Origin of the sequence: Pseudomonas sp. ANT_H12B (genome assembly GCF_008369325.1) — a bacterium.
Taxonomy (GTDB): Bacteria; Pseudomonadota; Gammaproteobacteria; order Pseudomonadales; family Pseudomonadaceae; genus Aquipseudomonas.
In genome coordinates, this window is sequence record NZ_VOBI01000017.1 from 57672 (window position 1) to 115342 (window position 57671).

Sequence of the window (57671 nt, forward strand, 5' to 3'; positions counted from 1 at the left end):
CGTTCTGCAGATCGGCGGCAACACGCAAAGCCTGATCTTGCGCACCTGCCAGTTGCTCTTCGAGCACTTGTACACGAGCCACCAGGTCTTCACCCGAAGCCTCGGGGCCTTGGTTGGCGTCTAGATTTTGCGTATCCACTGTCTGTTCGTCAGCCATAGATTTCTCCTTTCAATATCGTCCGCGAGCTCAACTCGCGCTTCTGCCCAGCTATATGGGGCCGCAAAATTCAGCTTCAAGGGGGCTTGATCATTAACCCTACAAAAACAACTGCATTGTCATTCCTCGATGCGCTAAGGATTTCGTCGGATCAAGCGAATCGAGCTAAAAGAGGGCATTGTCAGCCAGAAACAAAACACTGTATAAATAACCAGACCTAAAGCCTGGGAGCGGCCTTTATGCTGGTGCACCTGTCCGTACATAACTACGCCATTGTTGAACATCTCGATCTCGAACTTGATCGCGGGATGAGCGTGATCACAGGGGAAACCGGCGCCGGCAAGTCGATCATGCTCGACGCCCTGGGCCTGACCCTGGGCGATCGCGCCGACAGCGGCGTGGTTCGACCCGGCGCAGACAAGGCCGATATCCTGGCGACTTTCGACCTGGTCGACATTCCCGAAGCAAGCGCCTGGCTGGCCGAGCGCGATCTGGAGAGCGATGGCCCGTGCATCCTGCGCCGGGTGATTACCGCAGAAGGACGCTCGCGCGGCTATATCAATGGCACGCCCTGCCCCCTCGGCGATCTCAAGGCCTTGGGCGAGTTGCTGATCGACATTCACAGCCAGCACGAACACCAATCCCTGCTCAAGACCGATACCCACCGCCGCCTGCTCGACGAGTATGCCGGCGCAACGGACCTGGCCCGCCAGGTACACCTGGCCGCCCAACGCTGGCGCCAGACCCGCCAGGAACTGGAGCGCCTTACCAACTCCGGCGACGAGCAGCGCGCACGCCATCAATTGCTCAGCTATCAACTTGAAGAGCTGGAAAACCTCGGCCTCGGCGAAAACGAACTGGGACAGCTGGAACAGGAACACAAGAACCTCACCAACGCCGAAACCCTGCTGGGCATCTGTCGGCAAGTAGTCGAACAATGCAGCGAGAGTGATTCCGGCAATGTTTTGAACGCCCTCACCGCCAGCCTCAACCGTCTATCGAGCGTCAACAACTCTATCGGCGCACTGGGTGAGGCCAGCAGCCTGTTGACCAGCGCGCAGATCCAGGTCGAAGAAGCCGTGGGTGAGCTGAACCGCTTCCTGGATAACTTCGACGCTGACCCGGCGCGTCTTCAATACCTGGAAGAACGCCTTGATGCGATCTACACCATGGCGCGCAAACATCGCATCCAGCCGACCGAAGTGGCCGAGATGCAGCAGCGTTTGCTGGATGAAATTGAAACCCTGAATGCCAACGACGAATCTATCGAGCGACTGAGCGATGAACTGGCCTCCTATGCCCGTCATTATCAGGAGAAGGCCCGTGAGTTGAGCGATTTGCGTCATCAGGCATCGAGCAGCCTGGCTTGCGCCGTAGAACAGGAAATCCAGCGACTGGGCATGCCCGGCGGGCGCTTCAGCATTGAACTGCGCCCCAATGGCAGCGATGAACTGCTGCCCAATGGACTCGAACAAGTAGAACTGCTCGTGAGCGCCAACCCGGGGCAACCTCTGAAAGCCCTGGCAAAAGTAGCCTCGGGCGGCGAGCTGTCACGGATCAGCCTGGCGATTCAGGTGATCACCGCGCAAACCTCGCGCGTACCGACCCTGGTGTTCGACGAAGTGGACGTGGGCATCGGCGGACCAACCGCCGAGATCGTTGGCCAGTTGCTGCGCCGACTCGGGGAACGCGGACAGGTTTTGACGGTGACTCACTTGCCGCAAGTGGCGGCGCAGGGTCATCAGCATTTATTCGTACACAAAGTGCGCGGCGAGGATGCGACTCACACCGCCGTCTCCAAGCTGAGCAAGAATGATCGTGTCGAAGAAGTGGCGAGGATGTTGGGAGGCATCGACCTCACCAAGGAATCCCTGGCTCACGCCAAGAAGATGGTCGTCACTGCGAAAATTTAAGACCGGCAGAAAGCACGAAGGCGGCCCTGGGGTCGCCTTCGCTCGTTTCGTGAACCGTAGGTTCACGCGACATGCTTACTTTTTCTTGCGCACATACAGCACTAGATTGTGATCAACCATCTCGAAGCCATACTTGTCGACGATTGCTTTCTGCAGGCGCTCGATTTCTTCGTCGAAGAATTCGATCACTTCACTGGTTTCAACGTTAACCATATGGTCGTGATGCTTGCCGTCGTCCAGTTCGAAGACCGCATGGCCTCCGTCGAAGTTGTGCCGCACCACAAGGCCAGCTGCCTCGAACTGGGTCAGTACACGGTAAACCGTGGCCAGACCGACGTCCTCACCAGCCTCCATCAGCGCCTTGTAGACATCCTCGGCACTCATGTGGCGCTGCTCGGCGGAATCGAGCATTTGCAGAATTTTGACCCGCGGAAGGGTCACTTTGAGGCCGGCCTTTCGTAGTTCGCTATTTTCAACCATGGTCAGCTTTCTCGCGATGCTGCTTCGCAGCTTCTCTTAATGCGGGTATGATCGGCGTTTACGTTGTCCCAGCCAAGATAGTGGAAGTCGCCCACCGATGCAAAACACCAAGCTCTTGCTAACCAGTTTCACCTTTGTGGGACTGCTCGCACTCGCCGGTTGTTCATTCCCCGGGGTTTACAAAATCGACATCCAGCAGGGCAATGTCGTCACGCAGGACATGATAGACCAGTTACGCCCGGGAATGACCCGTCGGCAAGTACGGTTTATCATGGGCAACCCTCTGCTGACTGACACGTTCCATGCCGATCGCTGGGATTATCTGTATAGCCTGCAACCGGGTGGCGGTGAACGCCAACAGGAACGCATTAGCGTTATCTTCAACCCAAATGATCAACTTGTCAGCCTCTCTGGTGATTTCATGCCAGGGGTGAGCCGTGACGAAGCCATTCTCGGCAAGGACAGCGGCACTACAGTCGCTGAGCCTGCAGAAAACGCCGAGAAGCCGAAACCGGAAAAACCGGTCAAGCCAGGCTCGTTGCTGGATCAGATCCAGAAGGACGTAGACGGTGTAGAAACCGTTCCAGTCCCAAGTCCAGAACCCCTGGAAACTTCGCCGCAATAATTTGCGACGCAATAAAAAACCCGGTATGTCCGGGTTTTTTATTGTCTGGCGCTTGACCAGATCACTGATTCCGCGCTTTCGCCTCGGCAGCCTTGGCGGCGCGTAGCCGGCGGACTTCTTTCGGATCCGCCAGCAATGGCCGGTAAATCTCGATGCGATCCCCTGCTCGGACCAGATGACTGCCTGGATCCGCGATCACCTTGCCGAAAATCCCGACAGGGCAATCGGCCAGCTCCAGCTCCGGAAACTCTTGGCCCACACCTGACGCCAACAAAACCGCCCGCACGGTCGTTCCTGTCGGCACCGTCACGGACAGGAGCATTTGACGATCGATGGCGGCATACACCACCTCGACCTCGATCACGGCCTCAACCATGTATCTGCTTGGCCCGCTGGCAAAATGCATCTACCAGCGTATTGGCCGCCTGATTGAACAACGGCCCCAAGGTCGCGCGAATGATCGGCCCGGCGTAATCGAACGACAGGTCCAGGCTGATTTTGCAGGCCTTGTCGGTTAACGCCTTGAACACCCAGATGCCATGCAACTGAGTGAACGGACCTTCCTCGAGATTCATCTCGATCAATTGACCGGGCACCAGAGTATTACGCGTCACGAAATGCTGGCTGAGCCCACCCTTGGCCACGCCGACGCTGGCGCGCATATGGTCGGGAGAGCTTTCCAGGACTTCTGCCGACGAGCACCACGGCAGGAATTCAGGATAACGCGCCACGTCGTTGACCAGGTCATACAGCGCTTGTGCCGGGTACGGCAGCAGGGCCGAACGTTGAATGTGTGTCGTCATGTCAGCGTCACTTCCACAGCTGGGCGGCAAACACTACGAGAATGCCGATGGGCGCCACATAGCGCATCAAGAACAGGGACAGGGTGAACAATACCGGGTTGCGGATCGACAATTCGTCGCGCACCGCTTCACGGCCCATCACCCAACCTGCAAACACCACGAAACACAAACCACCGAGTGGCAACATGATCCGCGAGGTGAAGAAATCGATCACGCCGAAGAAGTCCAGGCCGCCGGCCGCTCCCCATTGATAGAGATGGAACATCCCGCCTTCGTTCACGAAAAACTTGGCCTCCTTCCAGATATTGAAGGAAAACACCGTGCCCAGACCGACAAACCAGCAAATGAATGCCAGCCAAAAGGTGACCCAGGCACGACTGACTTTTGTTCGCTCAACCAGGTAAGCCACCATCGGCTCGAGCAGGGAAATGGCCGAACTCCAGGCTGCAATCGCCACCAGTACGAAGAACACTACGCCCATCAGTTGGCCGAACGCTACGTTACCAAAGGCAAATGGCAGGCTGACAAACATAAGGCCAGGGCCTTCGCTCGGGTTGAGGCCTGCGGCGAACACAATCGGAAACAACGCCAGACCGGCCACCAGGGAAACGAAAGTATCGAGCAGCGCCACACCGACAATGGTGCCGGAAATCGACGAGTTCTTCGGCAGATACGCACCGTAGATCATGATCGAACCGACACCTACGCTCAGGGAGAAAAACGCGTGCCCCATGGCGGGCAGCAAGCCTTCGAGTACTTTTTCCGGGTGGAAGTCGAACATGAAATGCACGCCTTCCATGAAGTGGCCGGTGGTCATGCTATAGCCCAGCAGAACGATCACCATCACGAACAACAGCGGCATCATGATCCGCAGGCTGCGTTCAAGCCCGGCGACCACGCCTTTAGCGATCACCACCGCCGACAGCAGCATAAAAATCGTGTGCCAAAGTGTCAGGCGCCACGGATCAGCGATCACATTGCCAAAGTACACGCCGACCTGATCAGCCGTCACACCCTGGAAGTCGCCGCGCCCCATGTCGATGATGTAATCCAGCGACCAGCCGCCGACGACGCTATAGAAAGACAGGATCAGCAACGCCGTGATCATCCCGGCGAATGCGCCCCAGGACCACTTCGGCGAATGCCCCGCCTCGAGCGCCAGCACCTTCAAGGCGTTGGCCGGACTCTGCCGGGCACGTCGGCCGATAAGGGTTTCCGCCAACATGACCGGCACACCGATCAGCGCGATACAGGCCAGGAACATCAGCACAAAGGCGCCGCCGCCATAGACGCCGACCATGTACGGGAATTTCCAGATGCTACCCAGGCCCACGGCCGAACCGGTCGCGGCGAGTATGAAGACCCAGCGGCTAGCCCAACTGCCGTGGACAGAAACCTTGTCTGTCGACATCGTTATCACGCCCAAGCGTTCAAAAAAGAGGCCGCATTGTCCGGGATTCAATCAACCTGCTCAAGCACGTAGCGATACCGTAGCCGACTTGCTTGCAACTCCCTATAATGCCGCCCCTATGGCTAAACAGAAGAAACACCCAACAGGGACCATCGCGCAAAATAAAAAGGCGCGACACGATTACTTCATCGAGCATAAGTTCGAGGCTGGTCTGGTCCTGGCCGGCTGGGAAGTAAAAAGTCTGCGGGCAAGCAAGCTGCAACTGGTTGACAGTTACGTGCTGCTCAAGGATGGCGAAGCCTGGTTGCTCGGCAGCCACATCACGCCCCTGATGACCGCCAGCACTCACGTCATCGCTGATCCGACCCGCACCCGCAAATTGCTGCTCAACCGGCGCGAGCTGGAAAAGCTGGCCACTGCCGTGCAGCAAAAAGGTTACGCCTGCGTGTGCCTGTCCTGGTACTGGAGCAAGCACATGGTCAAGTGCGAGATCGCTTTGGGCAAGGGCAAGAAGGAATACGACAAGCGTGATACCGAACGCGAACGCGACGCCGGTCGTGAGTTGCAGCGTGCGGTGCGGAACAAGGGTAAGGAAGATTAATTCCTTGCTCTGATCGTTCCCACGCTCTGCGTGGAAATTCAGCAATGAACGCTCTGCGTTCGCTTTGTGACGCGGAGCGTCACGGGATGCATTCTCACGCAGAGCGTGGGAACGATCATTACATCCTTTTACGCCGCTCCGCCCGGGCCATGCGCTGCACTTCCTGACGCACTTCTTCCAGCACTTCCTGCACATACAAGATGTGTCGGCTGGAAACTTCCCGAGCCTGTTCCGCCCTTCCTTCGATAATCGCCAGATACAGCTCCCGATGCTGAGTGATCAGCATGTCTCGGGTTTCGGTGCGCTGTTTGTACATCCCGCCGATATTGGTCACCACGTTGCGTTTGAGCAGGTCGAACAACCCACGAATGGTGTGCAGCAACACCGCGTTGTGGCTGGCCTCCGCAATCGCCAGATGGAATTTCGCATCTGCCGCCCCCTCTTCCGCCCGACTTACCTCGTCGTGGCGCGTATAGCAGTCCTGCAATTCGTTGAAGGCCGTGGTCAGCCGCTCGCGGTCTACGTCCGTAGCACGCATGGCCGCGTAATAGGCGCAGGAGGCTTCCAGGGTGTGGCGAAATTCCAGCAAATCGCGCTGCGCTTCAGGGTTGCTTTCCAGCAGATGCAGCAACGGATCACTGAAGGTCGACCCCAGCGACTCCACCACATAATTGCCGCCGCCCTGGCGACTGACCAGCAAGCCTTTGGCCGCCAGTTTCTGAATCGCTTCGCGCAACGAAGGGCGTGACACGCCGAACTGCTCGGCCAACGCACGTTCGGCCGGCAAGCGCTCACCCGCCTTCAGCGTGCCCTCGAGAATCATCCCCTCGAGCTGCTCGACAATATCGTCAGACAAACGGCGCTGACGAATCTGATCAAAGCCCATAACTCAATTCTCCACGATCCCGACGGCTCGCCGGGGCCTCTATTCTGGCCTATCAGCGCTGTGCCAGCACCTAATCAGATAGCGTTTGATCAAACGGCTCAGATGACCTCTGCACCGCTTATTCGACAAAAGTTCTAGGTCGGCAAATTGACACGCCGCCTACAACGCTTTTACCCTAGCCAACAGCGATTGTAAATTGGTATTACCAATTAACCAAGAACGCTGATCAGTGCCTGACCAACAACAATTAGGGGCCACCCCATATGCAAACCTGGCAACAGCTCTACAGCCCGCTCGGCAGTCTCGGCGTGTCCGCGCTCGCAGCCGTTATCCCCATCGTATTTTTCTTCCTGGCTTTGGCGGTGTTCCGCCTCAAAGGCCATGTGGCCGGTAGCATCACCCTGGCGTTGTCTATTGCGGTGGCAATCTTCGCCTTCCAGATGCCAGTCGACATGGCTTTCGCCGCCGCCGGATATGGCTTCGCGTACGGCCTGTGGCCGATTGCCTGGATCATCGTGGCAGCCGTGTTCCTCTACAAACTGACGGTCAAGAGCGGCCAGTTCGAAGTGATCCGCAGCTCGGTGCTGTCGATCACTGATGACCAGCGCCTGCAAGTGTTGCTGATCGGCTTCTGCTTCGGTGCCTTCCTGGAAGGTGCCGCCGGTTTCGGTGCGCCGGTCGCGATTACCGCCGCGCTGCTGGTAGGACTGGGCTTTAACCCGCTGTACGCCGCAGGTTTGTGCCTGATCGCCAACACCGCACCAGTGGCCTTCGGTGCCTTGGGTATTCCGATCATCGTTGCCGGGCAAGTGACTGGCATCGACGCGTTCAAGATTGGCGCCATGACCGGTCGCCAACTGCCACTGCTGTCGCTGTTCGTGCCGTTCTGGCTGGTGTTCATGATGGATGGCCTGCGCGGCGTGCGGGAAACCTGGCCGGCAGCATTGGTGGCCGGCTTGAGCTTTGCCATCACCCAGTACTTCACGTCGAACTTCATCGGCCCGGAACTGCCGGACATCACCTCGGCCCTGGCCAGCCTGATTTCCCTGACCCTGTTCCTGAAAGTCTGGCAACCAAAACGCGCTGCCGGCCAACACATCGTCGGTGCCGTCTCGGCTTCCGTGGTGGGCGCCAGCGCTGGCGGTTTCGGCCTGCCACGCAGCACCGTGGCGTCGCCGTACAGCTTCGGTGAAATTCTCAAAGCCTGGTCACCGTTCCTGATCCTCACCGTGCTGGTCACCATCTGGACATTGAAACCGTTCAAGGCAATGTTCGCCGCTGGCGGCTCAATGTACAGCTGGGTGTTTAATATCGCCATCCCGCACCTTGATCAATTGGTGATCAAGGTTGCACCGATCGTGACCGCACCAACCGCTATTCCGGCGGTGTTCAAACTCGACCCGATTTCCGCGACTGGTACGGCGATTTTCTTCTCGGCGCTGATCTCGATGCTGGTGTTGAAGATCAATATCAGAACTGGTCTGACCACTTTGAAAGAGACCTTCTACGAGCTGCGCTGGCCGATTTTGTCCATCGGCATGGTGCTGGCATTCGCCTTCGTCACCAACTACTCAGGCATGTCTTCGACCATGGCTCTGGTACTGGCCGGCACCGGCGCAGCCTTTCCGTTCTTCTCGCCATTCCTGGGATGGCTGGGCGTGTTCCTGACCGGTTCCGATACCTCGTCCAACGCGCTGTTCAGTTCGCTGCAAGCGACCACCGCGCACCAGATCGGCGTCAGCGATGTGTTGCTGGTAGCGGCGAACACCAGCGGTGGCGTGACCGGCAAGATGATTTCGCCACAATCGATCGCCGTGGCCTGCGCCGCGACCGGCCTGGTGGGCAAGGAATCGGATCTGTTCCGCTTCACCCTCAAGCACAGCCTATTCTTCGCAACGATCGTCGGCCTGATCACCTACATCCAGGCCTATTGGCTCACTGGCATGCTGGTGCACTAGGGACTACAGAAAACACCGAAAAAACCGACGCCGGACCAAGATTTCGGCGTCAGCTATTCACAACCCGGTCTGTAAGGCTGCTGAAAGCTTGCCTCTCTATATTCAGCAGTCTCAGCGGACGGGTAACCGGCCGAGAGACACGCCTGATGAGCGAGCTTTTTTACAACGCAGTGCCGAATGCGACCCGCGTCGCCCCGCCACTGCCCGAGCCTCGGCAATACCCCAGCAAGAAACCGTCACGGGTCTACCTGTTCGGAACTTGCGTGGTGGATTTGTTCTACCCCGAAGCTGGGATGGACGCGATTCACTTGCTGGAACGCGAAGGCATTCGTGTCGAGTATCCACAGGGGCAAAGCTGCTGCGGACAACCGGCCTACACCTCGGGTTATACCGAGCAGGCAAGGACCGTGGCGCGCTCGCAACTGGCGCTATTCGCCGGGGACTATCCGGTGGTGGTGCCGTCGGGATCGTGTGCCGGGATGCTGCGCGAACACTATGTCGACTTGTTCAAAGACGAGCCGCAAACGTTGAAACAGGTTCAGGCGCTGGCTGCCCGGACCTATGAACTGGCCGAGTTCCTGTTGTTTGTCTGCAAGGTGCAGCTCAAGGACAGTGGCACACCTGTGAAAGTGGCGTTGCACACGTCGTGTTCGGCACGTCGTGAAATGAACACCCACCTGCACGGCCGCGAGTTGTTGGCGCAGCTGGGCAACGTAGAACGCGTCGATCACAGTCACGAAAGCGAATGCTGTGGCTTCGGTGGGACTTTCAGCGTCCGTATGCCAGACATTTCCGGCGCGATGGTGGCTGACAAGACCCGGTCGTTGAAGGAATCCGGCGCGCACCAGGTGCTCAGTGCCGACTGCGGTTGCCTGATGAACATCAACGGCTCGCTGGAAAAACAGAAGGAAGCGTTGCGCGGCCAACACCTGGCCAGCTTCCTTTGGCAGCGAACCGGAGGTGTTCTATGAACGCTTCCGCGATTATTCCTACGGTTGCCGTGGAAGAAGATTTTCGCACCCGGGCTCACAAGGCGTTGGGTGACAAGCAACTGCGAAACAACTTTCGCACGGCGATGGATTCGCTGATGACAAAACGGGCAGCGTCCTTCAGCGATGCCCACGAAAGAGAACATTTGCGAGCGCTGGGCAATGCTGTCCGCGCCCGTGCGTTATCCAAGTTGCCCGACCTGCTCGAGCAGCTTGAACAGAACCTGACCCGCAACGGTGTGACAGTGCACTGGGCGGAAACGGTGGACGAAGCCAATGGCATCGTCCTCTCGATCATCCGCGCTCACGAGGGGCGGCAAGTGATCAAGGGCAAATCGATGGTCAGCGAAGAGATGGAAATGAATCACTTCCTCGCTGAACAGGGCATTGAATGCCTGGAATCGGACATGGGCGAGTACATCGTCCAGCTCGACCATGAGAAGCCTTCACACATTATTATGCCGGCGATCCACAAGAACGCCGGTCAGGTCGCGTCCTTGTTCCACGACAAACTTGGCGTGGAATACACCAAGGACGTTGACCAACTCATTCAGATCGGTCGCAAGGTCTTGCGGCAGAAATTCTTCGAAGCGGACATCGGCGTCTCCGGCGTCAACTTCGCCGTGGCCGAAACCGGCACTTTGCTGCTGGTGGAAAACGAAGGCAACGGGCGCATGACCACCACCGTGCCACCGGTGCACATCGCCGTCACCGGCATCGAAAAAGTCGTGGAAAACCTGCGTGATGTCGTGCCGCTGCTGTCACTGCTGACCCGTTCAGCCCTCGGCCAGCCGATCACCACCTACGTCAACATGATCTCCGGCCCACGCAAGGAACATGAACTCGACGGCCCTCAGGAAGTGCACCTGGTATTGCTCGACAACGGTCGCAGCCAGGCCTTCGCCGACAGCGAACTGCGCCAGACCCTGAACTGCATCCGCTGCGGCGCCTGTATGAATCATTGCCCGGTCTACACTCGAATCGGCGGCCACGCCTATGGGGAGGTTTACCCTGGGCCTATCGGAAAAATCATCACCCCGCACATGGTCGGCCTGGCGAAAGTCCCGGACCACCCGAGTGCCTCGTCGCTGTGTGGCGCCTGCGGTGAAGTCTGTCCGGTAAAAATTCCGATTCCGGCGCTGCTGCGTCGCCTACGGGAAGAGAACGTCAAAGCCCCGGACAGCCCTCACCAAGTGATGCGCGGCCAAGGCAGCAAGTACTCGCGCAAAGAACGGTTTATCTGGAATGCTTGGGCGAAGCTCAACAGCTCGCCGACGCTTTATCGCCTGTTCGGTTTCTTCGCCACTCGCTTGCGCGCTCTTGCACCGAGCAATGTCGGCCCGTGGACGCAAAACCACAGCGCACCGAAACCCGCTGCCCGCTCACTGCATGACATGGCCCGCGAACATCTGGCCAAACAGGGAGATCGCTGATGAGCGCCAAGCAAAACATCCTCGGCAAATTGCGCAAAAGTCTGACGGGCACCACGCCGGTGCCTGACGAGTTCGACGTCGAACTGGTGACGGCGCCCTACACCTACACCGATGAGCAACGCATCCCGCAGCTGCGCAAACTGATGGAAGCGGTGCACACCGAAATCCACCTGACGTCCGGCGATGGCTGGCCTTCGTTGCTTGCTCAGTTATTGCGGGACCGTCAGTTGCCGAGTTTGTTGATTGCACCGACTACACTTCACGGGCAACGCGTCACTCAGCACTGGGCGAAAAATCCTGATCTGCCAACGCTCAAATCCTACGACCGTCCAGTTGAAGAATGGAAAGCCGAGTTGTTCAACGACACGCCGGCCAGCCTGACCGGCACTCTCGGCGCAATTGCCGCCACAGGTAGCCTGATTCTCTGGCCGACGCGGGAAGAACCGCGCCTGATGAGCCTGGTGCCGCCCGTGCATTTCGCCCTGCTCAAGGCCAGTGAAATCCGCGACAACTTCTATCAAGTGCAGCAGGAATTCGAGTGGGCCCAAGGCATGCCGACCAACGCCCTGCTGGTGTCCGGCCCGTCAAAAACCGCTGACATCGAGCAAGTTCTGGCTTACGGCGCTCACGGTCCGAAAGACCTCGTGGTCATGATCCTGGAGGACCAATGAATCTACCTGCGACTTTCCTGCGAGATGCGCAGCGACTGATTCCTCAGGAGCGACGTTTCGACGACCCGCTGTCGACCTTGGCCTTCGGCACCGACGCCAGTTTCTACCGGCTGATTCCGAAACTGGTGATTCGCGTCGAGTCCGAAGATGAAGTGGTAGCGCTGCTCAAACTCGCGCAGCGGGATCAGGTCCCGGTGACTTTCCGCGCCGCCGGCACCAGCTTGTCCGGCCAGGCCATCAGCGATTCGGTATTGATCGTGCTGGGGGATAACTGGAACGGTCGCGAGATCCGTGGCCAAGGCACGCAAATCCGTCTGCAACCGGGTGTGATCGGCGCACAGGCCAACGCATGGCTGGCACCGTTCGGGCGCAAGATCGGCCCGGACCCGGCGTCGATCAATGCCTGTAAAATCGGTGGCATCGTCGCCAACAATGCCAGCGGTATGTGCTGCGGCACGGCGCAAAACACCTATCACACGTTGGCTGGCATTCGTCTGGTGCTGGCCGACGGCAGCCGTCTCGATACCGAAGATGCGGCGAGTGTTGCGGCGTTTCGTGAGAGCCACGCGACGCTGCTTGAACGCGTGGCAACGTTGGGCCGCGAGACCCGCGCCAATGCCGAACTGGCGGCGAGAATTCGCCACAAATACCGTCTGAAAAATACCACCGGGCTGTCACTCAATGCGCTGGTGGATTTCGACGAGCCTGTGGATATCTTGAGCCACTTGCTGGTGGGCTCCGAAGGTACGCTCGGGTTTATCAGCGCGGTGACTTACGACACGGTGATCGATCATCCGAACAAGGCCTCGGCGCTGATCGTTTTTCCGGACGTGGAGACCTGCTGCAACGCCGTCAGCGTGCTGAAAAGCCAACCGGTGTCCGCCGTGGAACTGCTGGACCGCCGTAGCTTGCGTTCAGTGCAGGACAAACCCGGCATGCCGGCTTTCGTACAACAGCTGTCGAACAATGCCTGCGCGCTGCTGATCGAATCCCGCGCTGCATCGTCCACGTTGCTGCAGGAACAACTGGCGCAAATCATGGCGTCGTTGACCTCATTCCCGGTGGAGAAACAAGTCGACTTCACCGAAGACCCAGTGGAGAACGCCCGGCTCTGGGCGATTCGCAAGGACACCTTCCCCGCCGTCGGCGCCGTGCGTAAAACCGGCACCACGGTGATCATCGAAGACGTGACCTTCCCGGTTGAACAACTGGCCATCGGCGTAAACCGCCTGATCGAGCTGTTCGACAAACATCACTACGACGAAGCGATCCTTTTCGGACACGCGCTGGAAGGCAATCTGCACTTCGTCTTCACCCAAGGCTTCAACAACCCGGAAGAAGTCGCACGCTATCAGGCGTTCATGGACGACGTGGCGCAACTGGTAGCGGTGGAGTTCGGCGGTTCATTGAAAGCCGAACACGGCACTGGCCGTAACATGGCGCCTTTCGTCGAACTGGAATGGGGCAGCGATGCCTATCAGCTGATGTGGCAGCTCAAACGCCTGCTCGACCCTAACGGCATTCTCAATCCGGACGTGGTGCTCAGCGAGGATCCGCAGATCCACCTCAAGCACCTGAAGCCGTTGCCGGCCGCCGATGAGATTGTGGATAAGTGCATCGAGTGCGGTTTCTGTGAACCGGTCTGCCCGTCGAAAGGCCTGACCCTGAGCCCGCGCCAGCGCATCGTGATCTGGCGCGACATTCAAGCGAAGAAACGCGCAGGCGTCGACACCACCGAACTCGAAGCCGCTTACGAATACCAAGGCATCGACACCTGCGCCGCCACCGGCCTCTGCGCACAACGTTGCCCTGTAGGAATTAACACCGGCGAGCTGGTGAAAAAGCTCCGCAGTCGTAAGGCAACTCATACGAAAACTGCCAATTGGCTGGAAGGCAATTTCGCCACCGCGTTGCAAGGTGCGCGCTTCACTCTGCATGTGGCCAACGGCGCACGGATGCTGCTGGGGGCGCCACGGCTGGCGAAGCTTTCGGCGACACTGACGCGCTTATCCAAAGGTCAGGTCCCGCAATGGACAAACGCCATGCCGCAGCCTGAAAAAGCCATTCGCTTCAGCCCCACCGTGTCGGACGAACGCCCTCGAGTGGTGTACTTGGCGGCCTGCGTGTCGCGGGCAATGGGCCCGGCGGCGGGTGATAAAGAGCAGATGTCGCTGTACGACAAAACCCGTGGGCTGCTGGAAAAGGCTGGTTACCAAGTGGTCTTCCCGGACAACCTGGACAACCTCTGCTGCGGTCAGCCGTTCGCGTCCAAGGGTTACGCCGAACAGGGCGAACACAAACGCCAGGAACTGATCGGCGCCTTGCTGCACGCCAGTCGCGGCGGGCTCGATCCCATCTACTGCGACACCAGCCCCTGCACCTTGCGTCTGGCCCAGGACCTTGGCGATGTTCGCCTGGACCTGTACGACCCGGTGCGGTTCATCCGTACGCATTTGATGGATCGACTGGACTTCACGCCGCAGGAAGCGCCGATCGCGGTGCATGTCACCTGTAGCACTCAGCATCTTGGCGAGAGCCAGGCGCTGATCGATCTGGCGCGCAAGTGCAGCAAAAACGTGGTCATTCCCGAAGGCATCCACTGCTGTGGGTTTGCCGGTGACAAAGGCTTCACCACGCCCGAGCTGAATGCTCATTCGCTGCGCACGCTCAAGGATGCAGTGCAGCAGTGCAGTGAGGGGATTTCTACCAGTCGTACCTGTGAGATTGGTCTGACACAGCACGGTGGAATTGACTACCACGGGCTGGTTTATCTGGTCGACCGCGTCACTCAGGCCAAGTCGGCCTGAAGCATTTTCACCAGTTAAAAGGGGCAATTGCGCCCCTTTTTAGTGCGTTTTTCACCCGATAAGCGGGTTTTTCATAGCCTTTCAAAAAAAAAACCGAATTCCTGTACAGCGGCGTAGTCATTTAATTAGGCCCCAATGAACGTGGCTTATTACGACCTCGGCAGAGCAGCCAGTCCATACGGCAGCACCGAGACCATCAGTTCAGGAGAATACCTATGAAACGTACCGCACTCGCTGGTCTGTTCATTAGCGCTGCAATGTTGGCCTCTCCCGTGTTCGCTGCGGACAACGACCTCTGTACCGCCAAGGTGCAAGAACTCAGAGACAAAGTGACCTCGCTGCCGGCGACCTCCGAAAACACCAAGATGGAGCTCAATAGATTGCTTGCCAGCGCCCAGGCATCGCAGGCCGCCGGCGATGATAAGAAATGTGTCACCGAGGCCACCCAGGCGTTGTCGCGTGCCGACAAACTGTCCAACGAGCCCAACCCATAGTCAGGAGCGGCCAACCTTCGGGTTGGCCTTCTGACGTGTGTTGGCGTACACTGCGCAGGCTTGTTGCTCACTTTGATTCACAGAGCAACAGGCTCGGGGCCGTTTAGGATTCGACGCCGGTTGCGAAACTTTAGGTGCATGCCGAGTTGGTAACAGAACTCGTAAATCCACTGTTGCAACTTTCTATAGTTGCCAATGACGAAACCTACGGGGAATACGCTCTCGCTGCGTAAGCAGCCTTAGCCCTTCCCTCCTGGTACCTTCGGGTCCAGCAATCATCAGGGGATGTCTGTAAACCCAAAGTGATTGTCATATAGAACAGAATCGCCGTGCAGTACGTTGTGGACGAAGCGGCTAAAACTTACACAACTCGCCCAAAGCACCCTGCCCGTCGGGTCGCTGAGGGTTAACTTAATAGACACGGCTACGCATGTAGTACCGACAGCGGAGTACTGGCGGACGGGGGTTCAAATCCCCCCGGCTCCACCACTTATACATCTAAAGACGTCCACGGACGTCTTTTTTTGTGCCTGAAATCCAGTAAATTCGGGGCTTTCAGCGCTACCGGGGTCCACTGACGTCCATGAGCAGCCACGCCTTTTGGCATTCCAAATGGCATTCCAAGCCCTTAGGTGCTAATTTTTGGAATGCCAAAATCAATTCTGGAATGCCAATGTGCGCACAAGCTACCCGCCTCTCTGAACTCAAAATCAAATCTGCCAAGCCTGCTGAAAAAGACTACGTCCTATTTGATGGCGGCGGACTTCAAATGCGAGTGAGAAGCAATGGCTCTAAGCTATGGAACTTCAACTATCGACACCCCGTGACGAAGAAGCGGATCAACATGGGCTTAGGTACCTTCCCTGAAGTCTCGTTAGCGCAGGCACGAAAGGGTTCCATTGCAGCGAGAGAAGTACTTGCCCAAGGCCTCGATCCTAAAGATCAACGAGATGCAGTGCTGCAAGCAAAGCAAGCTGAAACTGAGCACACATTTCAGAATGTTGCGACGTCCTGGTATGAACTGAAGAAGGATGCAGTGACACCAGCTTATGCCGAGGACATCTGGCGCTCGTTGACGTTGCACGTTTTCCCGGACTTGGCCAGCACACCGCTTGCAGCCATCAGCGCCCCTCAGGTCATTAACTTACTCCGACCACTTGAAACCAAAGGTAGCCTGGAAACAGTCAAGCGGCTGAGTCAGCGACTCAACGAGATCATGATTCACGGGGTCAACTCGGGACTGATTCACGCAAACCCGCTTAGCGGGATTCGTTCTGTCTTCAAGAAACCGAAAAAGAAGAACATGGCGGCGCTTGCTCCCGATGAGCTGAAAGAGCTCATGGTGGCAATTGCCAATGCCAGCATAAAAAGAACTACGCGCTGTCTGATCGAATGGCAGCTCAACACTATGACTCGCCCAGCAGAGGCTGCTACAACGCGCTGGGCCGACATCGACTTCGAAAAGCGTATCTGGACGATTCCTGCTGAGCGCATGAAGAAACGACGTATACACATCGTGCCGCTTACTGATCAAGCACTCGCGCTTTTGGAGGCAATTAAACCCTACAGCGGGCACCGGGAATACGTGTTCCCTGCGGACCGGAATCCGCGGACCCATTGCAACAGCCAAACCGCCAACATGGCGCTAAAGCGCATGGGCTTCGAAGGCCGCCTGGTTAGCCATGGCATGCGCTCAATGGCCAGCACCATCCTCAACGAGCGCGGCTGGGACCCTGAACTGATCGAGGTGGCACTTGCCCATGTTGACAAGGACGAGGTGCGCAGCGCCTATAACCGGGCGGACTATATCGAGCGCAGACGGCCAATGATGGCCTGGTGGAGCGAGCACATCCAAGAGGCTGCCACTGGCAACCTCTCCGTGTCAGCTATCAAGGAAAGCCGGGACAAAAAGGTCGTATCGATACGCTGATAAAGGGCTAATATCGGCCACAAGCGATCTTCCGCCTGTAACTGCTTACACCGAGAGGAGGGCGCTTCGAAAACACTTATGTCATCGGTTAGCAGTCTACGGAATCGCTTCAAATTCCCCGTCAGCGAACCAGCCGTTGTCTTTAATTCGCGCTAGCGCTGCTGCAGGATCGGATGACCAGAGCACAAGAGCAAGCGACTCCTGGGCACGGCTACAGGTAACGTACAGAAGTCGTAGAGTACGGTCGATGGTAGTTTCTTTGCCTTTCCCTACGTTATCGTTGTCCGTCTTGCTGAGTTCCGTTCCACCAAAAATCTTGTCGTAGGAAATCTGGTTGCCGCCAGCTAATTTGTCGTCCATCACAACCATGACATGGAGAAACTCAGAGCCCTTGACGACCTGATGGGTGGCCAGCACTGAATTCCCGGCGAGGTAGGTGCGGTACTTTTGTAACTGATTCCAAGGGGAATCGAACAGTGCACACCAGCCACGGCGCATCCGGTCCTGCTTGGACTCCTCTTCGCCTCTACCGGGCACTGGAGGTGGGGGCGACTTGTCTGCGTATGCCGCCGAGATACGATGATCAACCTCAAACAACTTTGCTCTCAAGACCGGTTCAAGCACCTCTTCCACGGTCGAAATCGGATTTGCACAAGCTGCGGCGAAAACTTCAATGGCTTGAAGCATTTCGTCGACGCGGCTTGCTCGCTCCTCCGTGTTCTCGGGCATCTCATCGAGACGGCCGTAGCGCCGAAAAACCTCTGTGGCCTTGAACTCATCAACAGCGCCATCAGCACCAACGCACGCCTCTAGCTGGGCAAGTTCGTTCAATAGAACCTGTACTGCTGCAGGCCCCTTGTTTTCGCCACTTCCAGTAGGTGCGGCAGCATTCGGGTCAAGCAGGGCCATGGCGCCAAACGCTTCGAGAAACGAGCCGCGCGTTGCGACGAGCTTGTGTTCCAATGCGAGCAACTGGTACTCGCCTTGGCTCCAGGCGGCTGACCCGCTCACCTCCCGCATCTGGTCTGCGCACCAGCGTTCACCGAGAACCTTATTTTCTGGAGAAAGCGACGTGTCACCGACGTAGAGCCGGACAACCCCTCCCGTCTTCTCGGTTCTTGAATGCTGTTCTACACCATTCGCAGGTTGAGTCCGACCCGCGAGCTCCGCTTCCCAAATGCTGTTGATGAGGGTGACAATTCGGCGCTGGCTGCGATGGTTCATCTGCAGTTCCGGCGTCGCCCAGTTCGGAGGAACCAAACTCGGAAGATCCGAATGCCCGTCGGTATAGATCCGCTGCCGATGGTCGCCGAGCAGTCCGAGAGTCAGGCCACTCCCCCTTGGCTCCGCAAGCCCCATCAAGGCATCCAACATGCCCTTCATCGTGTCTTGCGACTCATCGATGAGTACCACAGGGTGACGGTCTTTGAGGATAGTCTGGAGCGTAGGCCTGTTCTTGAGGAGCCAGGCCGTTGCGTCGAGAACATGCTTGTGGGCAAGCGCACCGGGACCATACGTCTCTCGGTCCGGATGGTAAATGAACACATCCGTCCCCCTGAACCCTTCTATGTCCTCCTTGATTTCATCCAGGTCCCGCTGTTTTGCCGCCGTGATTCCCCTCGGCTTTGCTAGCGCTTCCGCCGTTTCCTTTTCGAACTGAGCCTCCTTAAGTGCGATGAGCGCCGTGCGGATATCATCGTTGAATCCGCTGATGAGTTCCCAGCAAAACGCGTGGATAGTGGAGACCCCTACCAAATCGTTGTCACCGAGGCGCCCGCGAATGACCGCGACCGCGTTCTTCGTGTACGTGACCACGCGTATCGAGCGCCCGTACATCCTCAAGTGCCGCGCAAACCAGCTGCCTTTCTCGTGCTCCACGACACCCGTCATCCGACGTAGCACCTCTACAAGCGTACGTGTTTTCCCAGAGCCCGCGCCGGCAAATAGGAAGTAGCTGCGCGGAGGATCCTCCGTGAGATACCCGCAGATTTCTTCGACGACCCCAGCATCTCGGTTGTTGTTGGCAACGTTAGGGATCGCGCTCATACCATCGATTCCTGATTTGGCTCAAGCTGCGCCTGCAGCCAGGCCAGGGCATCCGCGATGTACTTTGGGCATACGACTGGCTCATCCGACGAGACCATTTCAAAGATACTCGCGGCGAAGTCCCCTTTATCGAACGAACTGTGCATGAGTGTGTGAAGTGCACCTAGCAGCTCTGGAAAGCTTCCAGCCTCAGCCGCCCTTTTTGAGACAGAGCCAAGTGCCCCTGTCGGGGCTTCAATTTCCACGCCACTCTCATCGAATTTCTCATCCATCAGGCCCTTGAACCAAGCCACGTTCGTGAGGACGAGTGAGTCTTCAAACGTGCTGGGCCAGCCGCCGTCAGCTTCGGCGACAGGCAACTGCCAGGCGAAACGCACCAGGCAATCTGCGATCTCATTCCATACCAATTGAGCGTCAGTCGGGTTCTTCAAATCATCGAGTTGCTGCAGCTTCGGATGCCAGCCACGAAGAGTCGGGTTGCCGCAGTAAAGTCCAGCTTGCCCCGTATTCGCAACCGCGACGAGCTTTTTAGTCGGCTCACCATTTTTCTTAGGCTTACCTTCCTTTTCTTCGGAGGGGTCGATGTCGGTAATGATGACCGTAGGAATCCGGAGCTTCTCGACGAGTGGCTTGAGTCGGTGAGCATGGCTCCCTCCGATATCCAGAAATGACACGTAGCGGCTGTTCAGTGTTTTGAAGTCGCGTTCAATGAAAAGCGGCACCAACATGCGCTCTGCAACGCCTTCAACGAAAATGGCTGCGTTGGCAAACAGCAAGTCTGTGTGCTGAACGCGGAAGTAGCGTTCCGCGAACTGACGGGTCTTTTTGTCATCACCAAAGACCTGCCCCAGGTTGACCACTTCGGTTGTTGGCATGGGGTTCGCCGCGCTCTTCGCGATGCGGCGAACGTATCGAAGCCGGTCAAAGTTCTCCGCATGAGCAAGATGGCTCGAATGGGTACTAATGAGTAGCTGGCTTTTGAGGGCTGGCGCGTTTTTCTCTGTCGGGCTGATGAGCTTGTGCGCCTTGCCGGGGAAGATGCGCTGCACCTGAACATGGAGGTGCGCCTCAGGCTCCTCAATCATCACTAAGTGAACGGGTGCAGGAGAGCCTTTTTCAGGTTTGAGCCGGGCGGCTTTGAAGGAAACCAGTTGGTAGCTGAGGGACTGGAGATTCTGGTAGCCGAGCCCGATGGAATATTCGGGAAGGAGCTCTTCGAATGACTCCTTTTGCATGCTGTACTGAACAGCGGTTCCATGATCGAGCAGATCAGCCGTCTGGATGCGCGTACGGAAGCGAATTTCTTGTGGGTCATTCAGACCCGGATAGCCGAGTTCCCTCACTTCCTCAACAGAATCGGCGATGGCTTCGTGAATCTTCTTGTCTAAGTCTCTCTGCGCCTCAGCCACGGCCTTGATAAGGTCAGCACGTTGGCCATGCCCGGTGCTGGCAACGTTCAAGTGCTGTCGCGCAAACTTGAGAAGTTGGTTTGAAAACATGCCAACCCGATGCGGCCCCGAGGCAGACCGTGAATCTGCCTCTTCGCTTCCGAGCCCACGCTGGGCCGCGACAAAGTCAACGCGCATCAATCTCGAAAGGTGCTTACGCTCAATTGGACAGGCATCTGCAGCGAGTGCCTGAGTGGCATAGGCCGCGAAACCCGCAATAGGGTTGTTATTTGCATCTAGCTTGTATGCGCGAACCTGTCCGAGCTTCGATGGCTCACGCAGCCAGAAATCAAGAAGGTCAATGGGCCACGCTAACGAGTCCGCACCCATATCCTTTACCGGCGAGCGCGCAGAGTGATACGCCCAGGCCAGCTGCTTGAGCTCATCAACGCTGGCGGCTGGCTCCAATCGTAAACGAACCCCGACGGCACCTCCTTTCCAGCTGAACTTGGAAAGGAATGGCGCGACATAGTGATACATTCCGGCCTCTGCATCGAACCAGAGGTCTAACGTCGGCATGGCCGCAAGAAGTGTCTGGAGCTGCTCTTTCCACAGTTCTTCAGGCCCGACTACTGTTAATGGGTCTTCGGTCAGTGCTTCCCACGCTTTGCCAAGAGCTCGCAGTTTTGGCCACTGAGATAGGCTGATGTCGAAGGCGCCGAATGGGGATCCGTCCGCAACGAAGTGGCGCAGAGCGGCAAGGACCGAGGTCTTTCCACTGTTGTTCGCGCCGACCAGGATCGTCGTTTTCTTGTCGATATCCAACTGAACCTTACCCAGCCGACGAAACTGGCAGAGTTCCAGAAACCGGAGCGTGATGCCTTCGTATACGGGGATAGCTGGGGCTGCTTCTGGCATTGATGCGACTCTCAACCGAAATATGGGGATACGCTCCTATAGAAAAGCCTAGGGCACCCAATCGATCCTACATGTTGTTGATTGCAATAAGCCACATGGCTTTGCCGGGGTAACGCCCGAAGAAAAACCAGCAACGTGCTTGCCACTAACGACTCTCGGCTGTTGGTCGCATTCTGCCCCACGCAACAGGCAACTTAGGATTAAATCCACTGCCGACTGCAGCCCGTTACGACCTTGGATAAGTCGCTCTCAGCACAGCCATTCGATTCAAAAAAAACTTAGCCCTACATAACTGAAATGACATCACCACCAAAGAGGTTCGCCCCATGTCATTGCAGTGCCCTCGCTGTCACTCCCCCAAAGTCGCCTCCTTCCATCACGCCATGAAAATCGGCGCAGCCATCGGCACCGTGAGCGGTGCTGCGCGTGGCGTAAGTGCTGCACTGACTGGCGGTCAGGCTGGTGCGCTTATTGGCTCTATCGCCGGGCCTGTCGGCGTCATGCTCGGCTCCGTATCGGGTGCCATCCTCGGCGGCTTGGCCGGTGGGGTCGGTGGTTGCACGCTCGGCGCGCAGCTGGGCGAATCGCTCGACCGCCACGTCCTGGCCCACAACCTCTGCCTACTCTGTGGTCATCGCTTCAACCTGCCTACATCCAAACAACCTCCTAGCTTATAACCTCATCAATCATTACCGGGACTGAGCATGCTCAGCGCTTTATGCCGGCGTGCACCTAAAGGAATCTCAACCATGGCTCATCTCGTCGAAACAATGGCCTACGCGGGCGCAGCCCCATGGCATGGCCTGGGCAATCAGCTCACTCAGAAACAACCCATCGAGGTCTGGCAACGCGAAGCCGGCATGGACTGGAAAATCCAGGAAAGCCCCGTACATTTCAAGGCAGATGCGATTGCTCATCTGGGTTCTATTCACTCGTACCCAGAACAGAAGGTACTGTTCCGCTCGGACACCAAGGCACCGCTATCAGTGGTCTCCAATCGCTATCACACCGTGCAGCCAAGGGAAGTTTTGGAGTTCTACCGAGACCTGACCGAGGTCTCTGGCTACGAGCTGGAAACAGCCGGCGTGCTCAAAGGTGGCCGCAAGTTCTGGGCGCTGGCGCGTACCGGACAAGGTGCAGCGCTCAAGGGTAACGACCAAGTGAATGGCTACCTGCTGTTGGCAACTTCCTGCGACGGCACCCTTGCGACTACCGCGACACCCACCACCCTCCGGGTGGTGTGCAATAACACACTGACCATCGCCTTAGACGGCACCAGCCGCGCGATCAAGGTGCCGCACAACACGCGCTTCGATCCCAAGGCGGTAAAGAAACAGCTCGGTATCGCCGTCTCGCAATGGGACGACTTTATGTACCGCATGCGCGCCTTGGCAGAACGCAAGGTGCAGTGGCATGAGGCACTGGGCTTCTTCATGAACGTGCTGTGCGAAACCAATCCGACCGGTGCTCTGCCGGAGGTTCTGCCCAACGAGCGTGCCCTGCGCAAGGTCCAGGAACTGTACGAGGGTCGTGGTCGGGGCAGTCAGCTCGACTCGGCACGTGGCACCGCATGGGGCCTGCTCAATGCCGTGACCGAGTTTGTCGATCACGAGCGCCGCGCCCGCAGCAACGAGTACCGCATGGACTCGGCCTGGTTCGGCCAAGGCGCGCAGATCAAGCAACGCGCCCTGGACACCGCTCTGCAACTGGTCGCCTGACCGCTTACCTCCTCCACCCCATAACGCCCGATCAGCTTGGTTGCTGATCGGGCGTTTCTATGTCCACAAGGTGAACGCTATGAAAGCTACTCCGTTGAGCCGCGCCAGCAAGCCGCGCCCGGCGCTGCGTTTAATCAGTACCAAGGAATTACCGCGTGAAGATTGGCTGATGGTGCGTAAACAGGGCATCGGCAGCTCGGATGCCGGCGCTGCAGTAGGCCTAAATCCCTACAAGTCGCAGCTAGAGCTATGGCTGGAGAAAACAGGTCGCGATACCACCTTGCCTAAGGCCGATCCGCACGATGAGGAAAGCCCGATGTACTGGGGCAATGTGCTGGAGCCGATCGTGGCTTGGCATTACAGCAAGCGCACCAGCAAACGCGTACGGCGCATCAACGCCGTACTACAGCATCCAAACCCTGAGTTGTCCTGGATGCTCGCCAATATCGACCGAGAGGTAATCGGTGCTGACGATGTGCAGATCCTCGAATGCAAGACAGCCGGCATAAACGGCGCACGCCTCTGGAAAGAAGGCGTGCCCGAGTATGTGCAACTGCAGGTAATGCACCAGCTCGCGGTCACCGGCAAGCAAGCGGCGGATGTAGCGGTATTGCTCGGTGGTCAGACGCTGGAGATCCACCGCATCGAACGGGACGAGCAGATGATTGCCCGCCTGATCGAGCTGGAGCGTAAGTTCTGGCACTACGTCGAGACCGACACGCCACCCCCAGCCGACGGCTCTGCTTCGGCTGAAACGGCGCTGCGCGCTCTATACCCAGAGGACAACGGCCAGACCGTCGATTTCAGTGGCCGCGCCGGTTTGGCAGCGGCCTACCTGGAGCTCAAAGCTGTACGCCAGTACATCAGCGAGAAGGAAACGCGCGAAGCCCAGCTCAAGCAGTTGTTGCAGCAAGCCATGGGGGAAGCGACCCGAGCTGAGTTCAGCAACGGCTTTATCAGCTGGCGCAAAGCCAAAAACAGCATCGGTCTCGACGTGCCGCAACTGCTCAAGGAAAAGCCCCATCTGCAGGCCAAATACCCGCTGCTAAAAACCGGGGCGCGGCGCTTTCTGGTCGGCTGACTCTCACCAACTTCAACCACTCCCTCTCTTTGGCCAGTCCATGCAGTTCGTTCTGCGTGGCTGGCCTTTTCCATTTTCAGGAGAATCACCATGCTCAAAGGTTTGGCAATAACCCCGCCCGTATTGGGCAGAATTTCCATCGGCAAGGTCATCGAGAAGAACGGCAAACGCCTGCCGGAGAAAGATGATCAGTTCACCATTACTTCGCAGGTACAAGGGAGGGACGGTTGGCTACTGCACCCGCTCAATGAGGAACTGCGCAAAAGTCAGCAGGACAAACTGCGCAGCATCCCGGTGCGCCTGCTATTCAACGAGCCTGAGCTGAACTTCCGCGCTGACTACACGCTCTTTGACCGGCAGTCTGGCAGGCCACTTTGCGTCGGCAATGGCGAGACCTGCAAGCGTGTCACCCAGGACGGCATGCAGTCGTTGCCCTGCCCATCGCCGGATGCCTGCCCGCTGGCCAAAGGTGGCGCTTGCAAACCCTACGGTCGGCTGAACGTGCTGATCGGTGATGATGATCCGCTCGGCAGCTTCGTGTTCCGCACCACTGGATTTAACAGCATCCGCACACTGGCCGCTCGGCTGCATTACTTCCAGGCAATTTCCGGCAATCGGCTGGCATGCCTGCCGCTGGAATTGCGCCTACGCGGAAAGTCGACTCGCCAGAGCCATGGTACGCCGATTTTCTATGTCGACCTGACTGTAAGCGGTGGCATGAACATGGCTGAGGCGCTGCAGGCTGCCAACAATCTCGATGAACAGCGGCTAAGCACCGGCTTCGATCAGAACGCATTGGATGAGGCAGCTCGACGTGGCTTTGCCAACGGTGCATTCGAGGACAGCGAAGAAGATAGCGGCGCTTTGATTGAAGAGTTCTTTACCGCTGAAAGCACTGCACCGCCTGCGCCCACACCAACCCTAGTCACCATCAACAAGGTCAGCTTGGCTGAGAAGCTCGAAGCCCAGCATCAATCACTCAACCACTAACACGGCCAACAGCCAACGGAGCTGAAGATGAGATTACACAAACTCAAAGCCAGCGAAACGGCGGGCGCGTATGAAGTTGAATCCCCTGTGACCGAAGACGACATTCTGCTGATGGCCAGACAATTGGCCAATCTGCGCTTGCGTCGTGGGCGGGCTCTGACTTCACCCCAAGAGGTATTCAGCCACCTGCAAACACTTCTCGCAGATTACGAACATGAGGTCTTTGCCTTACTCATGCTAGACAGCAAACACAAGGTGCTGGGCTTTCACGAACTGTTCAGAGGCACGCTGGATGGTGCCAGCGTTTACCCAAGAGAGGTGGTGAAGATTGCGCTGCAATACAACGCTGCAGCGATGATCCTGGTACACAACCATCCTTCCGGTGACCCCGAGCCCAGTGAGGCAGATCGTGTACTTACCCAAAAGTTAAAGGAGGCCTTGAGTCTTGTGGGGGTACGTACGCTCGACCACATCGTGGTTGGGCGTGAGGGTTGCAATTCAATGGCAGAACTTGGGGTTCTGTGAGGAAGCTCAAATGAAGCAACTACTGCGAACCATTACGGCAGTATTCGTATTTGCCGGCATCCTTGCGGGCTGCTTTACAGTGTTGCTGCTGGTGATTCTGATAGTGCGATTTCCGCCACTCATTCTGGTCGTGGTTGTGGCGTGTTGGATTTACTGCAAAGTACGCATTACGGCTCATCCATGAGCAGCAAAAAAAGGGTAGCCGAAGCTACCCTTTTTGCGTGGCTGACCTATGTATGCAGAGCTACATCCAGCTCGTTAGATAGCTCATAGCGAGTCAAAAGCTCAGTGTCTGCTTGGCGCGTGTATTTTGCGGCAAGACCCGCCAACGTAGAGTTTCCGACCACGTCCGTATGTGGCACTAATAAATAAGACCACGGCTTACCGCCAGTTTTCTTCGCATGGAACTCAGTGGCGATATGTGCCCAAAGCGCTGCGGTTTCTGCTTTGCGCAATACCACCGCATCGTTAATTTCATCCGCGCGCTTGGTTTCAATGATTAAAATGCGGTCTTGCATTTCAACCACAAAATCCGGCTGGTAAGGCAAGCCATCTGAGTCATACAGCTTGAATTGGTTGGGGCCGGGTTTCATCCACAGCTTAACGCCGTTTTCTTTTTCTAAAATTTCGCTCAGTTTACGTTCCGTATCTGAATCAAACTTAGCCAGTGGATAGCAGGACTTACTGAAACCGCTAAAAATATAACGTTTGATCTCGTTCAGCTTTGGCGGTGCTTGGCGGAAATCCAATGAATATTGGCTGCCCGCATTCTCGAAAGTTTGTGGACGCAAATCTTGGAAGGCGGCACTCACGGTAACGCGGTAATTGGTTTTCCCGCGCCACATATTTTTCTTCATATCCGAAAAAATGGCATCGGCCATTTGCCGAGAGTGGCCTTGCAGCACACTACGCAACTCTTCGAGCTTATTGTATTTGGCCTGATAGTGAGCAACCACTTGGCCAGCCAGCTGGTAAAGCACCTCGGCGTGCGAGTCGTAATCAATTTCTGGGAAGTCCATGAGTTTGGCAACGATATAGTTTTCTAGGCACTCTTGCTGCTCATCATGGGCATCACCGGTAATGGACTGCGTTTTCTCTGTGCGTAAGACCTGAATCAATAACTCGTTCGAGAGCGGTTGATGGTTCCAGTGTTTAAGATCCAGCGCGAACGGTTTGAAACCAAAAGACACATTTTGGGTCGGTGTGATGGTCAATGCCGGAATGGCAATAATTCGCTCAACGAACTGACTGCAAATCGACTTCACGATTGCTTCAATTTTCAGCGTTTCAACCGGGAAGATCTCAGCTTGCGGTGTTTGCTCCGATTGAATGGCCTGAACAATCGCGGCTTGCACTTCCGGTTTATTGATATCCGCAAGGCTTCCTACTTGTTTAGCGGTCTGCTGAACCACAATCTGAAGGGCCTTCTCGGCCACTTCCACTTCTTGCGCTGTTTGCAAAATAAAAGGCGCTGACGTCTCTGCCACACCGACAGGGTTTGAGGATGCAGGAATTTGGTAGGCAGTGCTTTTTTCACCACCTTCTGCTTTCGGCAGCATGGATTGCACCAAGTGCTGCACCACATTCAGCGTAGTGACGACCTCAGGTTTCGTTGAGGTAACGTCACCGTCCTCACCAATAAACACTTGCTTGAGTTTCTTGGTAACGCCGTTTGCAGTTTTGGCCAACTCAATCAGTTCATTGAAGCGGTTGTGGGCAATCACGGTGAGCTGATCGACTTCAGCCACCCCCGTGCGTTTGCCATAAGGTAAGCGCAGACCACGCCCCAAGGTTTGCTCGGTCAGAATATCGGAAGCTGAGGCACGCAATGGAACAATGGTAAACAGGTTAGTAACGTCCCAGCCTTCTTTGAGTTTGTTAACGTGAATAACGATGTCCGTATCGCCGCTTTTTTCGATGTTAAGCAGGCGCTGAGCATTCTCGTCGGTCTCTTCACCCGAGGTCTTCGAGTGAATTTCAATCACCCGACCCCGATAGCGACCAGCAAAAAACTCATCTGACTCGACGAGCTGCCTCACCTCAGAGGCGTGGGCCGTGTCTTTAGTAACCACCAACATAAAAGGCCGTACGATCGGCTTGTCGTGGTTTTTAGCATAGATTTCAAGGGCAACCTTGACATGCTCATGGTAGTTAATACCGTCCTCGAGCATGATGCGCTCTAGCGTTTCTGCATCCACCGATTTGGGATCAAAATTCGCCCTGGTGCCGATAGCGGGCTCTTTGACGTAGCCATCTTCCATCGCATCCGGCAACTCGTAGCGGTACACCACATTCTTAAACGACTGAGGTTTGCTACCCGTGGTTTTCGGCGTCGCCGTCACCTCAAGGCCCATAATCGGCTGCAACTCGGCAATGGCCTTGAATCCGGCAGTACCGCGATAACGGTGCGCTTCATCCATCAGCAGTACTAAATCATCCAACTCAGACAAGTACGAGAAATAGCTATCGCCAATGTACTCTTGCAGTCGCTTAATCCGAGGGACATTACTTTTCTGCTTAGATTTTGGATTAACAGCACTCGTAGTCGAGTCAATTTTGGAAATGTTAAAAATATTAACTATCACGCTTTCACGGCCGAAAAGGTCGTTACCGCGGACGCCACGGCCTTCTTCGTAGTTTTCGGCGTTAACAATCAACGGTGGGTTATGGGCAAAGGCTTCAATGCCTTTAAACACATATTTAGGGCTGCGCGGATCAAAATCGAAAAGCAATTTCTCATAGATCGTTAGGTTCGGCGCCAGAACAAAAAAGTTGCGACTCTTGCCGATCATGTACAAATAGCTGATGAAGGCGCCCATTAAGCGAGTCTTGCCGACACCAGTGGCAACCGAGAAACACACCGATGGGAAATTGCGTTCAAAATCTGCAAAATCTGCATCAGTCACTTCACCGAATGTCTGGCGTACTTGCTCCCGAGCGGCGTCTAGATCGGTGTCCTTTTTCGGGTCAATCAGCCCTACGATGGTATCGAGACGCCGCAGCGCCTCTGCCTGAGGCTTGCGTAACGAAAGACGCTGACTAATTTGGGCAACTACACGATCCTTGTTTAGTTCAGTCATCTTAGTTTTCCTCAGTACCGTCAAACAGGCTGGTCTGTGTCTGTGCTACCGCTGATTTATTTTTTTTAGGTTTAGCTGCTGGGACTTCCGCTACTTCAGGCTCTTCGTCCTGCAGCGGCAAAGCGGCAATATTCAGGGAGTAATCGTCTTTGCCCCATTCGCAACGATCGAGCACCACGCGGGGGATTTTTTTGATGGTGAGGTTTGTCAGGCTATCGCCCGCCCCCTCATAAGCCATGCAACAAACCAACAAGCTGCGCTCTTCACCCACCTCATCAGACAGGGTCTTGAGCTGATCGAATGTCAAACTGTTGGTGGTCACGTAGATAAAGGCATTTTCAGTGGCCTTACCGTGCATCCAATAGTGTTCGGCGGATGGCGCGTAAGTGTAATTGAAATGCTTACATATAGCCTCAGCCAGCATTTCAGGCTGGTAATCTTTGTTGATCACCAGATTGCCCCACTTATCTTTTTGCAACAACGAAGGTGCGAGCTTAAAGAAGCGATAGCCACCACCGCCTTTCCAGTTTACCGCCTCAGTGGCGCCACCTTTATCGGCGCCGTCGATAACCTTCTTCATACGCGGCACGATATGTGTTTTGGCATGATCACCTAGCTCGACAACAATCCAGCGGCGTTTCATTTTATGGGCGACAGCGACGGTTGTGCCAGAACCACCAAATGAGTCAAGAACCAAATCACCAGTCCCTGTTGCTAGTTCTATACACCGTTTAATCAAAGCTTCTGGCTTTTTACCTTTAGGAAACTCCAGACCACCTTCGTTGTGTAGATTATTCGATAAAATATCATCCCAAATTGAAGTTAATGGCTCACCAGACACCCATGCGCCATCAATGAATTTGAGTTTATCTTTATAGAAAAGTATTCTTTCACCAGACTTAAAATACATGTCGGACAATCCACCGTCACGTACCAGCCTGTGGACTTGCGACTGATCGGCCTTAGACAAATCGATCATTCGACGCGCTTCTTCACTTACAGCATTGTAATCGGGCCTAGCAGGACGAGTTACACAGTCCGCACTCTCATGGACAAACTCAGTAATCTTCTCCTCGAAATCTTGCCCCAAAGCCTTTTTAAGCCCCTTTTCCGGCAGACCAAGGTGTTCGGCGAACGCTTTCATCAGAGGAATAAATTTCCACCCCTGATATGATTCATGTTTATTTACGATGAACTGATTGTATCTAACATCTCGACCGCTAGAGCGTTCTACAAATATTCTATTTGGCTTCCAAAACCTCTTGTCTCTTGCGTAAACAAGAATAAAATTCGACGTACTTACAACACCTGGATTAATCGACTTATGCCCAGTAGCAGAGCCCTGCTTGAAAGTTACAATCGACACCCTATTGGCCCTTCCGAAAATCTCATCAGAAATCACCGTTAAATATGCAAGCTCGTTATCATCTATATGGATAAATATAGTCCCATCCTGAGACAAAAGATCCCTAAGAATAGTTAGCCTCTCTCTCATTAACGAGAGCCACAACGAATGTTCGATACCATCATCGTAATTCGGGAATGCTTGCTGAGTATTGAACGGAGGATCAATATAAATACATTTAACCTTGCCGCGTACATTTGAGTCAGTCTCCAGCGCCTTTAGCGCCAGCAGATTATCCCCATGTATCAGCATATTGTCGAAATGATCTCCCTCACGCCGTATTTCGGCGTGATAGGAAAACTCAGGCTCTTCAATCAGGATGCGCGGCTCGAGGCGTGGACGCTCGTCTTTGCCAATCCAGGTCAGTTCAAGTTTGGTTTTACCGGCCATTAAATTAGGCTCCATCGAATCGTAAACAGGTGGTCCACCTGTGGCGTCAAGTTAAGTTGTTCGGCAATGGCGTCGAGCATGGCGTCGCGTTCATTATCGATCTCACGCAGGCGGGTGTAGAGTTGATGTTGCAGCTCATCCACCTGGCGCTTTAAGGCTTTTGCCTCGTGCTGCAGCTCCAGCTTGGCGGCCAAATTAGCGGTTGCACGGGCGAGCTTGTTCTTTTCATTGGCCTGCTTAGTCAGCTCTTTGATTTGCTGGTCGTAGGCCACACGGGCGTCATTACGCCACGCATCAAGGCGGTCCTCTTCTTCGTTGAGAAACTCGCCCAAACGCTCTTGCGCATGCCCGACAAGAACCGTTTGCCTCGCCTCAGTAACGCCCGCCAATTCAGTCTCAGGAGACTGCCCCATAGGTGCGCCAAGCTCTCGGGCAGGAATGTGCAGCAAGCGTTCGGAGGTACTCGGGTCAAGCATGCTGCCGTCATCGGTGAAGGCTGCACAGATCAGCTCATCCCAAATACGAGCGGGGGTTTGCAGCGACAGACGCGAGAGTCGCATCCAACCTGATTGGCCACGCAAGCTGGCCACATCCCCCAGGTTGCCAGCATAGGCGCTGTAGTCAAATTCAAGTGCGGCCATGGGAGTTGATCGCGCTTTGGCCTGCGTCACCAGTTGGTCAGCTAAACCTCCGTCGCCCAAGCGGAAGAAGCGCCAGCCGTTATCCTCTGCCTCAGGCCATTCGGTAGACCAGGTGTTGCCTTGATAATCAAAACGTTCGGCATGGTCTCGATGGAAATGAGCCTCGGGCAGTTCAGCGCGAGCAAGGGTCACCAGAGCCCTACGAAAGTCGCCAAGGGCGGCATGAACGCCCTCCTTGCGGCTCATCAGGCGCTCAATCACCTTTTCGTCCATCTCGGCCAAGATTTTGTTTCGTGCATCCTGTTTGGCCGCATCAATCTCGACACTGAACTCTTCTTGCAGGCGATCGAAGGCCTCATTGATTTCATCATTCGAGCGGCAGGTCTGGACGATCTCCAAAATGCGCCGTTCGATATCTACACCAGACTCAATGGCACCCAACACTTCATCAGATGAGCCAAATACGCCCTCGAAGAGCTTGAACTTCTGCTCTAAGAGCTGGTGAATGCGTTCCTCCGCCTGGTTCTTGCGATTGAGAAAGTTGATGACAGTGACGTCGATCTTTTGCCCATAGCGGTGGCAACGGCCAATACGCTGTTCAATCCGCTGGGGATTCCAGGGCAGGTCATAGTTGATTAGCAGCGAGCAGAACTGCAGGTTGATACCCTCGGCACCGGATTCCGTGGAAATGAGGATGGGGCGTTCATGTTTGAAAGCATCGACAATGGCCGCTTTCATATCGGCAGTTTTAGAGCCTGAGGCAACCTCAGTGCCTTTATTTTTCGCAAGCCATGCTTTGTATAGGGCTACGCTGTCTTTGTCGGAGTTTGAGCCGTTCAGGATCACAGTCTGGCCGGCACAGCCGTTTTGCTCCAAAAGATCACGCAAATAGGCTTGGGTGCGTACGGACTCAGTAAATACCACGGCCTTGCGCTGACCGCCTTTGGCTTCTATCTCAGCCATAACGATGGGCAAGCACTCCAAGAGCGCTCGCCCTTTGGCGTTGTCGTTAATTGAGATGGCGATATCCCGGTAATGAGTCAGCTCGGCGATCTCGGCCTGCAGTTTTCTCGGATCAACCTCATCAATATCATCATCCGTATGGTCTTCGACTGCATCCGCTTCCGTTGCGGCTATAGAACCAGCATCACGCCAATCCTCTGCATCTTCGGCAAAACCATCGAGATCATCCAGGGTATCGTCATCAACCACAAACTTGGCTTGCAGACGGTTGACCATCTTTTCTAAGGTTTTGGCAATGGCAAATGAGGATGAACCAAGGATCTTGCGCAGGGACAAGGTAACCAGGTGACGGCCATTTTTACCTAGGGCAATGGTGTCTGGGTTTTGCAGGTACGCCGACACTGACTCGTACAGATCCAGCTCAAGTTTGCTGGGGGTAAAATCAAAGGTTTTCGGCAAGCGGTTGGTGTAGTTGATCAATCCAGCCTTTTGGACTTGACGACGCAAGGTGCGTTTGCAGATGGGCTCCAAACGATGCTGCAGTAAGGTCATAGCAGCAAGATTACCCTTGCCGCCGAACTCGGCCTTAAAGGCCTGTTCCGAACCAAAGTAAGCCTCATCAATGATCGTAACGAGGCCATAGAGCTCCATCAGGTTGTTCTGCAACGGCGTTGCCGTAAGCAAAAGTTTCTGACAACCCAGTAAGGCATCGCGCAGGACCGCTGCTCGGGAATTGTTAGCAGCCTTGAAGACGTTACGCAGCTTGTGCGCCTCATCAAACACGACCAGATCCCAAGCAACCTTTTGCAGCTGATGGGAGATACGAGCAGCATATTCGTAAGAAACGATGATGATGCCTTCCTTACGCCCGATGGGATTGGGTTGCCCGCTGGCCGCCAAGTCTTTAAGGCGCTTGGCATCAAGAATGACCGAGGGCAATGAGAACTTTTCACGGAGCTCCGTGGCCCATTGCTTGCGAAGAGAGGCCGGCACAACCAACAGAAGGTTTCGGCGCTGCTCCCACCAACGCTGGCTGAGCACTAACGCCGCCTCGATGGTTTTGCCAAGCCCTACCTCATCTGCCAGTAGCACGCCTTTGGATAAGGGCGAACGCAAGGCAAACATAGCCGCATCAACCTGGTGCGGGTTCAGATCCACACGCGCCGAAGACAAGGACTGGGTCAAAGACTCGTCGGCACCGATACCTTCACGCGTTAAGAAGTGAGCAAAATACTTGGCTTGGTACGGGCTGTAGATCATTGGAAAAACATTTCCTTTTAACTTGAGGCCTTCCTGCCATGACAGGCTAAGAGAGCCTAACGACCTTACCCCTGCCATTAGAAGCAACGGAGCCAAGGGTAATTTATCACTGCTTGGGTGTATTACTTGCTCACCCTGCTCGGTAACCTGGAGCCAACAACGCCGTTTCAACCCCATAGAGCAATAGAGGGTCTTTCAGCCAAAGGCGGTATTCCGGATCACGTAGCCGATGATCAGGCGAGCAGTCGACACTCCATTTGCGCAGTACATAGCCGGCAGTGGCACCGCGCAGGCGTAAACGCAATGCCCCACTGCTCATGCCGTAGTCCATGGCCGTGATGTCTGGGTGCGGTTGATCCGGGTGAGGTACCAGCTCGACCTCCAGTATTCGGCTCCACTGGACATCCTGTTCTGGTTGTTCGTGTTCAGCGACAGAAGACTCCGTCAGCAGCTTTGGCCGCTTGATGCGGGTAATCACAAAATCCCGAAATGCACCGCGCTTGCGGTCGTAGCCGCGCACATGCCAGCGCAGCCCCGTATCAATAAGGGCAAATGGGACAATTTCTCTCTGGGTCTTGCCGCTAGACAGGGAGTAATAATCCACTCGCAGAGGGCAGCGATGGTAGATGGCGCGCGTCACCATACCCAGCGTGTCCATATCCGGCTGGATAAGCCGCCCAGACGTCACGCAGGAGATCCCCGGCGCACTGTTTGCCGGCTCACCATCCCCAAACCCCTCTGCCAACCAGGCCAGTACCCGGTCAGCAGAAAAGGTGAAGATCGGCCGAAACTCTTTGGTCGGCGTATAGATTTTGCTGCTGCGGTCATACGCCAGGTTGTTGCCTGCCAGTTCACGATAGGTAGCAAGATCGCGAGTGGCGGCAGCCGTTTGAATACCGAAACGCTCAATTAAGTCGTGCCGACCAATCTCTCCAATGAATCGCAGGCGTAACTCCAGATAGGCCAAGCGGTCGCGTTGGGCATGCGTTAGCTGCGATAGAGCTTCAGTGGTCATGATTGGACTAGTCGTAGTGAAAGCGAGAACAGCATAAATTGCGATCACAACACCCGCAATTAAAAATCATGAAAGCATCATTTACAGATCATTTTGATTCGTAATAGCCTAGAGCAATCGTCGAGCACCACACTGCTCGACCCACCACTCCAGGGAGGGATCGCAACATGTGGCTACTTACCAATTTCAGCTTCTTTTCCGTCGCGCGAAAAGAAGCGCGCGATGACCTGACCATTCGTAGTCGCACATGGAAGGCGCGAACACGATGAGTGACCTCCAAAAAAAATACGCCCTGTGGGATGAGTTTCTGTCGGCCTGGCCGGCCTCCCGGCTGGCCACCATGACGTTGGACGAATACAGCCAGGCCGGATCGAAGGAAAGCTTCACCTACTGGATCGAATCTCGGCTCGATGAGCTGGGTAGCATCTGGGGCGGTTCGTCGTTCAAATTTGGCGTGTTCTCACGTAAAGACAGTGAAAACAAAAACTCCGACGCCAAACTCTCCTATTCAGAAACACACGGCTGGTACTCATCGCTAGCTACATCGGCCGAAGCTGCCTTTGAAAAAGTCCGCAGTTTTGTGGCGCAGGTAGCGGGCTGGGCCGCCACGGGCGATCTGGAAGCCATCGAGTCTTTCGAGCATCTGGGCGAAGCCTTTAAGTGGAAGATCGCTTTTCACTACCAGAACCGGCAGACGCCCGTGATCGTAGCCATTTTCAAGCGCGCGCCACTGGCAGTATTCGTTGGCGGCACCTCCAGCCAGAGCATGGCAACGTTGCAGAAAGCGACGCTCGCTAAGCGCCCTGAAGGCGTTGGTATTCTGGAGTTCGGGCGACAAGTATGGGACGCATGGAGCCAAAAAAATCTGGCAATCTGGAAGCTCTCACACGGTCTAAGCGATTTTCCCGCCGAAGAGCGCAAGCAGTACCTTCTGGACGAACTGGGTGTAATGCACAGTGATACCGCTAAAGGTCAGGGCAAGGAGTTCCAGAAAGCGCCCATCGGAAGCCTGTTCTACTTGTGCCACGGTAATGAAAGTCTTCCTCTGGTCGGCCAGTTCATCTCTGATCCGGCCCCCTGCGCCAAAGATGAAGGCTGGCTTCAACGCCGCTACAGAATATTGAAGCGGAGCATCAAGCTCGGTGGCTACCAAGGCGGCCAGAAAGGCTGGACGCCCAACTACCGCTCGACCTTCAAACAAGTGCCTGCTCACGACCTGCCGGAGTTCGAGAGCACCTTGCTCAAGCCGTTCTTCGGCACAGATTTAGCCGAACTGGCAGCATTGGCTGGTGACCCTATCGAAGATGTTATCAGCCCCTCCGCAACTCAGTCATTGCCTCCAATCTCTCAGGTACAGCATGTGGCCAGCAACCCCACCGCAATCTGCTCCAACCGCATCTACTACGGGCCGCCTGGCACTGGAAAAACCTACACACTGATGCAGTTGCTAAAGCGCGACTATCAGGAGCAGGTAACCTCGATCAGCACAGAGGAATGGCGCAGCCAGATTATTGCTGAAAAGATTGCAACTCTGACCTGGTGGGAGGGTGCAGCTGCAGCGCTATATGACCTAGGAGGTAAAGCCAAAGTACCCGAACTAGCTGAGCATCCATTCATTCTGGCCATCGCAGATGCTAAAGGGCGCACAAGCGGCATAAAGCAAACCCTCTGGGGCACCCTTCAACACCACACCATCATTGAGTCGACAACTGTCAACACGAGGCTCCGCCTTGGATCAGCCATTTTTGAAAAGTCAGCGAACTCGGTGTGGCAGTTTGCGGGCGATTGGCAAGAGGCGTGCTCGGATCTATTTGCACTTGTCGATAAGCTCAATCAAGGGCCAGAGGCTAGCGACTCCGTTCAGCGCTTCAGCTTCATTACCTTCCACCAATCCTACGGCTATGAAGAATTTGTTGAGGGCTTGCGGCCAGTTTTGGCTGACGAAGCCAAAGAAGACGATGCCGAAGCAAGTCAGGTGGCCTACATAATCAAGGACGGAGCTTTCAAGGAGCTCTGCCGCCGGGCACGCAACACACCAGACAAGCGTTTTGCGATGGTCATTGACGAGATCAACCGAGGCAATATCAGCAAGATATTTGGTGAGCTGATCATGCTGATTGAAGCCGATAAGCGCGACCAACTTGATGGTACTCCACCTCCGGCTGAGGTCATCCTTGCATACTCCGGAAAACCATTTTCAGTTCCTGCCAACGTGGACATCATCGGCACAATGAACACAGCTGATCGCTCGCTGGCATTACTAGATACAGCTCTTCGTCGCCGGTTTGATTTTATACCACTGCTGCCCGACACCCGCGCAGAGAAAGAGCCTGGCGAACCCCACAGTGCGCCCTTGGCTGGACTTTTGGTTCCCACCGACGCCGGAGACATCGACGTGCGCTTGATGCTGGAGCGCATTAATGAACGTATTGAGGCGTTGTACGACCGAGACCACTGCATCGGCCATGCGTATTTCACTCCACTGATCGATGTAACTGACGAGGCTGCCCGATTCAATAAACTGACCGAAATATTCAAGAGCCGCATCATCCCCTTGCTGGAGGAGTACTTCTTCGAGGATTGGCGCAAGATTCGGCTAGTGCTCGGCGACAACCAGAAACCTGATGCGGCCCAATTCATTACAGAAAGCGATTCGCACGAGCAGGATCTAAGTACCCTTTTCGGCAATGATCACGGTCTTGATAGCTACGCCACCAAGCGTCGTTACCAAGCGCAGCCCTCGGCATATAACGAGCCTGCCGCCTATCTCGGCATCTACTAAGCCTCAACCTGGCAGAGGTAAGGAAATGGCGGGCATAACGATCTTCGAGTTCGACACTCTGGCTGTTTTACCATCCAGCTCGCCCAATATAGTTGGGCTTCGCAAGATTTCGGACGATGTTTTTGCCTGGCTGGAGGCCCAAGCATTACGCAGCAACGAAGCAGGTGAGGCGACCTGGCTGCGCCTTACCCAGCGGCACGGCCGAAAGGCCATTCAGGTTAAGAGTTTTGTTGGCGTAATTCGCTGCCCCAACGGCTTCCAGATTGAAGTGCTGCCCAAGTTAGGCAAAACGAATGGTGAAGAAGATGCACGGCATCTCCTAATCGAGATGCTGCGCTGCCTAGGCTCCTTCCGCCACATACAGACCAGCAGCGCCCAATTACTAGCCCGCCGCATGCCGCTGATGGAGGTATTTATCGGCGAATTCTTGCGGGCTGTGGATCACACCGTCAAGCGCGGCCTACGCAGTGATTACCTTGCACAACAAGACAACCTGTTTACCCTGCGCGGCAAGCTACACATGGCTCAGCACCTGCGCCTCAACCTATGCCGCCGCGACCGGTTCTATACCGAGTTCGACGAGTTTTCCCTCAACCGACCGGAAAACCGCCTACTGCACGCAGCCCTCAGGCGTGCGCTGACATGGACTGCCTCACAGGCAAGCCAGCAACTAGCACGAGAGCTGTGTTTCGTGTTCGCCGACATTCCTATATCAGACCAAAGCAACGCGGATTTTGCGAGGGTTCGGCCAGATCGCGGCATGGCGCATTACGATGCAGCATTGGCTTGGGCGCGCCTGATCCTTCAGGACGAGTCACCGCTCACTGGCACGGGCCAGCATCCCGCACCGTCCCTGCTGTTCCCAATGGAGGCGGTCTTTGAAGCTTTTGTCGCCAAACACCTTGGCCGTCAACTCAACCCAGGCCTCGACCTGCGCCTTCAAACACGCAGCCTAAGGCTTGTCCGGCATAAGGAGCAGGACTGGTTTCAGCTCAAGCCTGACCTCCTGGTACAGGCAGCCAAAACCAACCGCTTGGTACTCGACACCAAGTGGAAGCTGGTCGATGCAAAGAAAGCCAATAGCAAGGAAAAGTACGGACTAGATCAAAGCGATTTCTACCAGTTGCAAGCTTACGGCCAGAGCTATCTCGACGGAGATGGTGATGTGGTTCTGATCTATCCAAAAACAGAAACCTTCAGCCAGCCCCTGGCAGTATTTGACTTTCCCAAGTCACCAGGGATGCGCTTGTGGGTACTGCCTTTTTGCTTGCACACCAAGCGAATCCTCTTACCGCCTTGCGGCAGCCTCGACCAACTTTTCTCCCAAACCACCTGAGCTCAACTTCTTGTACAGGATCAACCATAGGAGCCGTATCCATGATCAGTCGCTATTTTGCAAGCTTGCTGCTTTGATTCACGTCAGCAGCAAACGCCGCTGACGCATCCAGTTGCTACAACATCGCAGAAGCGGATGCCAGAACCTATTGCCTGGCACTCGCCCACGATGCCCCGGTCGCTGCTATGCCATCCAAGATTATGCTTTGCGCAGCCGCTGCCTGGCTGAAGTGCGGCAATGAGTACCGGCGAGATACAAGCGCTGCTGATTGACCTGGACGATCTCGCTCGCGAAACAGAACGGGCAGAAAGAAAGATTTTGCGCAAAGCTCAAGACCGGTTATGTCAGCTATTAGGTACACCAAACAGCGAAAGTGAAAAGCGCCTGCTGCGGGGAGTGATCTATAGAGCAGAGGCGGAGATTGGGATGAATCGCTAGCCTAATGGACCAGCTCCCCAAGCAGCACTCGAAGCGCCCCTCGCGATTGATGCCGAGCTCTCGTAAGACTCCAAATGGACTTAGTAACAGCTCAGGCGCCTGTAACGGGCTTATCCCCCTCAGCATCGACGAAGACGACTCAGAGTGCCCCTACGCAGGCAGCGAGCCCCCTCCGGCCTCAGACGCAAGTGCTGATCATCCTTGACCAGGTGCATCATAGCCTCATCGGTATTAAGCCGAATTGCTCGATCGTCCCTCTGGATGCGACCGATACCACACTTGTCGCTATATTGACCCTTGTCGTGATTGCAGCTGTGCGAGTAGCAGGCGAGCAGACAGCCATCCTCGACACTGACGTTGGCATGAGTGTCGGCCAGCTTGTGATCAATACTTGTGGTGCGTTTGTGTAGTACGTGCTGCAACGCGACCAAATTGATCCGACTAGGGCGCACGCAAAAGCTACAGCGCAGCAGATCGTGGTAGCGAATCTGGATGAACTGCAGCCACGGTTCTATCAGTGACGGGCTAGCTGCCTAACAGCCCCATTCGCAGGCATTTACTCCGGAGCGGCTTCATCCGCAGGTGCTGAGCATCCTTGACCAAGTAAACCATCGCATAGTGGACATGGGCACGAATCGCCTGGTCGTTCTTAAAGATCATGCCAATACCCAGCCCGCGCTTTTTCTCGTCTTTGTCTTTGGCTTCGCCCTTTCCGCTGTCTTCGTCTTTGTACTTTTCCTTGTCGTGGTTGCAGCTGTGGTAGTAGCCCTGCCCTCGAGTAATACGCTCCCACAACTCACCAATCTGCTGAGCCTTGTAGATGTCCCCGCGTACCTGGTTCCCATTGAAGAAGAAAGCGGCATGAAGGTGGTAGCCACAATCCTCCCCCTGCTCCACTGCGCTGATATAGCCAATGAGGTGGTCATATATCGGGTTACGCTCACGCTCAGCTAGCAACCGGTCGAGATCGTCGAATACGTGCTCGACCCGCTGTCTAACTTGGACCTGTTGGTGGTAATACAGATTGACCCGAATGATCAGGGTCCGCGAGTAGCGATCCAGCATCGCGTCGGAGTAATCACAGACACGGTCCGCTTGCTGCCTGGCCAAATCGCGACGATCTCTCTTCTCTCGGCGATACCATAGCTCACCTGTTAGCTGACGGATGCGCTCGACGAGTACGTTCATGCTGCGATGATGGTCCAGGTAGGCTGTAGCGCTCTCGTTCAAGCACACAGGCCCGGTAGGACTCCGCTCCAGCCCAATGTCCTGACAGGCGTCCCAGAACGCCTGCAGGTGCGCACTGTATTGGTATGCGCAGCGATCATCGAACAGGTCCATCATTTGCCGGATGTGCTTGAAGTACCTGGAAAGCCAGGTCGATTCAATCTGCTGGCTCCTTGAGCGTGCGCCTGGCAGCCGGAATGCTGGAGTGTCGTGCCGCTCGATGGACTTGACGAGCCTCTCAATCTGGATGGCGATATCGGATTGGGGGAGACTGGTATAGAGGTTGCTATGGCTCATGGTTGAGTACCTGGTTGGTTATTCACATACCAGATACCGACTGTGCAATTTATAACCGGTGACCTACTCCCTTGATAACCAGCGATGACTGGACCATAGGGAGATTATTCATAGGTCGGCGATGAGTGCTTCATGACGAGTAGATTGGTAGTGAATGTCTACCTAGGAGCTATATAAATAGATGCAGCTCCGACTCAAGTGAACGCTCCCGACCTGACAGAGCAATGAAGATCAACATTACCAAACCAGCCGGGGAATTTGTCAATCCATCGTCTGTGGGAGTTAGCTGAGAGCTGATGACCACCAGTCGGCATAAACACCATGACCAACAACAAGCTGGTCATGGTGTTTATGCTGGATGGAAAGACTTACTCACCATGGTTTGCTGGGTCACGCGCTCGCGGCCAGATCACGCTCCTCGATCCTGGCCAGGATCCAATCTTGGACCTCGCTTTCGACAAATCCAATTGTTCTATCACCTAACGAGACCGGGGCGACGAACCGGCCTTCCCCGATGTACTTGTAGATGGTTGACCGTGCCAGACCGGTCGAATCGATGACTTCTTTCAGGCGGATGATTCTCATGAGCGGGCTCCTCTGTATGGCTCAGAGGATCTGCAGGTGCGGTAAAAAATGACTTAGCTTTTCAGGATCCGTCTCGCTGGGGGTGTCAACAACCCGCAACCGAAGCGATACTCCAGCGGCATTTCCGACTCTTCCCCCCAGCTCTCGAGGGCCAACTCACCACGGTGAGCCTCTCTCAGAATTGCGCATGTGGAACTCTCCACCGGCCGTGGCTGCAGGAGCAGCACCATGATTTCGTCACCTTCGCCCTCCAACACTGGCAAAATGCAGAGCCCAACCGAGTCAAACCCAATCCAATTCGCCGCACCAAATCTCGCTCTGTAGGTCTGAGCAATCCCCACTACCAGCTTGCAGAAATGGCGGAGGATTTCCCCCCATGCCCGATCAGGCTGGACCTCTCCTGCCCCAAAGCCGAGCGGAGGCTGCAGGTCTGCCTCAATCCGATCGCGTAGCCAGTCATAATCTCCAGAACCATCACGGGCCAGATCAAACCAGTGGCGCGAGAGCAATTCGGACGCGCATCGATAGAGCATGAGCCGCAAGACATTGAAAACAGGTCGCCGCTCACGAGCTAGAAAGTGAAGAACCTCCTTGGGCGTCTTTGCGCGATTCAGCGCTGGAGGACGGCGAAACCCCTGAACATCCCGCAATAACACGTCGAAAGCATCATTCCGAACTTTGGACTGCGGCAGCCAGTGCACCAGAACCGCCCCCTCTCCACTCAAGCCATAGCCTGGATGATTTAGGTTGAGGAAATACGTGCTGTTGACTTTCTTGGTACGAAAAACCGAACTCGTCACCCCTGGCACGTAGCTGCGGATCAAGCCAACTCCCCTGAGACGCCGCAGTCGATGACTCAAACTCTCGGAGTCGAGCCCTGTCAGTCGCCTCAGGTCCAGGTTGCTGAGGCCCGTCACAACACCAAATTGATCGGCATTCGCGAGCAACGCCCCCAGCAGCAATCGATTACAGATGCTCAATCTACTACGAGCCCCCGGAGGCGCAGGCTTTCCAAGCCTGGTAACTATCGCCCTCTCCTTCTGGGACTTCGGCTGCGGCCCCAATATTTCTGCCGGGATATCAGCTCCAGAAAAAAGCCGCTTCAGATGGTCCGGGTGAGAGGCATGTGGAGATGGTTGGCCCTCAAGAGTCGCAAGCGACTGCGGAGCAATTTGATAGCTGACCTTTGGCCGACCTTTCCCGGCAAGGGCCGACTCCAAACGTTCCACCACACCAACCGCCACGAGTTCCCCCAAGGCAGCACTGACTACTCCTTCCACCATGTGGAGCTGTTTCGCAAGCGGTTTGCATCGGAAGCACTCGCCGTCACTCCCACCACACGAGCCGCCCCTTGCGATGGCCTCCAATATAAATCGCGCCTCTGGTCCGCAATCAGTCAGCTTCTGTAGGAAGGGCTCGATGCACAGGGACATTCTTAAATAATCCAGATTTAAAATACAGATTATACACCCTGTACAAATTCAAATAACGTTACCGCATAACGCAACGAATAACAGATTACAAACGATGGCGAAGGGAGAGACTAAGCCCTAGAATTGATCAATGAAAATTAGCGGGAGGACGGGCAATGACCGGGAACGCAGGTAGGCCGCGATGGCTGAGAAAGGCGGGAGATGAGTGGGAGTGGGCCTATCGCTACATGCAGCAATCCCCTGACGAAAAAATACAAACCCGTCTCAGACATGTAACTCGGGGAAAGGATCCTAGCTATGGAATGGTTGCTGACGCGATTGCGTACCTGCAGGAAACACGTGACGGCCTAGAGTTCGTGACGCGCCTAAGGAACGCCCTTCGGCAGCATCGACATCGATCATTGAACGCAGGCAAGAAAAGGAAGCCCTACTCGTTCACACTCCCGACCGATACCAAAAAGGCCCTCAGCATCCATGCAAAAAAACTGGAAATGACCGAGACAGCCTTGGTCGCCGATCTCCTCAATGGCGCTGGGAAATTGCTTGAGGAACACCACAAACGAGAGCAGTTGCTTCGCGATGCCTTGGACTTTGAACGCAAACGAGTGAAGCAGCTTGATGATCGCTGGAAGACTCAGCACCGCGAAGCCATGAGACAGATCGAGCGACAGGCCACACTTCTGTCAATGTGGGAGCTCACCTTGGGCCAGGCTGATCCAGGCTTTGAAGGAGACCAGGCGACACTGCAATCTGATACGAAGAAAAAGACTAGAGAAATCGAGAAAGCAATCAGCAATGCTCTTAAAAAGCACACACTGATTGAAGCGAGACTGATCTAGCCGACTCCATCACGCAGCTCCAAGGTACAAAGCAAATCTCACTGGCATTCCAAATGGCATTCCAGCAAAAAAATAAAACCGAGAATTTGTTTTATATTCAATATCTTGCGTTTTCAGTTCAAATTACCCCGGCCCGCTGAAGAAAATTCGCTGCCCTGCGGCGATCACGACTTGGTTGCCAGCCACCAGACCTGACTGGACCACGCGCAAGCAGGAAGCTGTGTTCGTCCGGATCGAAATATACGTAGACCGGATCCTGGGAAACCATCGACGTCAGCAGGGTTGGGTCGGCCACCGCCAGGTTGCCCACGGTCAGCAGGGTCCGGTTCACGCGACCGGCAATCGGCGCACGCACTTCCGTGAATTCCAGATTGAGTTTGGCGACGGTAACGGCCGCCTGGGGCTGGAGAACGGCCTGGAAGCAATGGTTGCGCCATGCTCATGAAAGCGAAATACCGGCACTGATCCAGTTTGCCAAACGGCTGAGGGGTTACTGGCGAGGCATAGTGAGTCGGGTTCGCTGGCCGATGCATACCGGTCAGTTGGAAGGTATAAACAATCGAATAAAGGTCATTAAGCGAATGGCATACGGTTACCGGGATAGCGAATTCTTTTTCATGAAGATCAGGAGCGTCTTTCCCGGCAATCCGTGATGAACCAAAAAAAAGGCACTGGCGATCATTCGCCAGTGCCTTTTTTACGGTCGTGAATTTGCTCAGCGCGACAACATGAACGTGTCGTACTCCAGATCTTCCAGCGCCGTGGAAAGACGGTGCAACCCCAGCAACACGCAAATCAGCAACGACAACGTAAATCCGTAACCGAAGAAGCTCGGGCCCAGGTACATGCTGAGCAGTGTCAACACGGCGTTCAATACCGCGAACAGCACGCACAACTCCAGCACGACGGTGCGTTTGTCCAAGTAGAAGAACACGTTGAGCAAGGCCATGAATACCACCTGGATACTCACGCCGATCAGGTCGATGTAGAACAGCGGCAGGTAATAACTGGAAATCCCCAGCCACTCCAGCAAGCGCGGTGCGAACAGGAACAGCAGCACCGCCGTCAGCCCCTGTACCTTGCAGATTTCCAGCAAACCCTGACGAATCGACAAGGTCATCTCGGTTTTCAACTGACCGATGTGCTGCAAGGTTTCGCCTTCGCGGATCGCCCGGAACAGACGGTCGTACCACTCGGCAAAATCGGTTTCGATGCGCACCAGGAACACTGCCATCCCGGGAATGATTGCCAGGTATGCAAGGAAGATCGGCAAGTCATAAAGGATCGAGGCGCGCAACGGGCCAACCACGGCGCTGGAGGTGCCAGGGTTGAACCAGAACAGGAACTTGTCGATCCAGATGCCCAGGTTGTAGAAGAAACCGGTGGCCAACAGGCTGACAAACACATGGCGGCGTTCGAGGAAATCAAACGCGATCAGTTTCTCGGCCCGGTACTCGCGCAGGATGTCATAGAGGAACAGAAACAGCAGCGTGCTGTGCCCAATCAACAACGCAAGCAGCAAGCCCGGCATCTGCAAAAAACTCAGCACGTAAGCACTTGCGACCATCAGCGAGTAACCCACCAGCATCACCAGCAGAATGCGGTTATACGCCTTCATCCCCGACAGGAAGATGATCACCAGCCATAAGTTGCACAACACCACAAAGTTCGACAACACCAGCACCCGGTAGATCAGCGGCTGGTCGAACAACAGGCCCAGTACGACAATCCCCAGCACCCCGGCACCGACGGTGACCAATAACAGCACACCCAACAGGTTGGGCAAAATCTGCTCGTACTTGTGCTCGAACAACCGGTCGGAGACAAACCGGGTGAAGAACAACTGCAAGCCGCCCGTGAGGATCAACGAGCTGGCCATCAGGTACGTCACGGTCACCAGGAACTGCCCGACCAAGGCATTCGGCAGTAGCAAGCCAAGGCTGATGATCCCCACCAGCATCACGCTGACGATCGATAACACCCAAGGGCCGGAGCTGATCAACCCGGCATACACGTAAGCGTGCAAGGTTGCTGTGTAGGAATCGCGCGAAAGGATTTTGCGCAGTTCGAAGCCAATCCCGGCCATTTAACTGTTCTCCATGGCTGCTTGATACAAGTCGCGATAGCGCTGCAGCATCAAGGCTTCGGTGTAGTAACGATTGACCCGCAGCAAGCCACTGGTCTGAGCGGCCTGCCAGCGTTGCGGGCTGCGCAACAGTTCAAGGATCGCGGCACACGTGGCCTGTGGGTCGGCAATGGCTACCACCTTGCCGGCGAGCCCGAGGTCACGGTCTTCAGCACTGCCACCCTCGATCATTTCGCGGCACGACCCCACGTCGCTGCTGACCACCGGCGTACCGGCGGCCCAGGCTTCGAGGATCACCAATGGTTGCGCTTCACTGATCGAGGTCAGCACCATCAGGCCCAGTTGCGGGAGGATTTCCTGGATGTGCTGGAAGCCCAGGAAATGCACCTTGCCCTCCAGCCCCAGGCTGGCCATCAGGCTGCGGCACTCGCTGACGTATTCGGGATCTTCCTCTTCAGGACCGACGATCCAGCCTTCGGCCTGGGGCATGGCGCTGATCACGCCGCGCATCGCCCGCAGGAAGGTTTTGACGTCCTTGATCGGCACCACACGCCCGATCAAACCCACCACCGGAGCGATGCCGGGCGCACGCGATTCGAGCGCCGCGGTCCACAGCGGCAGGTCGATGCCGTTGGGAATGATCCGGGTGCGAGCCGCGTCGGCGCCGTCCTTGATCTGCCGCTGACGGTTGCCGTCATACAGCGCAATGATGTTGTCGGCGCTGTTGTAAGTCAGCTGACCGATGCGTTCGAAGAAGCGTACCCACAAGGTGCGGATGTAACCCGAACCCGCGTCGAGGCTGCGGTTCAGCGCCTGACCGGAACTCTCGGCGATCCAGCTGGCCTGGGCCAGGTCGATCTTGCGTTCCTTGGTATAAATCCCGTGTTCGCTGAGCAAGTAGGTGCAGTTCCAGCGCTTCTTGAGGATGCATCCCAGCAGCCCGGCGTAACCGGTGGAAATCGAATGCAGCACCCGCGCTCGTGGCATTTTTCGCGATGCTTCGGCGAGCATCAGCAACGGCGATTGCATCGATCGCAGAGTCCAGAAATAGTTAACGAAGGACGGGTCGGCGCAATGCTGGCGATACCCTTCGCTCAACGCCTCCCAACTGGCGCGGCTGCGTAGCACGTCGTCGAGGGTGATGCGTCCCTGTGCGATGCAGTCGAGCAAGCGTTCGCCCAACTCCGGTTCCGGTGCATCCGGGTGATGCAGGAAGCGATACATATCCAGCAACCGCTGTTGATCGGCCTCCCGCGGTGTTCCCCGGGTGTCCGTCGGATGCGTCGCATCTTCGAGAAACACCTCTTCGATGTGCAGCACATTCGCCGGTATGTCATAGCGCCGTGTCGGATAGGCCTGACGCTGCCCGCCGATAAACATCACCGAAAAGGTCAGTTCCGGCAGGCCGAGGATCATCTGGTGGACCCAGCTCGATACGCCGCCGCGCACATAGGGCCAGGTGCCTTCGAGCAGCAGACAGATGTCAGCAATCGGTGCGTCTTCCTTGCGACTCATGTCCAGCTCCTCACCAATGCAGCGAAGGGAGGTCGCTGACGGGTTTTCTCGGGAAGGCTGGCGAGCAACCCTGGAATTTCGTGATAGCGACCGGCCTGGAATGCCAGCTCGGCGTGGAATGGCAGTACCTGCGCCGCACCCATGCCGTTTTCCTGAGCCTGGGTCAGCAGCACTTCGGCGCGCTCGATGTCACCGCGCTCCAGCGCGATGCGCCCGGCCAACAGAAACAGCTCACCGCCCTCTCCGGCTTGCAGGCCCTGCTCGGCATGTTCGCTGGCCTGATTGAGCACGTGTTCGTGCACGCTGCCTTGCGCCAGGCCCAGATACGCCAGCTCCCAATACCAGCGCGCCAGCGTGCCATGCAGCGCACCCGCCGCTTGCGCGGACGCACCGGGCAATTGCCCGAGGGCGATCTGGATGCGCAAGTTGATGTCGCTTTCCTGCTTGTCGAGCATCGAATACGCCAGCAACCGCACGTCATCGCTCGGGTCACCCAGCGCCAGTTTGAGGATCGGCACCGCTTCCTTGCCGGGCATCCGCTTGGTCGCCAGCAACGCGGCCAGACGCTGATCCGGATCGGGCGCATGACGCAACACGTCCTGCAAACCACCATCAGCAAAAATCGGCGAATGCAATTGCAGTTGCGCCCGATACGGCAGGCTCGGGATACCGACCGCCTGCCAAGCCTGCTTGTCGCGTTTGCGCGGCAGGTACAGCGCCGGGAAAATCGCGGTCACTACGCCAACCGTACCGAGCACCGGCACAAAGAACGCCAGACTGAAGATAAACAGCGGGCTCCAGGGCAGCGGCGAACGATAGCGTGCCGGCAACAACAGCCAGACCGCCGCGCACAACATCACGCAGGCCAAGCCATGGCTGAGGGTGAACACCAGCAATTGATGCGACTCGGGCACATCAATCCACAAACTGGTCCAACTGCCCGCCTCTAACAACAAGGCTCCGCTAAACAGCCACTTGCTGATCATTCAGACCACACTCGTTGAACAGGAAATTACGTAGCCCGTTGCGTTCACCGCCGGACTCCAGGTTGAAAGGCAGAACCCGTACGCCGAGGCTGTCCATGTCACTTTCAATGCCGAAGTGCTCGTGCAACAACAGGCTGATGCGCGCCAGATAACCTTCGGTGCCTTGGGGGCTGGTCAACGGCAAGAGCACCAGCAACAGCTGATGATCGCGGTTGTTGCGCAACGGCAAATGCAAATCGAGGCCGCGCTGGCTGCGCTCGAACAAACGCGTCAACTCATCGTTGGTACGGGTCATTTCGAACGCGAAAAGGCCAGCCGACAGATTGTGCTGCTCGACGTCCACCAGTGACCGCTTGAGTTGCAGAGTGAAGTTCTGCGCATCGGCGTCGGCCAGTTGCAGCACCTGCGGGTCTTTGCGCAACAGGTCGGCGATATGCCCGGCGAGCAGCGCCAGCAGGCTCAGGGTCCGATCCTGGAAAGCGAAAAACGGCATCTGCCGAACCGCCAGGATCGCCAACAAACGGCCCTCGGCATCGATCAACGGAATGCAGGCTTGCAGCGACGAGAAGTGCGCCGAGCCGCCGGCGTCGATCAACTCCTGACGCACACTCACCAGCTCACCGCGCTCCAGGCAGAGTTTGACCAGACCGTCCTCGGTGTCCAGAGAACCCATGACCCCGATCGTCGCCAACGGTGTCGGCAATACATGCTCTCCACGCGCGTCCACCCGATACAGCCCGGCCACGCGCAACGCGCCGTACTGCCCAAGCACCGCAGTGACCGGATCGGCCAGAGTGCCCAGCGCATCGCCTTCATCCGGCATCACCCGCAGTTTTTCACGCAGGCCCAGCAAGGAGCTGCGCAAACTCTGGTCGCTGCCCGCCACACGCTGCTCCAGCAGGTCGTGGGAGACCCGCAGGATCTGGTGCGCCCGAGTGAATTCATCGAGACGATATTGACGGTAATCGTTGGCCATCTGCAGACGCTCCAGGCGTCGCTCCCACAGATCGCGAACCTCGCCCACCAGCATCCCGCAGACCAGCACGCCGACAATGAACGACGGCTCAAGCTGAGCGTAAGCCGCATGCCCGCTGTAGCGCAGGGCAAACAACGCCATCACCAACAGGCTGGCGCTGAACAAGCCGCGCACAAAACCATAACGCACACCTAACAGCAGCGGCGCCAGAACCGGCCAAGGGAAGCCACCGTGCATTTGCAACGGGTCTTCGGGGGTCAGCCACAAGCCGAGGCCGATCGCCAGACCGGTCACCAAAACGGTTTCCAGCCAAGACACCGGGCCGCTGGCGCGAGGCGCCAGGCTGTAATCCATGTGTGGGGAATTCATTGCATTCACTCGAACCGAAGGGCGCCAACAAGTTTGTCGAGCACCTGTTGAGCAGTGCCAGCGAGGCTTTCACGGGACCAGCCGGCACGTGCGCCGCTTTTGCTCCAGAGCACACGACCGCTGCTGGCTTCAAGCACGCGCAGGCTGATGCCCACCGCCGGTTCGCCGTCCAGACCGTTCTTGTACTGCCACTCTTCAACGCTGCCGGCGACTACGTAATCGAGTTTCTGCTCGCGTGCCCAATCGAGGGCTCCGGCCAGACGCTCGTTGTCATCCATCAACGCTTGTTCGCCCTGAGTGCTGACCGGGTAAACCTGTGGTTGCAAGCCGTGGCTGCTGAGTACGCTGAGCAGGATCTGCTCGCTGCGCTCACCGGCTTGCGGGGTCTGCGAATAGTTGACCATCGGCACGATGCCCCACTGCGCATTGCGCGGCAGGTTCGGGCTGTTTTCATCGGTGAAGCTGGCGCAACCGGCGACGACCAGGACCGCCAGCGCCAGGCTCAGATTACGAATTGCTTGCATACGTTTTTCTCCTGTAGAAATTCCATGATCAGCGTCCAAAACGCACGCCGTAGCTCACACCCAGTGTTCCGCCCGACTTGCCATCACCGCCTTGTGGCGCAGATTGGTAGCCGAAGGTCAGGGCCAGTTCGTCATCACCCAGCACTTCAACGCCGATCCCGGTGTTGATGCCGTAGTTAAACGTTTGATCCGTCCACTGCCAGCCTGCCGTCAGGTCCACCAGCCAGGTGTATTGCGGTCGGGTGCGAACCAGTGCACCCGGCAGGCCACGACGCCAGGAACTGCCGAAATACAATTGGCCGTAGCGGCTTTGCAGCAAGTCGCCGGCCGTGACCGTCTCTATGTCTAGTGGATCGATAGGCTCGGGCAAACCGGTGTCAGGGTCTATCTCCGGTACAGGCGGGGCCGCAACGCTTATCGGGCCGCCATTGTTGCTGGACAGGTAGTCCAGTGTCCGGTTCTTGACTCGGTTTTTCTGATAGTCGACACCGCTGCGCACTGTCCAGTTGGGACCGGCGAATTCCAGCGTGTGGTTGAGCTCCATTTTCAGTGCGTGGCCATCGCCGAGGTTGTCACCCGCACGCGTGGAAAATGACCGTTGAGCGACTTCCCAACTGAACTGATCACGGGCGGTCAGGCTATGACGGCCACCCAGCCATACGCTGTCCTGCTGACCGAAAGCGCGCATCAGCCCGCTGTCTTCGCTCTTGCGATGCCATTCGAGACCGGTTTCCAGTTCATCACTGACGCCCAACTGCCAGGTCCGGGAAAGACCCAGGCCATTGCGGTCGTCGTCCTTGCGCTGACTGGTGTCGGCGAACAGTTTGTAGCTGCCGTTCTCCACCGAGCGTTGCAGGGTCAGGGCCGCGTTACGCTCCTCGCCGATTTTCGATGAGTCGACATCGCTGCCACTGTAAGAGCCTTGTTCCAGCTCAAGATCGGCGTACCAGTGATCGCCCAGGTTGTGCGCAATCTGCAATCGCGGGGCGTTGAAATCAATGCCGCCGAAGCCCTGCTCCTGCCAGGACAGCTGTGCTCCTTGCGGCGTGCGTTCCTGGATTTCCACTCCCTGCGTTCGCAGTTGCTCGCGCACCTCGACCGGTTGCTCGTCACCGAGCGCCGACAGGCTGGTATCGAGCGCTTCACCGAGCCGACCCAGGCGATTGAGGGCCTGGGCCCTTTGCGCCGGGTTCAGATCGCTGCTGGCCAACAGCGTTTCGACCTGCGCTTTGTTACGGCTGCGCAGGGCCTGCTGAATCTGCTCATAACGCTCTACCTTCAGGCCTTGGCTACGCGCCCACGCCAGCCATTCGTCTTTCTGCGCTTCCTGGTTTGTCGCGTCGAGACGCGCCAGCAACCGCTCAAACCATAATTGCAACATGGCCGGCGAACCGTCCTTCCACTTCAACACTTCCTGCTGCGCCATGCGTGGCGAATAACTGCTGGCCATCAGACGCAGCCAGGTCGCGTAGCGCTGAGACGATGGTTGAAGGTTTTCACCTTCAGGGCTGCGCAGTAGCTTCAAACGCAGACGCTGGGCCGCATCCTGATACCCGGCGCTGTACAGCGCATCGGCGTAAGCGGCCTGCACCAACCAATCCTGCGAGTTGTTCTTGAGGTACATGCGATACCAGGCCAACGCTTCGCTGTCGCGACCGAACATCTGACTGGCACTGGCAAACGCCAGCCACAAGACCTGGTCGTTACGCGCCTGCCCCCGCCACTTCGTCAACAACGGTTTGAGGGCCGCTGAGTTGCCTTGATCGACGTAAAGCCACATCAAGCGCTCGCGAAACAGGTTGTCATCGGGGTAGCGCGACAAACCCAGCAGATACAAGCGCTCCGCCTCGTCATACTGCCCCTTCTGCACCGCCAGGGCAGCGCGGGCCGACAGTACCTGAGCCTGTTCGTATATTTCTGGATACTGCTCGGCGTCCTTGAGCAGCGCCTCCACTTGCGACCAATCCGGCAGCTCCTGGGCCATCAGCAACGCGTCGACCAGGCGCAGCGGACCATGGGCGCGCTGCCAACTGGCGACAGCCAATTGCAGAGCGCGCTGCGGATTGCTGGTGCGATAACTCGAGATCAGCTGGGTCTCCTCGTTACTGTCAAGCGCGCCCTTGAGGGTCAACAGCTTTTCAATGGATACCTGCAACTCGTCATCGTGTTCCAGTTCCCAGGCCAAATAGGCTCGGACGCGCCAGTAATTCTGATCGGCGATGGTTTGGTCATTCACCTGCACGATTTCCCAAGCCGCGCGATTGTCAAACAGCACCAGATAGGTATGGGCCCAGTCGACCCGCTCGGCGCTAGTCAGACTAAAACGTTTCAACATGTCCTGGTAAACCACGGTTTTGGCCGAGAACTGCCCGGTGTTTTCAAGGTTTTGCAGCAACCGCGTCCAGGCCAGATGATGCGCGGGGTATTTTCGTATGTAGTTGCGCAGCCAGGATTCGGCCTGCACCGGCGTACCCCGCGACTCATGGCCGTAGATCAGCGCATCGAGCTCAATGTCGGTCAGCGCCCGTTGATCCATGATCTCTTCGAGCAATGGAATCGACCGATCAAAATCGAACTCCTGGCTCGCCAGACGCCAGGCGTGTTCACGGACTTGCGGGGTTTCGTGCAGTTTGAGCAGACGAATCCAGTAACCCAGCGCGGCGTTGTTGTCGCCACGCCATTCACCGAGATGGGCCATTTGCTCCAGCAACCGCTGGTCATCGGGGACATCGATGACCAGTTGCTGACCGCTCTCCCAAGCGCCCGCGAGGTCGTTCAGTGCCAGACGCAGGCTGAAATCCTTCCTGAGAATTTGCGTGTTATCCGGCTGCAAAACGCGCCACTGCTTGAGGAATAGCTGAGCCCGGTCATAGCGTTTGTTCCCAATCGCGACATCAACGCCCTGCTCCAGCCAGGCCGAATCGGCTTGCGGATTCTTGAGTTGACCGAGTTCATCGACGAGTACTTGCGTGGCCTGCTCGCCGCGACCGTCAGCCAACAGGCTGTTAAACGCCAATTGAGCGTACTCCCGACGCTCAGCCGCTTGCTGGCTTTCTCTTTTCAGGCGCAGATAAATATTCGCCGCCAGACCCGGTTGCTCGCCTGCCAAATGCCATTGTGCGGCAGACCTGAGCGACTCGGTGCGTAGCGTCGAGTCACGGTCGGCGATTTCTTCATAGACGCCTGCGGCAGTCGCAGGGGCCTGCAACGACAGCGCCAGGCGGGCCAGATTCTGCAATTGTGGCAGTGACAGTTTGCGGTGATCGAAGCTATTCAGACGCTCTGCCAACGCCTTCCGCACGGCAGAGTCTTCGCTGTTCGACGCCACCAATGTATCCAGCTCAAGCCGGTAGTAGGCCTGTACCTCCAGCACTGGTTTGGGCCAGCTCTCCAGGTACTGACGCGCCTTCGTGTAATCGCCGAGACGAATCAACAGATCGACCAACTGCAAGCGCAGGTGATCGTCATCCGGGTGGGCCGCCAACAGCAACTCGGCATAATTGGCCGAGACCGCATCCGGCTCGCGGCCATCGGGCTGGAACACTTCTTCGCGCTGGAAGGTCGCCCACAGCAGACCTCCCACGGCAACCGCCACCACCGCCAATGCCCAAGGATTGAGCAGACGGCTATTTTTAGTTGCAGAGGAGCTGACCATTACTCACCTGCTTCATTGGTAAATGAAATGTCCATAGACCGGCCGATGACTTGCCTGCAAAACGCTGCCCATCCACTTCAACCCGACAAGCGCTCGTCGAGCGTACCGAGAAGGTCAGATCGATCTGTCCGACAAACGAAAAACTCACGCGTCGGTCATCCAGGTAACTCCAGTCCACCAATGGCAGATTGGCCTCCTCCAGCGCAGGTCGGTCATCCCGATCAGGACGCAAGACCAGCAGCGCGCGATCGCTGCTCAGGTGCACATAACGCCCTTGAGGAAGATCGCGAACTCCGGCGATGCCTTGCGAGCGCAGCAGATCCGGCCAGCCCATTTGCGGGTCAAGCCGCAGGGTGCGCAAGGCATCCATCCCACGAACCTGCCAGTCGCCTTCGGCCGTACGCGCCAGACTGGATTGATACAAGCCGTGCAAACGATCGAGGTAATCGCTCATCCACAGCGACATGGGTTGTTGCTCGCGCATGTAGCCATAGATGTCGCTCATCGCCTTGATCGAGGCCTGCTTGGTGCTCGAATAGAAGTGGTAATACAGGTGCAGGCCGCGCAGACGCCGCGGGCTGTCGGTCAGCTCAAACGTTTCGATCACTTCGCGGAAGCCGTAATACGGTCCCTTCCAAAGGTTGGTGTAAACGTTCTCGTTGATGATCGGCGCGTAGTACTGCAAGCCACCTTCGGTGGGCCGCAACAAGGGATACAAGCCGGTCAGCGACGGCTTGGCATTCGTCAGCATGGTTGAGGCACCGTTGACGTTTTTCAGACCCGCGTCGTAGGCCAGTTTGATGGTGGCCGCCGACGGCAAGGCGTCGCCCGGCCAGAAAACCATCTTCACCGGTTTGGCCGCGGTGGTGAGCTGTTGGTTGATGTAGTCGCGCGAGCCAAAAATCTCACGGCGAAAATCGATGGTGTTGTAACCCGGGATGGCCATTTTCAAGCCGTATTCCGGGTTGAAATCTTCCCTTTTCTGGGCCAGTTCCGGCTCCATGAAGAACGGATGGCTGAAGGTGTGTGTAGCGACTTCGACTTTAGGGTTGGCAAACAACTCGCGCGCGATGGGCTCCAGCTCGCGCGCCAGGTGCGCAAACATCCCGCGCGGCGAAATCTCCCCCTCGATGATCGACACCGAGGTCAGAAACGGATTAGGCCGAATGAAATCGTCAAGCACCTGCTTGCCGGCGTACGGCGAGCCACGCACTTCGGCGCGCGAAGGGAAACCATCGCCATCGATGTGCACGGTCGCGATTCGGCGGCCGTTTTCCGTGGTGGTGTCCGGACGTGGCTGCACCGGTAGGTGCAGGGCAGCCTGGAGAAATGCGAACGGATCGATGATCCAACGGCTGCGCTCGCTGTTTGTTTCGAGGACATAAGGAGTAAGTGCCAGGCCTCCCCATTTGCCGATCGCCACCGGGGCAAACGTCTGACCGCTTTGCCCCGTCAGTTGCAACACCGCTTTTGGTCCTTCGGGCAGTACAGAGATAGCGGTCAGGTCGCGGGATCGGGGCTGCACCGGTGCTTCGAACGCCCCGATCAGCGCCTTGTCCTGGTAAGTGACGCTCAAGGCTTGAGTGCCCGCGGGTGTCGAGAGACTCAACCCCAGACGCTTGAGCAACACCTTGTCCTCAATCGGCAGGCTGGCGAAAAACGCCAGTGGCACATTCTCGTCAAGGCGCTTGTTGAGCCAACGGTTAAATCCGGAACTGTCCTGCGGTGTGCCGCTGGCCATCCAGGTAATGATGCCGGCGTACAGACCGCTGAAACGATGTTCCGGCAAGCTGTCGACGGCCAGATAATCGACCCGGTAGCCGAGGTATTCGATCAAGCCGCCGAGCATTGTGTGGCCGGCGTTGCTGGTCAGTTCGTCTTCGCGTGGATCGTAAACCAGCGCGATTCGGCGCGGCTGGACTTCGATATTGCTGATGCCCATCGAGTCCAGTTCAGGGGTGCCGATGAAAGGAATGTAACCCTCATCGCGCAGACGCTTGGCCAGTTTGCGTGCTTCTTCACGACGCTCCGGTGGCAGGTAATCGATGGCCACCAGCGGGATGCCTTTGGCACGCAATGGTTGCAGCTCTTCCAGCAACCATTGGCGATCGGACTCAGGGACTGGGCGATAACGCTTGGCGGCAGGATCCCAGCCGGCGTACATGGACTCAAAGGCGACCGCTGCCGCCACGCCATCAAGCTCGGGCAACACTTCAAACCCGCGGTTGAAAAACAGCTTCAGCGTGGGCTGACGTTTGTGCAGTTCACGCAGGAAACTGGCGAGAGCAACACGCTGCGCTTCCCGCGAGGCTGGCGGCAACAGCTGAAAACTGTCGAGCGTGTCGAGGAACAGGCCGGCATAACCTTGCGCCTCCAACTCTTTGGCACGGCCGAGCAAATGCTCACGCCAGGCCGGAGCTGCAAGGTCCATCACCTGGCTGTCCCAGGAGTCGTTTCGCACCGGGGTGACCGCGTTACGCAAACCTGCCTTGTCGATTTCAGCCTTGTTGCCATCGAACTCGCCCACCGATACGTAGGCAAACGGCTGACTGCCCAACTTGCGCAGGGTTTTGACATCGTCCGCCGTCATGTGCCCTGACTCGACCACGGTCCAGTCAAACTGAGCCAACTCGGAGATCGGCGGTTGATCGGCGTACCAAAAGGCCACGCTGGAAGGTGGCGACAATGCGCCAGCCTGAACGGCGGGCCCACTCACCAATAGCGCCAAGGCGGCCAACAGTCGCTTGGCGGCCGCGCGGACACGCGTCCTGCGAAAAACGATTTCCATAACTCACTCTTTAAATGACTGAACCAATACCGCTTGAACCTCGAGCAGTGGACTGCCCGGGCTACAGACTGCGGATAAGCTGCGCTAAACCGTTGCCGATGGTGGTCGGTTCCGGGAGCTTGAAGCGCTCGAGCAGGCGAGCGTTGTTGGCGCGCGAATGGCGAATGTCGCCCTGACGTGGCGCGTGATGAGTCACCGTCAAAGGACTGCCAGTAGCGCCCCCCAGCTCAGTGATCAAATCGTTGAGGCTGGTGGAACGACTGAGGCCGATATTCACTGCGCCGGAGCCCGGTTCGTCCGATTCCATAGCCTGCACAAGAATGCTCACCAGGTCCTGGACATAGACGAAGTCGCGGGTCTGCTCGCCGTCGCCGAAAATTGCCACTGGCTGCTCGGCCATGGCCATTTTGGTGAAAATACTGATCACACCGGAGTACGGCGAAGAAGGGTCCTGGCGTGGGCCGAAGATGTTGAAGAACCTCAGGATCACCGGTTCCAGGCCGTGTTCGCGGCGATAGAAATCCAGGTAATACTCACTGGCCAGTTTGTCGCTGGCATAGGGGGTGAGAGGGGCTTTCGGGGTGTCTTCGTGAATCGCCGTACCTTCACCGTTGTTGCCATAAATGGCCGCGCTGGAAGCGAACACCACACGTTTGATCCCGGCCTTGAGCATGCTTTCGCAAACATTGAGGGTGCCAACGAAGTTGCTTTGATGGGTGCCGACCGGATCATCCACCGACGCTTGCACCGAGGCTACCGCCGCCAAGTGCACGACCGCGCTGCAATCGCGCATGGCCTGCGCCACGACCGCGCCGTCCGCGACATCACCCACAACCAGGTTCAGATTGGCATTATCCATCGGCAAATTATTGACTTTGCCGGTCGATAAATTATCCAGCACACGCACTTTGTAGCCTTTGCCAAGCAATGCTTCAACAAGGTGTGACCCAATAAAACCCGCCCCGCCAGTGACCAGTACTCGCTCAACAAACATGAAATTTCTTCCTGAAGATTCAAGCGGTACTAGTGTTCAAAGTCCGCTAACGGTGTGGGCTGCGCTGGTAGTAAAACGGCATTTTTATGGCGCAAAGCCATCAAAACGCGGGGGGGATAATGGGAGATCAGATGGAGACTGTCAATAGGTTGTCTATTTTGCCGCCAAGCGGTTATTAACAGCGCAAAACGCCATTTATTTGACGACGATAAGCGAAGGCGTGGGTTTATTCCGTATGGATCGCAGGTGTCCTGACGACTAGC

Annotated in this window: 44 protein-coding genes, 1 other RNA gene and 3 pseudogenes (2 of these 48 cut by a window edge); 24 read left to right on the forward strand and 24 right to left on the reverse strand. The window is 56.5% G+C overall.

The window, feature by feature from the left end; translation table 11 throughout:
* On the reverse strand, positions 1 to 157 hold the 5' portion of the coding sequence (gene grpE, locus FQ185_RS22995; RefSeq protein ID WP_149419432.1) for a nucleotide exchange factor GrpE. It extends 410 nt beyond the left edge of the window; only the first 157 of its 567 coding nucleotides appear in the window; it begins with the start codon at positions 155 to 157; its stop codon lies off the left edge, out of view.
* A gap of 239 nt (positions 158 to 396) precedes the next feature.
* Here grpE and recN point away from each other — a divergent pair, with 239 nt between their 5' ends.
* The gene (recN, locus tag FQ185_RS23000; protein ID WP_149419433.1) at positions 397 to 2070 is read left to right on the forward strand and encodes a DNA repair protein RecN; all 1674 of its coding nucleotides are present in this window, start codon (positions 397 to 399) and stop codon (positions 2068 to 2070) included.
* 75 nt (positions 2071 to 2145) lie between these two features.
* Here recN and fur read toward each other — a convergent pair whose 3' ends face one another.
* Positions 2146 to 2550, reverse strand: a complete 405-nt coding sequence (gene fur, locus FQ185_RS23005; RefSeq protein WP_003197684.1) for a ferric iron uptake transcriptional regulator — start codon at positions 2548 to 2550, stop codon at positions 2146 to 2148.
* A 97-nt stretch (positions 2551 to 2647) separates the two neighbouring features.
* Here fur and FQ185_RS23010 point away from each other — a divergent pair, with 97 nt between their 5' ends.
* Positions 2648 to 3175 (forward strand): outer membrane protein assembly factor BamE, encoded by a 528-nt coding sequence (locus tag FQ185_RS23010; RefSeq protein ID WP_149419434.1) that lies wholly within the window; start codon positions 2648 to 2650, stop codon positions 3173 to 3175.
* A gap of 61 nt (positions 3176 to 3236) precedes the next feature.
* Here FQ185_RS23010 and FQ185_RS23015 read toward each other — a convergent pair whose 3' ends face one another.
* From FQ185_RS23015 to FQ185_RS23025, 3 genes are read right to left on the reverse strand one after another with little or no spacing between them, the layout of a single operon-like run.
* Positions 3237 to 3551: an RnfH family protein gene (locus FQ185_RS23015; protein WP_149419435.1), complete on the reverse strand. Its 315-nt coding sequence runs from the start codon at positions 3549 to 3551 to the stop codon at positions 3237 to 3239.
* Positions 3544 to 3978 (reverse strand): type II toxin-antitoxin system RatA family toxin, encoded by a 435-nt coding sequence (locus tag FQ185_RS23020; RefSeq protein ID WP_149419436.1) that lies wholly within the window; start codon positions 3976 to 3978, stop codon positions 3544 to 3546. The genes FQ185_RS23015 and FQ185_RS23020 overlap by 8 nt, the downstream gene beginning before the upstream one ends.
* 7 nt (positions 3979 to 3985) lie before the next feature.
* The gene (locus FQ185_RS23025) at positions 3986 to 5389 is read right to left on the reverse strand and encodes a sodium-dependent transporter (RefSeq protein WP_149419437.1); all 1404 of its coding nucleotides are present in this window, start codon (positions 5387 to 5389) and stop codon (positions 3986 to 3988) included.
* Positions 5390 to 5507: 118 nt separating this feature from the next.
* On the opposite strand from FQ185_RS23025, the gene smpB reads away from it, so the two are divergent.
* Positions 5508 to 5990 carry an SsrA-binding protein SmpB gene (gene smpB, locus FQ185_RS23030; protein WP_008149046.1) on the forward strand — a complete coding sequence of 161 codons (483 nt, stop codon included), beginning with the start codon at positions 5508 to 5510 and terminating at the stop codon, positions 5988 to 5990.
* Positions 5991 to 6108: 118 nt separating this feature from the next.
* Here smpB and FQ185_RS23035 read toward each other — a convergent pair whose 3' ends face one another.
* On the reverse strand, positions 6109 to 6876 hold the full coding sequence (locus FQ185_RS23035; protein WP_149419438.1) for a GntR family transcriptional regulator: 768 nt from the start codon (positions 6874 to 6876) through the stop codon (positions 6109 to 6111).
* A 263-nt stretch (positions 6877 to 7139) separates the two neighbouring features.
* On the opposite strand from FQ185_RS23035, the gene FQ185_RS23040 reads away from it, so the two are divergent.
* From FQ185_RS23040 to FQ185_RS23075, 8 genes are all read left to right on the forward strand, one after another.
* The gene (locus tag FQ185_RS23040; protein ID WP_149419439.1) at positions 7140 to 8834 is read left to right on the forward strand and encodes a lactate permease LctP family transporter; all 1695 of its coding nucleotides are present in this window, start codon (positions 7140 to 7142) and stop codon (positions 8832 to 8834) included.
* A gap of 146 nt (positions 8835 to 8980) precedes the next feature.
* The gene (locus FQ185_RS23045; RefSeq protein ID WP_149419440.1) at positions 8981 to 9805 is read left to right on the forward strand and encodes a (Fe-S)-binding protein; all 825 of its coding nucleotides are present in this window, start codon (positions 8981 to 8983) and stop codon (positions 9803 to 9805) included.
* Entirely contained in the window at positions 9802 to 11256 is a 1455-nt protein-coding gene (locus FQ185_RS23050; protein ID WP_149419441.1) for a LutB/LldF family L-lactate oxidation iron-sulfur protein, read from the forward strand. The genes FQ185_RS23045 and FQ185_RS23050 overlap by 4 nt, the downstream gene beginning before the upstream one ends.
* Entirely contained in the window at positions 11256 to 11927 is a 672-nt protein-coding gene (locus FQ185_RS23055) for a lactate utilization protein C (protein WP_149419442.1), read from the forward strand. The genes FQ185_RS23050 and FQ185_RS23055 overlap by 1 nt, the downstream gene beginning before the upstream one ends.
* A complete protein-coding gene (locus tag FQ185_RS23060) occupies positions 11924 to 14734 on the forward strand; it encodes an FAD-binding and (Fe-S)-binding domain-containing protein (RefSeq protein WP_149419443.1) in 2811 nt (936 codons plus the stop codon). The genes FQ185_RS23055 and FQ185_RS23060 overlap by 4 nt, the downstream gene beginning before the upstream one ends.
* A gap of 215 nt (positions 14735 to 14949) precedes the next feature.
* Entirely contained in the window at positions 14950 to 15228 is a 279-nt protein-coding gene (locus FQ185_RS23065) for a hypothetical protein (RefSeq protein WP_149419444.1), read from the forward strand.
* A 95-nt stretch (positions 15229 to 15323) separates the two neighbouring features.
* Positions 15324 to 15717, forward strand: a transfer-messenger RNA (tmRNA) gene (ssrA, locus tag FQ185_RS23070).
* A 184-nt stretch (positions 15718 to 15901) separates the two neighbouring features.
* Positions 15902 to 17158 carry an integrase domain-containing protein gene (locus tag FQ185_RS23075; RefSeq protein WP_149419501.1) on the forward strand — a complete coding sequence of 419 codons (1257 nt, stop codon included), beginning with the start codon at positions 15902 to 15904 and terminating at the stop codon, positions 17156 to 17158.
* Positions 17159 to 17254: 96 nt separating this feature from the next.
* Here FQ185_RS23075 and FQ185_RS23080 read toward each other — a convergent pair whose 3' ends face one another.
* Together FQ185_RS23080 and FQ185_RS23085 are read right to left on the reverse strand one after the other, a co-directional pair.
* Entirely contained in the window at positions 17255 to 19204 is a 1950-nt protein-coding gene (locus FQ185_RS23080) for a UvrD-helicase domain-containing protein (protein WP_149419445.1), read from the reverse strand.
* Positions 19201 to 21510 carry an AAA family ATPase gene (locus tag FQ185_RS23085; RefSeq protein WP_149419446.1) on the reverse strand — a complete coding sequence of 770 codons (2310 nt, stop codon included), beginning with the start codon at positions 21508 to 21510 and terminating at the stop codon, positions 19201 to 19203. Before FQ185_RS23085 ends, FQ185_RS23080 begins: the two co-directional genes overlap by 4 nt.
* A 326-nt stretch (positions 21511 to 21836) precedes the next feature.
* Here FQ185_RS23085 and FQ185_RS30710 point away from each other — a divergent pair, with 326 nt between their 5' ends.
* The 6 genes from FQ185_RS30710 (at position 21837) to FQ185_RS30245 (ending at position 26008) form a co-directional block, all read left to right on the forward strand.
* Positions 21837 to 22187: a hypothetical protein gene (locus FQ185_RS30710; RefSeq protein ID WP_149419447.1), complete on the forward strand. Its 351-nt coding sequence runs from the start codon at positions 21837 to 21839 to the stop codon at positions 22185 to 22187.
* 72 nt (positions 22188 to 22259) lie between these two features.
* Complete coding sequence (locus FQ185_RS23095) at positions 22260 to 23228, forward strand: DUF932 domain-containing protein (protein WP_149419448.1); 969 nt, start codon at positions 22260 to 22262, stop codon at positions 23226 to 23228.
* A 79-nt stretch (positions 23229 to 23307) separates the two neighbouring features.
* A complete protein-coding gene (locus FQ185_RS23100) occupies positions 23308 to 24309 on the forward strand; it encodes a YqaJ viral recombinase family protein (RefSeq protein ID WP_149419449.1) in 1002 nt (333 codons plus the stop codon).
* Positions 24310 to 24399: 90 nt separating this feature from the next.
* On the forward strand, positions 24400 to 25299 hold the full coding sequence (locus tag FQ185_RS23105) for a hydrolase or metal-binding protein (RefSeq protein WP_149419450.1): 900 nt from the start codon (positions 24400 to 24402) through the stop codon (positions 25297 to 25299).
* A gap of 27 nt (positions 25300 to 25326) precedes the next feature.
* A complete protein-coding gene (gene radC / locus FQ185_RS23110) occupies positions 25327 to 25824 on the forward strand; it encodes a DNA repair protein RadC (RefSeq protein WP_149419451.1) in 498 nt (165 codons plus the stop codon).
* 10 nt (positions 25825 to 25834) lie between these two features.
* The gene (locus FQ185_RS30245) at positions 25835 to 26008 is read left to right on the forward strand and encodes a hypothetical protein (RefSeq protein WP_178113585.1); all 174 of its coding nucleotides are present in this window, start codon (positions 25835 to 25837) and stop codon (positions 26006 to 26008) included.
* A gap of 46 nt (positions 26009 to 26054) precedes the next feature.
* Here the strand turns inward: FQ185_RS30245 and FQ185_RS23115 are convergent, their stop codons facing one another.
* The 4 genes from FQ185_RS23115 to FQ185_RS23130 form a co-directional block, all read right to left on the reverse strand.
* A complete protein-coding gene (locus tag FQ185_RS23115) occupies positions 26055 to 28904 on the reverse strand; it encodes a DEAD/DEAH box helicase family protein (RefSeq protein ID WP_149419452.1) in 2850 nt (949 codons plus the stop codon).
* Between the two features lies 1 nt (position 28905).
* Positions 28906 to 30699, reverse strand: a complete 1794-nt coding sequence (locus FQ185_RS23120; RefSeq protein ID WP_149419453.1) for a site-specific DNA-methyltransferase — start codon at positions 30697 to 30699, stop codon at positions 28906 to 28908.
* Complete coding sequence (locus tag FQ185_RS23125) at positions 30699 to 33563, reverse strand: SNF2-related protein (protein ID WP_149419454.1); 2865 nt, start codon at positions 33561 to 33563, stop codon at positions 30699 to 30701. The genes FQ185_RS23120 and FQ185_RS23125 overlap by 1 nt, the downstream gene beginning before the upstream one ends.
* Positions 33564 to 33693: 130 nt before the next feature.
* The gene (locus tag FQ185_RS23130; RefSeq protein ID WP_149419455.1) at positions 33694 to 34578 is read right to left on the reverse strand and encodes a YafY family protein; all 885 of its coding nucleotides are present in this window, start codon (positions 34576 to 34578) and stop codon (positions 33694 to 33696) included.
* Positions 34579 to 34843: 265 nt separating this feature from the next.
* On the opposite strand from FQ185_RS23130, the gene FQ185_RS23135 reads away from it, so the two are divergent.
* From FQ185_RS23135 to FQ185_RS30885, 4 genes and pseudogenes are all read left to right on the forward strand, one after another.
* Positions 34844 to 37360, forward strand: coding sequence for an McrB family protein (locus FQ185_RS23135; protein ID WP_149419456.1), 2517 nt, complete (start codon positions 34844 to 34846; stop codon positions 37358 to 37360).
* 25 nt (positions 37361 to 37385) lie between these two features.
* Complete coding sequence (locus FQ185_RS23140; RefSeq protein WP_149419457.1) at positions 37386 to 38696, forward strand: McrC family protein; 1311 nt, start codon at positions 37386 to 37388, stop codon at positions 38694 to 38696.
* A gap of 237 nt (positions 38697 to 38933) precedes the next feature.
* The gene (locus tag FQ185_RS23145) at positions 38934 to 39134 is read left to right on the forward strand and encodes a hypothetical protein (protein WP_149419458.1); all 201 of its coding nucleotides are present in this window, start codon (positions 38934 to 38936) and stop codon (positions 39132 to 39134) included.
* Positions 39135 to 39457: 323 nt separating this feature from the next.
* Positions 39458 to 39655: pseudogene (locus FQ185_RS30885) on the forward strand (WYL domain-containing protein); the annotation flags it as partial.
* A gap of 4 nt (positions 39656 to 39659) precedes the next feature.
* Here the strand turns inward: FQ185_RS30885 and FQ185_RS23160 are convergent.
* The 3 genes from FQ185_RS23160 to FQ185_RS23170 form a co-directional block, all read right to left on the reverse strand.
* Entirely contained in the window at positions 39660 to 40658 is a 999-nt protein-coding gene (locus FQ185_RS23160; RefSeq protein WP_149419459.1) for an inovirus-type Gp2 protein, read from the reverse strand.
* Positions 40659 to 41048: 390 nt separating this feature from the next.
* A complete protein-coding gene (locus tag FQ185_RS23165; RefSeq protein WP_095081711.1) occupies positions 41049 to 41243 on the reverse strand; it encodes an AlpA family transcriptional regulator in 195 nt (64 codons plus the stop codon).
* Positions 41244 to 41296: 53 nt separating this feature from the next.
* On the reverse strand, positions 41297 to 42676 hold the full coding sequence (locus FQ185_RS23170) for a hypothetical protein (RefSeq protein ID WP_149419460.1): 1380 nt from the start codon (positions 42674 to 42676) through the stop codon (positions 41297 to 41299).
* Positions 42677 to 42978: 302 nt separating this feature from the next.
* On the opposite strand from FQ185_RS23170, the gene FQ185_RS23175 reads away from it, so the two are divergent.
* From FQ185_RS23175 to FQ185_RS23185, 3 genes and pseudogenes are all read left to right on the forward strand, one after another.
* Entirely contained in the window at positions 42979 to 43515 is a 537-nt protein-coding gene (locus FQ185_RS23175) for a hypothetical protein (RefSeq protein ID WP_149419461.1), read from the forward strand.
* A gap of 175 nt (positions 43516 to 43690) precedes the next feature.
* The gene (locus FQ185_RS31155) at positions 43691 to 43960 is read left to right on the forward strand and encodes a hypothetical protein (RefSeq protein ID WP_178113583.1); all 270 of its coding nucleotides are present in this window, start codon (positions 43691 to 43693) and stop codon (positions 43958 to 43960) included.
* Positions 43923 to 44168 (forward strand): annotated as a pseudogene (locus FQ185_RS23185) (transposase); the annotation flags it as partial. The gene FQ185_RS31155 and the pseudogene FQ185_RS23185, both read left to right, overlap by 38 nt.
* Before the next feature lie 62 nt (positions 44169 to 44230).
* Here the strand turns inward: FQ185_RS23185 and pelG are convergent.
* The 9 genes and pseudogenes from pelG to FQ185_RS30720 form a co-directional block, all read right to left on the reverse strand.
* Positions 44231 to 45601, reverse strand: a complete 1371-nt coding sequence (gene pelG, locus FQ185_RS23190) for an exopolysaccharide Pel transporter PelG (RefSeq protein ID WP_149419462.1) — start codon at positions 45599 to 45601, stop codon at positions 44231 to 44233.
* A complete protein-coding gene (gene pelF, locus FQ185_RS23195) occupies positions 45602 to 47116 on the reverse strand; it encodes a GT4 family glycosyltransferase PelF (protein ID WP_149419463.1) in 1515 nt (504 codons plus the stop codon).
* The gene (locus FQ185_RS23200) at positions 47113 to 48102 is read right to left on the reverse strand and encodes a lipopolysaccharide assembly protein LapB (RefSeq protein WP_149419464.1); all 990 of its coding nucleotides are present in this window, start codon (positions 48100 to 48102) and stop codon (positions 47113 to 47115) included. Before FQ185_RS23200 ends, pelF begins: the two co-directional genes overlap by 4 nt.
* Positions 48080 to 49447 carry a PelD GGDEF domain-containing protein gene (locus FQ185_RS23205; protein WP_149419465.1) on the reverse strand — a complete coding sequence of 456 codons (1368 nt, stop codon included), beginning with the start codon at positions 49445 to 49447 and terminating at the stop codon, positions 48080 to 48082. The genes FQ185_RS23200 and FQ185_RS23205 overlap by 23 nt, the downstream gene beginning before the upstream one ends.
* 5 nt (positions 49448 to 49452) lie before the next feature.
* Entirely contained in the window at positions 49453 to 49971 is a 519-nt protein-coding gene (locus tag FQ185_RS23210) for a penicillin-binding protein activator LpoB (protein ID WP_149419466.1), read from the reverse strand.
* A gap of 28 nt (positions 49972 to 49999) precedes the next feature.
* Positions 50000 to 53626, reverse strand: coding sequence for a tetratricopeptide repeat protein (locus FQ185_RS23215; protein WP_149419467.1), 3627 nt, complete (start codon positions 53624 to 53626; stop codon positions 50000 to 50002).
* Positions 53604 to 56414, reverse strand: coding sequence for a bifunctional glycoside hydrolase 114/ polysaccharide deacetylase family protein (locus FQ185_RS23220; RefSeq protein ID WP_149419468.1), 2811 nt, complete (start codon positions 56412 to 56414; stop codon positions 53604 to 53606). The genes FQ185_RS23215 and FQ185_RS23220 overlap by 23 nt, the downstream gene beginning before the upstream one ends.
* A 61-nt stretch (positions 56415 to 56475) precedes the next feature.
* The gene (locus FQ185_RS23225; protein WP_149419469.1) at positions 56476 to 57408 is read right to left on the reverse strand and encodes an NAD-dependent epimerase/dehydratase family protein; all 933 of its coding nucleotides are present in this window, start codon (positions 57406 to 57408) and stop codon (positions 56476 to 56478) included.
* A 256-nt stretch (positions 57409 to 57664) separates the two neighbouring features.
* Positions 57665 to 57671: pseudogene (locus FQ185_RS30720) on the reverse strand (type II toxin-antitoxin system HipA family toxin); its annotated part runs 196 nt beyond the window's last position; the annotation flags it as partial.

What these genes read in the sequence shown, in the direction of transcription:
- recN (WP_149419433.1), top strand. Translation starts at nt 397, where the DNA reads ATGCTGGTGCACCTGTCCGTACATAACTACGCCATTGTTGAACATCTC.
- fur (WP_003197684.1), bottom strand. Translation starts at nt 2,550, where the DNA reads ATGGTTGAAAATAGCGAACTACGAAAGGCCGGCCTCAAAGTGACCCTT.
- FQ185_RS23010 (WP_149419434.1), top strand. Translation starts at nt 2,648, where the DNA reads ATGCAAAACACCAAGCTCTTGCTAACCAGTTTCACCTTTGTGGGACTG.
- FQ185_RS23015 (WP_149419435.1), bottom strand. Translation starts at nt 3,551, where the DNA reads ATGGTTGAGGCCGTGATCGAGGTCGAGGTGGTGTATGCCGCCATCGAT.
- FQ185_RS23020 (WP_149419436.1), bottom strand. Translation starts at nt 3,978, where the DNA reads ATGACGACACACATTCAACGTTCGGCCCTGCTGCCGTACCCGGCACAA.
- FQ185_RS23025 (WP_149419437.1), bottom strand. Translation starts at nt 5,389, where the DNA reads ATGTCGACAGACAAGGTTTCTGTCCACGGCAGTTGGGCTAGCCGCTGG.
- smpB (WP_008149046.1), top strand. Translation starts at nt 5,508, where the DNA reads ATGGCTAAACAGAAGAAACACCCAACAGGGACCATCGCGCAAAATAAA.
- FQ185_RS23035 (WP_149419438.1), bottom strand. Translation starts at nt 6,876, where the DNA reads ATGGGCTTTGATCAGATTCGTCAGCGCCGTTTGTCTGACGATATTGTC.
- FQ185_RS23040 (WP_149419439.1), top strand. Translation starts at nt 7,140, where the DNA reads ATGCAAACCTGGCAACAGCTCTACAGCCCGCTCGGCAGTCTCGGCGTG.
- FQ185_RS23045 (WP_149419440.1), top strand. Translation starts at nt 8,981, where the DNA reads ATGAGCGAGCTTTTTTACAACGCAGTGCCGAATGCGACCCGCGTCGCC.
- FQ185_RS23050 (WP_149419441.1), top strand. Translation starts at nt 9,802, where the DNA reads ATGAACGCTTCCGCGATTATTCCTACGGTTGCCGTGGAAGAAGATTTT.
- FQ185_RS23055 (WP_149419442.1), top strand. Translation starts at nt 11,256, where the DNA reads ATGAGCGCCAAGCAAAACATCCTCGGCAAATTGCGCAAAAGTCTGACG.
- FQ185_RS23060 (WP_149419443.1), top strand. Translation starts at nt 11,924, where the DNA reads ATGAATCTACCTGCGACTTTCCTGCGAGATGCGCAGCGACTGATTCCT.
- FQ185_RS23065 (WP_149419444.1), top strand. Translation starts at nt 14,950, where the DNA reads ATGAAACGTACCGCACTCGCTGGTCTGTTCATTAGCGCTGCAATGTTG.
- FQ185_RS23075 (WP_149419501.1), top strand. Translation starts at nt 15,902, where the DNA reads ATGTGCGCACAAGCTACCCGCCTCTCTGAACTCAAAATCAAATCTGCC.
- FQ185_RS23080 (WP_149419445.1), bottom strand. Translation starts at nt 19,204, where the DNA reads ATGAGCGCGATCCCTAACGTTGCCAACAACAACCGAGATGCTGGGGTC.
- FQ185_RS23085 (WP_149419446.1), bottom strand. Translation starts at nt 21,510, where the DNA reads ATGCCAGAAGCAGCCCCAGCTATCCCCGTATACGAAGGCATCACGCTC.
- FQ185_RS30710 (WP_149419447.1), top strand. Translation starts at nt 21,837, where the DNA reads ATGTCATTGCAGTGCCCTCGCTGTCACTCCCCCAAAGTCGCCTCCTTC.
- FQ185_RS23095 (WP_149419448.1), top strand. Translation starts at nt 22,260, where the DNA reads ATGGCTCATCTCGTCGAAACAATGGCCTACGCGGGCGCAGCCCCATGG.
- FQ185_RS23100 (WP_149419449.1), top strand. Translation starts at nt 23,308, where the DNA reads ATGAAAGCTACTCCGTTGAGCCGCGCCAGCAAGCCGCGCCCGGCGCTG.
- FQ185_RS23105 (WP_149419450.1), top strand. Translation starts at nt 24,400, where the DNA reads ATGCTCAAAGGTTTGGCAATAACCCCGCCCGTATTGGGCAGAATTTCC.
- radC (WP_149419451.1), top strand. Translation starts at nt 25,327, where the DNA reads ATGAGATTACACAAACTCAAAGCCAGCGAAACGGCGGGCGCGTATGAA.
- FQ185_RS30245 (WP_178113585.1), top strand. Translation starts at nt 25,835, where the DNA reads ATGAAGCAACTACTGCGAACCATTACGGCAGTATTCGTATTTGCCGGC.
- FQ185_RS23115 (WP_149419452.1), bottom strand. Translation starts at nt 28,904, where the DNA reads ATGACTGAACTAAACAAGGATCGTGTAGTTGCCCAAATTAGTCAGCGT.
- FQ185_RS23120 (WP_149419453.1), bottom strand. Translation starts at nt 30,699, where the DNA reads ATGGCCGGTAAAACCAAACTTGAACTGACCTGGATTGGCAAAGACGAG.
- FQ185_RS23125 (WP_149419454.1), bottom strand. Translation starts at nt 33,563, where the DNA reads ATGATCTACAGCCCGTACCAAGCCAAGTATTTTGCTCACTTCTTAACG.
- FQ185_RS23130 (WP_149419455.1), bottom strand. Translation starts at nt 34,578, where the DNA reads ATGACCACTGAAGCTCTATCGCAGCTAACGCATGCCCAACGCGACCGC.
- FQ185_RS23135 (WP_149419456.1), top strand. Translation starts at nt 34,844, where the DNA reads ATGAGTGACCTCCAAAAAAAATACGCCCTGTGGGATGAGTTTCTGTCG.
- FQ185_RS23140 (WP_149419457.1), top strand. Translation starts at nt 37,386, where the DNA reads ATGGCGGGCATAACGATCTTCGAGTTCGACACTCTGGCTGTTTTACCA.
- FQ185_RS23145 (WP_149419458.1), top strand. Translation starts at nt 38,934, where the DNA reads ATGAGTACCGGCGAGATACAAGCGCTGCTGATTGACCTGGACGATCTC.
- FQ185_RS23160 (WP_149419459.1), bottom strand. Translation starts at nt 40,658, where the DNA reads ATGAGCCATAGCAACCTCTATACCAGTCTCCCCCAATCCGATATCGCC.
- FQ185_RS23165 (WP_095081711.1), bottom strand. Translation starts at nt 41,243, where the DNA reads ATGAGAATCATCCGCCTGAAAGAAGTCATCGATTCGACCGGTCTGGCA.
- FQ185_RS23170 (WP_149419460.1), bottom strand. Translation starts at nt 42,676, where the DNA reads ATGTCCCTGTGCATCGAGCCCTTCCTACAGAAGCTGACTGATTGCGGA.
- FQ185_RS23175 (WP_149419461.1), top strand. Translation starts at nt 42,979, where the DNA reads ATGGTTGCTGACGCGATTGCGTACCTGCAGGAAACACGTGACGGCCTA.
- pelG (WP_149419462.1), bottom strand. Translation starts at nt 45,601, where the DNA reads ATGGCCGGGATTGGCTTCGAACTGCGCAAAATCCTTTCGCGCGATTCC.
- pelF (WP_149419463.1), bottom strand. Translation starts at nt 47,116, where the DNA reads ATGAGTCGCAAGGAAGACGCACCGATTGCTGACATCTGTCTGCTGCTC.
- FQ185_RS23200 (WP_149419464.1), bottom strand. Translation starts at nt 48,102, where the DNA reads ATGATCAGCAAGTGGCTGTTTAGCGGAGCCTTGTTGTTAGAGGCGGGC.
- FQ185_RS23205 (WP_149419465.1), bottom strand. Translation starts at nt 49,447, where the DNA reads ATGAATTCCCCACACATGGATTACAGCCTGGCGCCTCGCGCCAGCGGC.
- FQ185_RS23210 (WP_149419466.1), bottom strand. Translation starts at nt 49,971, where the DNA reads ATGCAAGCAATTCGTAATCTGAGCCTGGCGCTGGCGGTCCTGGTCGTC.
- FQ185_RS23215 (WP_149419467.1), bottom strand. Translation starts at nt 53,626, where the DNA reads ATGGTCAGCTCCTCTGCAACTAAAAATAGCCGTCTGCTCAATCCTTGG.
- FQ185_RS23220 (WP_149419468.1), bottom strand. Translation starts at nt 56,414, where the DNA reads ATGGAAATCGTTTTTCGCAGGACGCGTGTCCGCGCGGCCGCCAAGCGA.
- FQ185_RS23225 (WP_149419469.1), bottom strand. Translation starts at nt 57,408, where the DNA reads ATGTTTGTTGAGCGAGTACTGGTCACTGGCGGGGCGGGTTTTATTGGG.